General features: G+C 37.8%; 49 protein-coding genes (2 of these 49 cut by a window edge). 42 read left to right on the forward strand and 7 right to left on the reverse strand.

Features of this window, described 5'->3' with window-relative positions:
- The 28 genes from Q9R36_RS13875 to Q9R36_RS14010 form a co-directional block, all read left to right on the forward strand.
- On the forward strand, window positions 1–577 hold the 3' portion of the coding sequence (locus tag Q9R36_RS13875; protein WP_148975738.1) for a WecB/TagA/CpsF family glycosyltransferase. Its footprint begins 137 nt before the window's first position; 577 of the gene's 714 nt are visible here — the last part of the coding sequence; its start codon lies off the left edge, out of view; the stop codon is at window positions 575–577.
- 180 nt (window positions 578–757) lie between these two features.
- A complete protein-coding gene (locus Q9R36_RS13880) occupies window positions 758–2,218 on the forward strand; it encodes an O-antigen ligase family protein (protein WP_311225343.1) in 1,461 nt (486 codons plus the stop codon).
- Complete coding sequence (locus Q9R36_RS13885) at window positions 2,215–3,312, forward strand: glycosyltransferase family 4 protein (RefSeq protein WP_311225344.1); 1,098 nt, start codon at window positions 2,215–2,217, stop codon at window positions 3,310–3,312. The genes Q9R36_RS13880 and Q9R36_RS13885 overlap by 4 nt, the downstream gene beginning before the upstream one ends.
- A gap of 560 nt (window positions 3,313–3,872) precedes the next feature.
- Window positions 3,873–6,332 (forward strand): S-layer homology domain-containing protein, encoded by a 2,460-nt coding sequence (locus Q9R36_RS13890; protein ID WP_311225345.1) that lies wholly within the window; start codon window positions 3,873–3,875, stop codon window positions 6,330–6,332.
- A 762-nt stretch (window positions 6,333–7,094) separates the two neighbouring features.
- Window positions 7,095–9,758: a 5'-nucleotidase C-terminal domain-containing protein gene (locus Q9R36_RS13895; protein ID WP_311225346.1), complete on the forward strand. Its 2,664-nt coding sequence runs from the start codon at window positions 7,095–7,097 to the stop codon at window positions 9,756–9,758.
- A gap of 89 nt (window positions 9,759–9,847) precedes the next feature.
- Window positions 9,848–14,389: an endonuclease gene (locus Q9R36_RS13900; RefSeq protein ID WP_311225347.1), complete on the forward strand. Its 4,542-nt coding sequence runs from the start codon at window positions 9,848–9,850 to the stop codon at window positions 14,387–14,389.
- 580 nt (window positions 14,390–14,969) lie between these two features.
- Complete coding sequence (locus Q9R36_RS13905; protein ID WP_306010178.1) at window positions 14,970–15,710, forward strand: YveK family protein; 741 nt, start codon at window positions 14,970–14,972, stop codon at window positions 15,708–15,710.
- Entirely contained in the window at window positions 15,700–16,404 is a 705-nt protein-coding gene (locus tag Q9R36_RS13910; protein ID WP_311225348.1) for a CpsD/CapB family tyrosine-protein kinase, read from the forward strand. Before Q9R36_RS13905 ends, Q9R36_RS13910 begins: the two co-directional genes overlap by 11 nt.
- Before the next feature lie 98 nt (window positions 16,405–16,502).
- Window positions 16,503–17,267 (forward strand): tyrosine-protein phosphatase, encoded by a 765-nt coding sequence (locus tag Q9R36_RS13915; RefSeq protein WP_311225349.1) that lies wholly within the window; start codon window positions 16,503–16,505, stop codon window positions 17,265–17,267.
- 273 nt (window positions 17,268–17,540) lie between these two features.
- On the forward strand, window positions 17,541–19,361 hold the full coding sequence (locus tag Q9R36_RS13920; protein WP_311225350.1) for a polysaccharide biosynthesis protein: 1,821 nt from the start codon (window positions 17,541–17,543) through the stop codon (window positions 19,359–19,361).
- Window positions 19,362–19,373: 12 nt separating this feature from the next.
- Window positions 19,374–20,267 carry a UTP--glucose-1-phosphate uridylyltransferase GalU gene (galU, locus tag Q9R36_RS13925; RefSeq protein ID WP_311225351.1) on the forward strand — a complete coding sequence of 298 codons (894 nt, stop codon included), beginning with the start codon at window positions 19,374–19,376 and terminating at the stop codon, window positions 20,265–20,267.
- A gap of 1,077 nt (window positions 20,268–21,344) precedes the next feature.
- On the forward strand, window positions 21,345–22,004 hold the full coding sequence (locus Q9R36_RS13930; protein ID WP_311225352.1) for a sugar transferase: 660 nt from the start codon (window positions 21,345–21,347) through the stop codon (window positions 22,002–22,004).
- Window positions 22,004–22,828, forward strand: coding sequence for an aldolase/citrate lyase family protein (locus Q9R36_RS13935; protein WP_311225353.1), 825 nt, complete (start codon window positions 22,004–22,006; stop codon window positions 22,826–22,828). Before Q9R36_RS13930 ends, Q9R36_RS13935 begins: the two co-directional genes overlap by 1 nt.
- Window positions 22,829–22,851: 23 nt before the next feature.
- The gene (locus tag Q9R36_RS13940) at window positions 22,852–23,766 is read left to right on the forward strand and encodes an NAD(P)-dependent oxidoreductase (protein WP_311225354.1); all 915 of its coding nucleotides are present in this window, start codon (window positions 22,852–22,854) and stop codon (window positions 23,764–23,766) included.
- A gap of 14 nt (window positions 23,767–23,780) precedes the next feature.
- Window positions 23,781–24,896: a glycosyltransferase family 4 protein gene (locus Q9R36_RS13945; RefSeq protein ID WP_311225355.1), complete on the forward strand. Its 1,116-nt coding sequence runs from the start codon at window positions 23,781–23,783 to the stop codon at window positions 24,894–24,896.
- Between the two features lie 4 nt (window positions 24,897–24,900).
- The gene (locus Q9R36_RS13950; RefSeq protein ID WP_311225356.1) at window positions 24,901–25,467 is read left to right on the forward strand and encodes an acyltransferase; all 567 of its coding nucleotides are present in this window, start codon (window positions 24,901–24,903) and stop codon (window positions 25,465–25,467) included.
- A gap of 149 nt (window positions 25,468–25,616) precedes the next feature.
- The gene (locus tag Q9R36_RS13955) at window positions 25,617–26,633 is read left to right on the forward strand and encodes a glycosyltransferase (RefSeq protein ID WP_311225357.1); all 1,017 of its coding nucleotides are present in this window, start codon (window positions 25,617–25,619) and stop codon (window positions 26,631–26,633) included.
- Between the two features lie 126 nt (window positions 26,634–26,759).
- Window positions 26,760–27,704 carry a glycosyltransferase family 2 protein gene (locus Q9R36_RS13960; protein WP_311225358.1) on the forward strand — a complete coding sequence of 315 codons (945 nt, stop codon included), beginning with the start codon at window positions 26,760–26,762 and terminating at the stop codon, window positions 27,702–27,704.
- A complete protein-coding gene (locus Q9R36_RS13965) occupies window positions 27,701–28,990 on the forward strand; it encodes an O-antigen ligase family protein (RefSeq protein WP_311225359.1) in 1,290 nt (429 codons plus the stop codon). The genes Q9R36_RS13960 and Q9R36_RS13965 overlap by 4 nt, the downstream gene beginning before the upstream one ends.
- Before the next feature lie 108 nt (window positions 28,991–29,098).
- Window positions 29,099–30,487, forward strand: a complete 1,389-nt coding sequence (locus tag Q9R36_RS13970) for an MATE family efflux transporter (protein WP_311225360.1) — start codon at window positions 29,099–29,101, stop codon at window positions 30,485–30,487.
- Window positions 30,488–30,620: 133 nt separating this feature from the next.
- Window positions 30,621–31,523: a glucose-1-phosphate thymidylyltransferase RfbA gene (rfbA, locus tag Q9R36_RS13975; RefSeq protein WP_311225361.1), complete on the forward strand. Its 903-nt coding sequence runs from the start codon at window positions 30,621–30,623 to the stop codon at window positions 31,521–31,523.
- Window positions 31,520–32,080 carry a dTDP-4-dehydrorhamnose 3,5-epimerase gene (gene rfbC / locus Q9R36_RS13980; protein WP_311225362.1) on the forward strand — a complete coding sequence of 187 codons (561 nt, stop codon included), beginning with the start codon at window positions 31,520–31,522 and terminating at the stop codon, window positions 32,078–32,080. Before rfbA ends, rfbC begins: the two co-directional genes overlap by 4 nt.
- Window positions 32,081–32,086: 6 nt before the next feature.
- Window positions 32,087–32,941, forward strand: a complete 855-nt coding sequence (gene rfbD / locus Q9R36_RS13985; RefSeq protein ID WP_311225363.1) for a dTDP-4-dehydrorhamnose reductase — start codon at window positions 32,087–32,089, stop codon at window positions 32,939–32,941.
- Window positions 32,942–33,961, forward strand: coding sequence for a dTDP-glucose 4,6-dehydratase (gene rfbB / locus Q9R36_RS13990; protein ID WP_311225364.1), 1,020 nt, complete (start codon window positions 32,942–32,944; stop codon window positions 33,959–33,961). It abuts the gene before it with no gap.
- 28 nt (window positions 33,962–33,989) lie between these two features.
- On the forward strand, window positions 33,990–35,360 hold the full coding sequence (locus Q9R36_RS13995; RefSeq protein ID WP_311225365.1) for a UDP-glucose dehydrogenase family protein: 1,371 nt from the start codon (window positions 33,990–33,992) through the stop codon (window positions 35,358–35,360).
- Complete coding sequence (locus Q9R36_RS14000) at window positions 35,341–36,366, forward strand: GDP-mannose 4,6-dehydratase (protein ID WP_311225366.1); 1,026 nt, start codon at window positions 35,341–35,343, stop codon at window positions 36,364–36,366. Before Q9R36_RS13995 ends, Q9R36_RS14000 begins: the two co-directional genes overlap by 20 nt.
- A gap of 353 nt (window positions 36,367–36,719) precedes the next feature.
- Window positions 36,720–37,706 carry a hypothetical protein gene (locus tag Q9R36_RS14005; protein WP_311225367.1) on the forward strand — a complete coding sequence of 329 codons (987 nt, stop codon included), beginning with the start codon at window positions 36,720–36,722 and terminating at the stop codon, window positions 37,704–37,706.
- A gap of 512 nt (window positions 37,707–38,218) precedes the next feature.
- A complete protein-coding gene (locus tag Q9R36_RS14010) occupies window positions 38,219–38,806 on the forward strand; it encodes a hypothetical protein (RefSeq protein WP_311225368.1) in 588 nt (195 codons plus the stop codon).
- A gap of 539 nt (window positions 38,807–39,345) precedes the next feature.
- Here Q9R36_RS14010 and Q9R36_RS14015 read toward each other — a convergent pair.
- The 3 genes from Q9R36_RS14015 to Q9R36_RS14025 form a co-directional block, all read right to left on the reverse strand.
- Window positions 39,346–39,687 (reverse strand): DUF3221 domain-containing protein, encoded by a 342-nt coding sequence (locus Q9R36_RS14015; RefSeq protein WP_311225369.1) that lies wholly within the window; start codon window positions 39,685–39,687, stop codon window positions 39,346–39,348.
- A gap of 12 nt (window positions 39,688–39,699) precedes the next feature.
- Window positions 39,700–40,215 carry an immunoglobulin-like domain-containing protein gene (locus Q9R36_RS14020; protein ID WP_311225370.1) on the reverse strand — a complete coding sequence of 172 codons (516 nt, stop codon included), beginning with the start codon at window positions 40,213–40,215 and terminating at the stop codon, window positions 39,700–39,702.
- 722 nt (window positions 40,216–40,937) lie between these two features.
- Window positions 40,938–41,525, reverse strand: coding sequence for a hypothetical protein (locus tag Q9R36_RS14025; RefSeq protein ID WP_311225371.1), 588 nt, complete (start codon window positions 41,523–41,525; stop codon window positions 40,938–40,940).
- A 418-nt stretch (window positions 41,526–41,943) separates the two neighbouring features.
- Here Q9R36_RS14025 and Q9R36_RS14030 point away from each other — a divergent pair, with 418 nt between their 5' ends.
- The 4 genes from Q9R36_RS14030 (at window position 41,944) to Q9R36_RS14045 (ending at window position 44,019) form a co-directional block, all read left to right on the forward strand.
- Window positions 41,944–42,357 (forward strand): hypothetical protein, encoded by a 414-nt coding sequence (locus tag Q9R36_RS14030; RefSeq protein WP_311225372.1) that lies wholly within the window; start codon window positions 41,944–41,946, stop codon window positions 42,355–42,357.
- Between the two features lie 362 nt (window positions 42,358–42,719).
- Window positions 42,720–42,911, forward strand: coding sequence for a hypothetical protein (locus tag Q9R36_RS14035; RefSeq protein ID WP_311225373.1), 192 nt, complete (start codon window positions 42,720–42,722; stop codon window positions 42,909–42,911).
- Between the two features lie 524 nt (window positions 42,912–43,435).
- Window positions 43,436–43,657, forward strand: coding sequence for a hypothetical protein (locus Q9R36_RS14040; protein WP_311225374.1), 222 nt, complete (start codon window positions 43,436–43,438; stop codon window positions 43,655–43,657).
- Window positions 43,657–44,019, forward strand: coding sequence for a type II toxin-antitoxin system PemK/MazF family toxin (locus Q9R36_RS14045; RefSeq protein ID WP_311225375.1), 363 nt, complete (start codon window positions 43,657–43,659; stop codon window positions 44,017–44,019). The genes Q9R36_RS14040 and Q9R36_RS14045 overlap by 1 nt, the downstream gene beginning before the upstream one ends.
- Window positions 44,020–44,489: 470 nt before the next feature.
- On the opposite strand, the gene Q9R36_RS14050 is transcribed toward Q9R36_RS14045, so the two are convergent.
- Window positions 44,490–45,131, reverse strand: a complete 642-nt coding sequence (locus Q9R36_RS14050; RefSeq protein ID WP_311225376.1) for a hypothetical protein — start codon at window positions 45,129–45,131, stop codon at window positions 44,490–44,492.
- A 521-nt stretch (window positions 45,132–45,652) separates the two neighbouring features.
- Between Q9R36_RS14050 and Q9R36_RS14055 the strand changes: the two genes are divergently transcribed.
- From Q9R36_RS14055 to Q9R36_RS14085, 7 genes are all read left to right on the forward strand, one after another.
- Entirely contained in the window at window positions 45,653–45,946 is a 294-nt protein-coding gene (locus Q9R36_RS14055; RefSeq protein ID WP_311225377.1) for a hypothetical protein, read from the forward strand.
- 155 nt (window positions 45,947–46,101) lie between these two features.
- A complete protein-coding gene (locus tag Q9R36_RS14060) occupies window positions 46,102–47,013 on the forward strand; it encodes a hypothetical protein (protein WP_311225378.1) in 912 nt (303 codons plus the stop codon).
- 221 nt (window positions 47,014–47,234) lie between these two features.
- Complete coding sequence (locus Q9R36_RS14065) at window positions 47,235–47,411, forward strand: hypothetical protein (protein WP_311225379.1); 177 nt, start codon at window positions 47,235–47,237, stop codon at window positions 47,409–47,411.
- Window positions 47,412–47,427: 16 nt separating this feature from the next.
- Window positions 47,428–48,717, forward strand: a complete 1,290-nt coding sequence (locus tag Q9R36_RS14070) for an abortive infection system toxin AbiGii family protein (protein ID WP_311225380.1) — start codon at window positions 47,428–47,430, stop codon at window positions 48,715–48,717.
- A 228-nt stretch (window positions 48,718–48,945) separates the two neighbouring features.
- Entirely contained in the window at window positions 48,946–49,644 is a 699-nt protein-coding gene (locus tag Q9R36_RS14075) for an ATP-binding protein (protein ID WP_311225381.1), read from the forward strand.
- Entirely contained in the window at window positions 49,634–50,185 is a 552-nt protein-coding gene (locus tag Q9R36_RS14080) for a transposase (protein WP_311225382.1), read from the forward strand. Before Q9R36_RS14075 ends, Q9R36_RS14080 begins: the two co-directional genes overlap by 11 nt.
- A gap of 307 nt (window positions 50,186–50,492) precedes the next feature.
- Window positions 50,493–51,197 (forward strand): hypothetical protein, encoded by a 705-nt coding sequence (locus tag Q9R36_RS14085; RefSeq protein ID WP_311225383.1) that lies wholly within the window; start codon window positions 50,493–50,495, stop codon window positions 51,195–51,197.
- A gap of 277 nt (window positions 51,198–51,474) precedes the next feature.
- On the opposite strand, the gene Q9R36_RS14090 is transcribed toward Q9R36_RS14085, so the two are convergent.
- Window positions 51,475–51,783, reverse strand: coding sequence for a hypothetical protein (locus tag Q9R36_RS14090; RefSeq protein WP_311225384.1), 309 nt, complete (start codon window positions 51,781–51,783; stop codon window positions 51,475–51,477).
- A 483-nt stretch (window positions 51,784–52,266) separates the two neighbouring features.
- Between Q9R36_RS14090 and Q9R36_RS14095 the strand changes: the two genes are divergently transcribed.
- On the forward strand, window positions 52,267–53,496 hold the full coding sequence (locus Q9R36_RS14095; protein ID WP_311225385.1) for a multidrug effflux MFS transporter: 1,230 nt from the start codon (window positions 52,267–52,269) through the stop codon (window positions 53,494–53,496).
- Between the two features lie 236 nt (window positions 53,497–53,732).
- Here Q9R36_RS14095 and Q9R36_RS14100 read toward each other — a convergent pair whose 3' ends face one another.
- Window positions 53,733–54,020 carry a hypothetical protein gene (locus tag Q9R36_RS14100; RefSeq protein WP_311225386.1) on the reverse strand — a complete coding sequence of 96 codons (288 nt, stop codon included), beginning with the start codon at window positions 54,018–54,020 and terminating at the stop codon, window positions 53,733–53,735.
- Between the two features lie 1,151 nt (window positions 54,021–55,171).
- On the opposite strand from Q9R36_RS14100, the gene Q9R36_RS14105 reads away from it, so the two are divergent.
- On the forward strand, window positions 55,172–55,759 hold the full coding sequence (locus tag Q9R36_RS14105) for an ArsR/SmtB family transcription factor (protein WP_311225387.1): 588 nt from the start codon (window positions 55,172–55,174) through the stop codon (window positions 55,757–55,759).
- Between the two features lie 62 nt (window positions 55,760–55,821).
- Window positions 55,822–57,108 (forward strand): MFS transporter, encoded by a 1,287-nt coding sequence (locus Q9R36_RS14110; protein WP_311225405.1) that lies wholly within the window; start codon window positions 55,822–55,824, stop codon window positions 57,106–57,108.
- 44 nt (window positions 57,109–57,152) lie between these two features.
- On the opposite strand, the gene Q9R36_RS14115 is transcribed toward Q9R36_RS14110, so the two are convergent.
- Window positions 57,153–57,671: the 3' portion of an LpxL/LpxP family acyltransferase gene (locus Q9R36_RS14115; RefSeq protein ID WP_311225388.1), read on the reverse strand. Its footprint extends 411 nt past the window's final position; 519 of the gene's 930 nt are visible here — the last part of the coding sequence; its start codon lies off the right edge, out of view — the gene reads right to left on this strand; its stop codon occupies window positions 57,153–57,155.

Below are 57,671 nucleotides of genomic sequence, written 5' to 3' on the forward strand. Positions count from 1 at the left end.
GGAAGAAAATGAAGAGCTGCGCGGCCTGATCAACGGGTCAACCTATCAGATCCCTGACGGCGTCGGTATCTTGCTCGCCTCTAAGCTAAAGGGCGGGAGCATCACCTCCAGGGTGACCGGCGTGGATATGATGGAAAGATTGATCCGCTTCGCCGCTGAAGAACATCATAAAGTATTTCTGTATGGCGCCAAGGAAGAGGTTGTCACAGAGGCTAAACGGAAGCTTGAGGAAAAATATCCGGGGCTCATCATCTCCGGCTATGAAAACGGCTATGTCCAGGACCAGCAGGCGCTTGTTGAGAAAATCAATGAATCAGGCGCCGAGCTGCTGTTTGTCGCCATGGGCAGCCCGAAGCAGGAGCTGTGGATCCGTGAGCATATGCCGCATCTTAACGTTAAAGTATTCCAGGGTGTCGGCGGAAGCTTCGACGTCTTTGCCGGCAAGGTGCAGCGGGCACCGTCCTTTTACCGGAAGCTCGGCCTTGAATGGCTTTACCGCCTGATGAAGGAGCCGCACCGCTTCAAGCGGCAGCTCGCCCTGCCGAGGTTCCTTCTGAAGATCATGTCCCGCCGGTAGGGATTGGTTAAGATTCACAGGATTTTCAACTTTTTAATATAGACTGCTCCAGTTCCCCATGTTATAAATGGAGAGAACTTTATTGGACTGCCTTCTTAGAACACAAAAGGCTTGAAAGACTACTTTTCAAGCCTTTTATCCTGCATAAGCAAAGTAAAAGGCAAGAAAGGACCTAGATTGATGAATATTTCATGGAGAGATTTTCCTTTTGCACTCATAAGCGTGCCTCTGATCATCCTTGCACTTATAATTCCCCATTCACTTGTCGGGCTTGGGGTATCGGCGCTATTGGCCCTGTATGCGTTTTTCTCGCCGAAGAATGGCCTGCTGAACCTGCTGATTTATTTTCCGACCCGTTCGTTTTTGATTGAAATAAATCCATCGCTGAAGATGGCAGGAGATCTGATCATCCTGGCGGCATTCGCAAGTGTGGTGCTGAAATATCTTCTTCAGAAAGAATGGAAGAAGATATTTGAATTCCATATTTTCGAATGGGCGTTTTTCGCCTTTTGTGCAGTGGGAGCCATCTCGGCGTTCCTGACCGGTGTATCGCCGACTGCTATCGTATTTCAGCTCAGGGCCTTCCTGATCACGTATATCGTGTTTTACGTAGTGAGGCGCCTGAATATTACAAAAGAAGATATACTAAAGTTTCTTTGGACAACCTTCTTCATGGCCATCCTGCTCTGTCTGCACGGCCTCGTCGAGAAGCTTTCCCTGAGGACGCTCCTCATGCCGGAAAAATGGGTCGGGCGCTCATTGTCCTACAATAACCGCGTGAGGATTTACGGACTGATTGACAATCCGAACGTACTGGCTGTATACCTGTCCATTGCGTTCATGCTTGGCGTGTACCTGAAGCAGCTCGTCAATAATGGCAAGACAAGGCTGTTCATTAATATTGGCCTTGTGCTCATGCTTGGCGTCATCACGCTGACCTATTCACGCGGGACATATATCGGCTTTGTGATTGCTTTTGTTGTCTATATCCTGCTCACAAAAGAGTGGAAGCGGGCCCGCAATATCGTAATCGGCATCCTGATTGCAGTTGTCCTGGTCAATATTCCCGTGACAAAAGGAGCGAACTACTTTAAGCTCCAGGGCCTGGATCAGGATGTACCGCGCACCGAAACGCCTGCAGACCAGACTGAACAGCCTTCAGATGAGGAGCGGCGCTTCAAGGAAACATTCGAGATGTCGACCGTTGAGCTCAGTAAGACAACCGGCCGTCTGTTCATTGTGAACAAGGGCTTTGAAATCTTCAAAGACCACCCGGTTATCGGCACAGGCTTTGCCACTTACGGCGATTCGGCGGCAAAGAGCTATTCTTCACCGATCTATGATGACTATGGCATCGAGAATGACATCTATTCGGACAACCAGTATATTCAGATCATTGCACAGACAGGCGCAGTCGGCGTCATCCTGTTTGCTGTCTTTCTCTTAGGCATGCTGTTCTTCCTGTGGAAAAACAGACAGGAATCCAAAGCGGCAATCGCCCTTATGAGCGTCCTGCTGGCAGTATTTGCCTGTGCGCTGCTCTACAATATTTGGGAAGATAAAACATATACAACGTATTTCTTCATGATGCTGGCAGCTGTTGCCGGAACATTTACAGTCAAAAGGAATGAGCAGTCATGAAAATTTTGCATCTAATCAGCGGAGGGGAGACAGGTGGTTCAAAAAACCACCTTCTTTCTTTATTAAGCCATCTAAAGTCTGAGGACATCCTGCTTGGCGTTTTCCAGGAAGGCAAACTCGCACAGGAAGCGAGGGAGCTTGGGATCCCGCTGGTCTTCTTCAACCAGAAATCACGCTATGACCTGTCCATCTTATCAAGGATTAAAAAGGTCATCAAAGATGAAGGAATCACCATTGTCCATACTCATGGGCCGAGGGCAAACCTTTTCGCCTATATGGTGAGAAAAATGATTCCGTTCAAATGGGTCACCACAATCCACAGCAATCCTGAGCAGGACTTTATCAAAGGCGGGATTAAAGGTCGTGTCTTTACTGCAATCAATATGAATGTCATCCGTAAAATAGATCATTTCTTTGCCGTATCTGAACGCTTCAAAAGCATGATCACCGGCTTTGGCATCCCGGCAGGGAAAATTACGACTATCTATAACGGCATTTCCTTTGATAAAGAATTGAAAAACAATCTGACAAGGGGAGATTTAGGGCTCTCAGAAGAGGAGTTTGCCGTCATCATGGTGGCGCGCCTGCATCCAATCAAAGGCCACACCGTTGTCTTTGATGCTTTCCAGAGCCTTTTGAAAAAAAGACCGGATACAACGCTGCTCTTGATCGGCGATGGACCGATACGGGCGGAGCTTGAAAAGGAAGCTGCCAGGAAAGGGATCGCGGAAAAAGTCCGCTTCCTCGGCTTCCATGATGATGTTCACTCATATCTGTCCTTATCTGACGTCAAGCTGCTCGCATCCTACAGTGAAAGCTTTCCGCTCGTCATTCTGGAAGCGGCCCGCGCCCATGTTCCGGTCATTTCTACAGATGTGGGCGGTGTGAAGGATTTGATTTCGGATCCTTCGCTGGGCTGGATTGTGCCTGTCAAAGATGCATCTGCCATAGAGTCAGCCATTCTTGCAGCAGCTGAAGCGAAGGATCAGGGAAAACTCTCAAATATGGGAGATAAACTCTACGAAAAAGCTTCGGCCCTTTATTCTGTCAAACAGCTCGCCGACCAGACTCTGGAAACATACAAAAAAATATAGCATACACCAAAGCCGGCGTGCATACACTGGCAAGGTGAGTTCAGCAAAGCATGCAGCTCTTCTGCATGCTTTTTTTCTTGGAAAATAATATAAAAAAACCTGAAACTAAATCAAAACTCACATCGTCTATAATAAGAGGTGGAAGTGCTGGAAACAATTACTATGCCAAACTAGTATTATTTTGCCATGGTAATTCTTCCATCTAAAGTAAATTACCTGTATAATAATTTTTGTTGCTGGTATTACACTCCTAATGCATGGCATAAGTGGGTTTTCTGGCAAAAAACAGTTTGCAGGGATAATATTGTAAAAAACAGTTGAAATATCATCCATTTTTGGTAGAATAGAATACGTGTATAGTAGTTCTATTCTGTCATTTAGGAGAGAAGCACTGTTTTTCTTCCAGGAATGCTCCATTTTCACCTACATAGCAACGCGAAACATGGGGGAATTTGACGGAAATAGGAAGCTGCTAAACTGCAACAAATTGTGTTCATCGAAGATTCAATCTTCGAAAATATTAAAAACCTTTATTTACAAAACAGGGAGGAAACAAACACATGGCTTATCAACCTAAGTCTTACCGCAAGTTCATCGCAACAGCTGCTACTGCAACAATCGTTGCTTCTGCTGTAGCGCCTGCTGCAAGCGCAGCATCTGTATCTGATTTCAAAGATGTAGCTCCAAAATACCTAGATGCTGTTAGCTACCTTGTAGCAAATGGAATCACTCAAGGTACTACTGATACTACATTCGGTACTCACGACAACGTAAAACGCGGTGATGCTGCAATCTGGCTGGCAAAAGCTCTTAAGCTTGACCTGACTAACGTACCAGCTTCAGGCTTCACTGATACTGGCCGCTACGATGCTGCTGTATCTGCACTTAAATCAGAAGGCGTTCTTTCTGGTAAGACTGCAACTACTTTCGCTCCTAACGCACTGCTTACTCGTGGTGAAATGGCGAAGATCCTTGCTAACGCTTACGAATTAACTTCTGACACAGATGTTCCATTCACAGACCTTGGCCCTAACTTCGGCCCTTACATCAAGGCTCTTTACGAGTACGAAGTAACTCAAGGTAAAACGGCTACAACTTTCGGAACAAGCATGAACATCACTCGTGGTGACCTTGCGATCTTCCTAAAGAGAGCTGCTGAAGTTGTTAAGACTCCAGAAGTTAAAACTATTTCTGCTGTAAATGCAAAAGAAATTGTTGTTGACTTTAACAAGAACATGGATTCTTTAACAGCTGAAGACGAATCTAACTATGAAATCAAAGTAAACAACGGATCTGCTTTATCTACTTCAAGCTATACTGTTGAATTGCACGAAGATGACGAATCCAAAGCTGTTATTACTCTAGCTGATGGTTCTGCACTTGCAAATGGTGCTTATCTTTCTGTTAAAGTGAAAAAGAATGTTGTAGATGACAAATTAGCTCCTATTGCTGACACTACAAAAACATTTACCTTTGTAGATAACGCTGCGCCTACTGTAACAAAAGTAGAAGTAGATGGAGATGACCTTAAAGTTACTTTTGACGACTACATCAACTCTGTTGGCTTAGTAAATGTTAATGGTGTAAACAAATCTTATACAGTTTCTTCTGCAAAATCTAAAACTGTAACAGTTACTGATGGTGCTAAGAATTTAGGCAATGGAACACATGTTGTTTCTCTTGCTAATGTTGTTGATATTACTAACAACAAATCTGTATATGTAACTGGTTCTTTCTCTATCAATGTTAGTACTGTTGCGCCGGTCGTAACTAAAACAGAAAAAGTTTCTTCTAACTCTTTCAAAATCGTTTTTGATAAAGCTGTAACTGAGCCAACTGTAACAGTTAAGAAGAATGGATTAGATCTTACAACTTCTGTTGCTGGAAGCGGTAAAGAGTACGTTGTAACTGTTTCTGATAACGGTGGGGTGAAAGTTTATAACACTGATGAATCATCAGTAAATGTTATTGCTTCTATCTCTGCTTTCAAATCAACTTCTGATAACCTAGTAGGTAACGCTGCAACTGCTTCTGTTACTTTAACTAAAGACACTACTGGTCCTTCAGTACAAACTCGCTTTAACAAGATTGTAGACGCTGACTCAGGTGTTGGTGTTGATGAAGTATTCAGCATTAAGTTTGACGAGGTTATTAAAACTGCTGATAAAAACAAGATCGTTTTAACTGATAAGAATGGAGTAAGGAAAGATGTTGATTCAGCAACTATTGTTACTGATGCAGACGGAAACACTGTTCTTCAAGTTAAAGCAAGCGCTATTCAAACTGATGGAGTAATTGCAAGCGGAAGCTATACTTTAGTATTGGCTGAAGGTACTGTAACAGATTCTTCAAGCAATAAAAACAGTGCTACAACACTTACAATGACTAAAGGTTCTTCTAATGTTGGAGATCTTAGCGTATCAGCTTCAGTTTCAGGTAACGTCATCACAATTCCTTATGGAACTGACATGACAAGCAGCGCTGTAAATCTTGCTAACTATAAGTTAAACAATCAATCACTTCCTAATGGAACTGTAATTTACTTCAGTGGAAGTAAAGAAACAGTTAAAATCGAGCTTCCAGCTGGATCTGTTACAAACTCTGGTAATGCTCTATTATCAATCACTGATGTAGTCGCAGAAAATGGTGCAAAACTAAGTGCTGCAAGTGCTAACCAAGTAATTGGCGGTCTAACTGATAACGTTAAACCAACACTTGTATCTGCTAAGAAAGTAAGTTCTACTTCAGTTGAACTCACTTTCAGTGAAGGTTTATCTGCACTATCAGCAGGAACTGCTTCTAACATCTTGGATGACTTCAAATTTGAAGTAAATGGACTAGAATTAACTCCAGCTTCTTATGCAGCAGTTTCATCTGGTAACAATAAAGTTGTATTTACGGTTGCTCCTTACAATACAACTCAAACTCTAACTGTTAAAACAGCAAAAACTGGTTTGAATATTACTGACGTAGCTGGTAATGCTCTTACTGCGGATGTTGCTGTAACTGCAGGAAACTAATATAGAAGAGCAGCTTGCAATTTGCAGGCTGCTCTTTTCTATATAATTTATTATAAGAACTCCTGGTAATAAGCAAGAGTAGATTAAAAAGCATTCGATGCGATATAGCAACGAGTGTTTTTTTCGTTATAGCGGCAATTTATGAAGCTCTTCTACCGTTTTCAGCATCAAAATACTGCTTGGAAACATCCAGGATTGAGGACCAGCTGGTGTTATTTAGAGAGATGCTGACAAATAATTAATTAAAGAAACGTGAGGCACTCGAAAGTTCGTAAGGATATTTGACTCGATAATATTAAGAAAGATTAAATATTCTTCAAGAAGTTGGGCATGTAACTTATAGGGAATAAAATAATAAAATTAAATGTGTTAGATGTAATTTCAATATAATTTTTATGAATAATCCTACACTATTGTATAAAGAAAAATGAGACTAAGTCGCTGTTTTTAAAAAGATTTTCTCAAGTAATGGGTAAAATCTGTTAAAAAGAAAGATATATAGAAAAAGTAATTATCTCATCAAAATACGAATATTCAGCTGTATTTACAAAATTAACATTCGACATAAAGCGCATACAAATGTAAAAATCCCGTAAAATATGTATAAATATGTGCAAACTGCGTAGGTCTTTTGTTATAATGTAAGAGCTCTGGTCTTACTATTCTTAATTCAAGGTATTTTGTGAATTGATAGAGTAATAGGACTATTTTTGGATATTTTTCTGAGTATTTGCCAATTTTAAAAACTGAGGAGGCACTAGGATGACCAAAAACCGTAAATTTTTAGCAACAGCAGCAACTGCAGCTGTCGTAGTTTCGGCAGTGGCACCAACAGCAAGCGCCGCAAATTTTCAAGATGTAACAGATCGCTATAAGGATGCTGTCGATTTTGTTATCTCTAAAGGCGGTAAAGGTTTAAATGCGTATTCGTTTGGGACTAGTTCCGAAATTAAGCGTGTAGATGCAGCTGTATTATTAGCGAAGGTTCTGGGCTTAAATACTCAAACTGCTCCCGCCTCTGGATTCAAAGATGTTCCTGCCCGTGCAGAAGGTGCAGTAAATGCTCTTAAAGCAGCAGGGATTACATCAGGAAAAACAAAAACTACATTTGATTCAAACAGCTCTATTACCCGCGGAGAGTTGGCCATTTGGCTGCATAAAGGATTTGGACTTAAAGGCAACTCCAGCATGGAATTCAAAGATGTAACACCAATGTACAAAAATGCTGTACAAGCCTTGGCTGCTAATGGTGTAACAAAAGGAACCACTGAAGATGAGTTTGGAGTCAATCTAAACGCAAAACGCGGGGATTATGCTATATTCCTACATAAATCCGCGATGGTAATGGAAAATATGGTTGAAGCCGTCAGTGTGGAGTCGGTCAACAATACTACGATTCGCGTAAAAGTAAAAGGTCAATTAGAAAATGTCCTGACAACAGATTTTTCATTTGATGGCGGACTGAAAGTAGAAGCAGTCAAGATTCTTCCTTCTGCACCGGCTGACGAAGATTATACGACGGTTGAATTGACAACTTCTGTTCAAGAGTCAGGCAAGACCTATAAATTGTTATCATTTAATGGCAAGTCTGTTATCGGAGACATTACGTTTAAAGCACCTCAGGCTCCAAATCCGGGTACGCCATCAAATCCGGGTACACCTACAGATCCACCTGTTGAAAATTTCAATCTGTCACTTATGCATACAAATGATACACACGCAAACATTGACAATGCCGCAAAGCGTGCTACAGCTATCAAGGAGTACGAAGCTGGCCATCCGGACGCTTTACTGCTTGATGCAGGAGATGTATTCTCAGGTACTTTGTATTTCAATAAGTTCCAAGGTGAGGCAGATTTGAAGCTTATGAATTATATGGGCTACGATGCCATGACATTCGGTAATCACGAATTCGATCTTGGATCTACTCCAGAGGGTCATCAGGCACTTGCAGAATTTGTCCAAGGTGCAGACTTCCCATTTGTAAGCTCCAATGTAGACTTCTCAAAGGACAGCCATTTCGATGATATCTTTAATACAGAAGAAGTGGAATCAAATCCTGAAGACGGACAAATCTACAATGCCATTGTGAAAGAAGTAGATGGGGAGAAAATCGGTATTCTTGGCTTGACTACAGAAGAGACAGCCGGAATTTCCAGCCCGGGCAGCGTTGAATTCCAGGATTATATCGAGGAAGCTCAAAAAGCAGTCGATGCGTTTGAAGAGCAGGGCATCAACAAAATTATCGCTCTAACACATATCGGGTATGATGATAACCCGGCTTTCGACAATGATCAAGAACTGGCTAAAGCTGTTGACGGCATTGATGTCATTGTGGGCGGACACTCTCATACTTTTCTGGGGACAGATTCCCGTGATGCTTCCACTTATAAGCCGGTTGTAGACACTCATGGAGACGAGCCGACAGTAATCGTGACAGCCTATCAATACAGCACCTTCCTGGGAACATTGGATGTCGAATTTGATAAAGACGGCAAGGTTGTCGGCCATGCGGGTGAATTGGTAGATGTTTCTAAAAAGACAGAAGATGCAGGTGCGGCAGCTATTCTGAAGCCTTATGCAGATGAAGTAAAGACGCTTAAAGAAGAATCGACAGGAGCAACTGCTTCAGTTGAACTGGTTCAAAACATAGGTGGCCAAGCGGTAGTCCGCAACCAGGAAACCAATCTTGGAAACCTGATTGCCGACGGAATGCTGAGCAAAGCCAAGCAATATAATGAAGATGCAGTCATCGCGTTCCAAAATGGCGGGGGTATTCGTGCTTCGATTAATAGCGGGGAAATCACAGTCGGGGAACTGATCACGACATTGCCATTCGGAAATACTCTGGCAACAATGAAATTAACAGGTGCCGAAGTGAAAGCCGCTCTGGAGCAGAGTGTGAGCATTGCACCTGCACTAAACGGCGGGTTCCTTCAAGTGTCAGGCTTAAAGTTCACTTATGATACTTCTAAAGGTGTAAACGATAGAGTAACTAGCGTTACAGTTCAGGACAAAGATGGAAACTGGGAAGCGTTAAACCTGGAAAAAGAATATGTTGTAGCTACTAATGCATTCACTGCAAAAGGCGGAGACAACTATAAAGTGTTCGAAAAAGCCTATAAAGAAGGCCGTGTAACTGATCTGGGGCTAACAGATTGGGAAGTGCTTCAGGAATATGTGAAGGAGCTTGGAACGGTTAATCCTTCTGTTGAAGGCCGCATTGTACAAGTGGTGGAGGCTTCAGGATTCAGCGGTACAGAAGCAGAACCAAAAGTATATAGCGGAAATGTGACAGTGGATGTGACCGGAGTAGACAAACTTGAGCATGCGCATGTAAAAGGAAACCTGTACATCAAAGGCGACGCTTCTACCATTGAATTCAACAATGTAGAAGTTGATGGCGAAACAGAATTTCTAGACTGATTATAAAGCAGATCCTTCTGGTCTCCCAGGAGGACCTGCAATGAAATGACTATAGCTTTACAAAAACTATGATTAAAAAGGGGCCGACTATGAAAAAAGGAAAGTGGAAAAAACCGCTAAATGCCTTTTTGTCAGCTGGTTTAGTGACAAGCCTATTTGTTCCTGCTGCTGTACCGTCAACGGTAAAAGCGGAGACAGTAGCTGCTGCTTCAGATCTGATTATTTCAGAGTATATTGAAGGAGCTAGTTATAATAAAGCAATTGAATTATATAATGGCACCGGCTCTTCGGTTGACTTAAGCCAGTATTCTCTTGAGCTGTATACTAATGGATCCAGCATTAACCCATTTAAGCTTGCTTTATCAGGTGAGCTGGCAGATAAGCAGACATATGTAATCTCACACGGTCAAGCTTCTGCGGAAATACTGAGTAAGAGCGATACTACTAACAGCAGTGTGATTAACTTTAATGGTGACGATGCTCTTGTATTAAAGAAATCTGGAAATATAGTAGACTCATTTGGCCAACTCGGAGTGGATCCAGGAACATACTGGGGTACAACTGTTAAAACAGCTGATATGACGCTGGTCAGAAAAAGCTCTGTCACTTCCGGAGACACTATAGCGGATGATGCATTTGTTCCCGAGGACGAGTGGACTGCCCTGCCGAAGGATGATGCATCAAACCTTGGCATCCACCAAATGGATGGATCAGCAGGTGAGAACCCGGGAGACCCTGATCCTGAAGAGCCAGGCGATGTTGAGATCATTTCAATCGCTGATGCAAGAGCTGCAGCAGTTGGGGAAACGGTCACTATTAAAGGTGTTGTAGCTGCAAACCTTAAGAATACCGTGTCTGTCCAGGATGCGACCGGCGGTATTGCGGTTCGCCCGGCTTCTCTTGATGCACAGGTTGGTGATGAGGTAACACTGACAGGTAAACTTGCAGTTTATAGAAACTTGCTTCAGCTTGATGGAGCAGTGATTGTAGAAAAGAACGAAGCAGAAGCTCCGGCTCCTAGAACAGTAACAGGTAATGAAGTCGGCGAATCACTTGAATCACAGCTGGTGACAGTCAAGAACTTGGATCTTACTGGCGTCGATTCCTCAGGAGCTAATTTCACAGCCACAGATGGAACTGGCAGTTTCATAGTCAGGGATGAGTATATAACGCTGGGCTTAGAAGTGGGAACGGTCTATGAATCTATTACTGGCATTGTCCAGCAGTTCGATAATGACTACCAGATCATCCCGCGCGGCGCGCAGGATATCGTGGTCGACAGTGCTGCTCTTCGCCCGGCTCAAGCTGTACCGGGAAGCGGCACATTTGTCGGCAGCACTGAAGTGACGCTATCCACTTCAACTGCCAATGCAGAAATCTTCTATACAACAGACGGTTCAGAACCGACTGATGCAAGCGAGAAATATACTGCACCTATCCAAATCACAGAAGATACAGTACTGAAAACAGTTGTAAAGGCTGAAGATGGTACATTGAGCGAAGTTACAACATATGAATACACGATTACAGACTCACTGCAGATCCATGATTTGCAAGGAAAGAACCACACGTCTCCGTTTGCAGGGGAAACAGTGGAAGGAATCGAGGGTATTGTAACCTATGCATTCCAATCCACCGGTTCCTATTATTATCATATCCAGACACCTGATGAGCTGGCTGATAATGATCCTGATACTTCAGAAGCGCTTGTGTTATACAGTGGGAACAGCCCTTGGCCTATCACAGTGGGAGATCTCGTTTCAGTAACAGGACAAGTAAGCGAGTACGCCATTGAAGGGTACAGTGACCGCCAGACAACAGACCTGAAGACAACACAGATTACAGTCAGGAATGATAGAGGCGGGAATGTAACTGTACTTGAAAGCGGGGTCAGCCTTCCAGAGCCGATTGTCATTGATGAAAGCAATCTGCCAAGCGGGCATATCGACAGCGATAACCTGGAAGTATTCAATCCGGAAAAGGATGCTATTGATTTCTGGGAGAGTCTTGAATCCATGAGAGTCCAGGTCGGCGATGTAAAGGCTGTAGCTCCGCAGGAAAATGGAGATCTTGTAACAGTCCTTGAAAGTGCAGAAACCGATACACTTCATGGCGGCCTATTATATGAAGAAAATGATCAAAATCCAAACAGAATCCAGTTCCGTCTGGAGCCAAATGGCGAAGCCCGTGATTTTGAAGTGGCAACAGGCGACAAATTCGAAGGTCCTTTAACAGGGGTAGTCGGATATTCTTATCAAAACTACAAAATCTATGCAGCTTTGGCTGATCTTGAAGAAGCCCATATTGAAGGTGAAGCTGAACCTGAACAGACGACTATTGTGAAAGCTGAAGATAAGCTGACCGTTGCGTCCTATAATTTGGAGAACTTCTCGAATAATAAATCTTCGTCCCCGGACAGCAAAGCACAAAAGCTTGCCCGTGCCCTGGCCACTGACATGCAGAGCCCAGACATTATCGGTGTAACAGAAGTTCAGGATAATAATGGCGGATCTGCGGGAGATTCAGATGCTTCTGAAAGCTATGAAAGACTTATAGCAGCAATCAAAGCAGCCGGCGGTGCAGAATACAACTACGTTAATATCGACCCAGTCAATAATGCAGACGGCGGTGCACCTAATGCCAATATCAGGGTAGGTTTCTTATACAATCCTGAGCGGGTTTCTTTAACTGAAGGTATTCCTGCAGGAGATGCAACCACTGCTGTTGGCTATGAAAATGGCAAGTTAACGCATAACCCAGGGCGTATTGACCCGACAAATAGCGCATTCGATGACAGCAGAAAGCCCCTGGCAGCCCAGTTCGATTTCAAGGGTGAAAGTGTCGTTGTTATTGCCAACCACTGGAATTCCAAGTCAGGGGATACACCTTTATTTGGATCACAGCAGCCTCCTGTCTATGGAAGTGAAGTACAGCGCCATAAGATTGCAAAAATCGTCCATGATTTTGCAGCGGGTATCAAAGCAGAAAACCCTGATGCCAACATCGTTTCTTTAGGTGATTTTAATGACTATCAATTCTCTCAGTCTTTAAAAATCCACGAAGGCGATATTATGACAAATATGATCAATAAAGTGGAAGCTTCTGACCGATACACTTATGTATATCAGGGCAACTCCCAAGTGCTTGATCATATCCTTGTATCTAATAATCTTGTTGACAATACGAAGGTTGATATTCTTCATATCAATGCTGACTTTACTGACATGGCCGGCCGTGCAAGCGACCATGATCCGGTATTGGCGCAAATTGATTTCTCAGGTGAAACGGAAGCGCCAATCACACCAGAAAAAGACTATCAGTTTAATAACTTTAAGACTAAGAAGCTGACCATTTCAAAACCTAGTGTTTCCATCACTGTAAAAGGAAGCTCTGTCATTCAAGACGGCATCTACTTTACTGGTGAATACGCTGAGTTCCATGGTGAAAGCCTTGCAGATACAAAAGTAGTGATCAAGCCAGCGAAAGCGGATGCGATCATTGACTTTAAAGGTACTGTGATTAAAGAAGTAGTCATCGACAATAGCAATGTAAAAGAAATCCGCGGTGCTGAAAACGTTCAGAAATGGACAGTTACAGACGGCGTCGATACATCGAATATCAAGTTCACTAATGTGAAAGGGGAAGCTATTGCTTCTCCTTTTCTCCCTGTAGAGAACGGTGCCCCGGCTGCCCGTGCAATCAGCAATCAAACTGTTCAAAAGAATGATTCTTTAACAATTGAACTAAGCAACTACTTTACTGACCCGGACGGGGATGAGCTCACCTATACATCCACAAGGGGAAATGTATTCGGCAGCACGCTTACCTTCCTTGAGTCTGAGGAAGGCACGTATCAGGTAACAGTCAAAGGCACTGATGGCGATAAAGAAGCTCAGCTTACTTTTCAATTAACTGTTACAGGAGAACAGACTGAACAGCCAGTTGATTCCTATTATACGGCTGCTGCAGGCAAGACAGGCAGTGAGCTGAAGGCTGCTCTGCACGATATTATCAAGACTCATAAAGTTCTTTCTTACAGCCAGGTATGGGATGCGTTGAAAGAAACAGATGAGGATCCAAACAACCCGAACAACGTCATTCTTCTTTATTCCGGCCTTTCCCGATCTAAAGACAGAAACGGCGGGAATGTCGGCGATTGGAACCGGGAGCATGTCTGGGCCAAGTCCCATGGCGATTTCGGTACAACCAATGGACCGGGAACAGATATCCACCATCTCCGCCCAACAGATGTCCAGGTCAACAGCACGCGCGGTAATTTGGACTTTGCCAATGGCGGCAGTGCTGTAACGAACTGCAGCGATTGCAAAAGGAGCGCCAATTCCTTTGAGCCGCCTGACCGCGTAAAAGGCGATGTAGCGCGAATGCTCTTTTATATGGCAGTCCGCTACGAAAATGGAGACAGGGTGGATCTTGAGCTGAATGACCTGCTTAACAACGGCTCGAATCCTTACCATGGCAAGCTGTCTGTCCTGCTCGAGTGGAATGAACAGGATCCTGTTGATGCGTTTGAAATGAACCGCAATAACGTCATCTACAGTATCCAGGAAAACCGCAATCCGTTCATCGACCATCCTGAGTGGGCCAATCAGATTTTCAGAACAGCCAATTAATGAGATCAGCTTCCTTCTAAGAGGGAAGCTGATTTTTTATTTTGGAAAAATCAACAGAATAAAGAACTAAAAATTTACTATATGCCTACAGTTATATAAAAAGACGTTTCGTGGTCTATTTATTCAAAAAATACCCAGAATACAAAAATGCTGGGAATACAGCATGATTAGACAATCTGTATAGATAAGGTGATAATATGGATGTAAGGTTATCAATTGAAAAAAGAGTGAGATAGTCAGCTGCGATTTCCTTGGCACCTTCTGGCCATGAGAATTTTCCTGCTGCTATCACATTCCCCATATTCAATTCCCAAATTTCCGTTGGCACTCCTTGGAGTGCTTTTTTTAAGGAATTGAACGGCAGGACAGCATATTGTAATTTCTTCCAAAATCCAATTTAATCTATAAATATGCAGTTTTTTATAGTTTAATGGACTAATGAGGAAAATAATTGCCAGATTGCTGTCAAAGTTGAGCGGATCTTGTAAAAATCATGCCATTATAACCATTTTTTGATATATGATATGCTATAATACTATGTGTTTTACAATAACCTTACATTTTTTTCAGGAGGAACCCAATGGAGGAAACAATAAGTTTGAAAGAGCTTTTCCAGACATTAAGGAAGCGTCTGGGTCTCATTTTGTCTATCGCCTTCGTTGCTGTAGCAACGAGCGGTCTCATCAGTTACTTTTACCTCACTCCCATTTATCAGTCTACAACACAGCTGCTGGTCAACCAGGCCAAGAGCGACCAGCCGGTATATAATACCGGTGAAATCCAGACCAATCTGCAATTAATTAACACTTATAATGTCATCATAAAGAGCCCGGCAATCCTTGACCTGGTAAAAGAGGAGCTGGACCTTGATATAACGACAAGCCAGCTGGATTCGAAGATTACGGTCGGCAGCCAGACGGACTCCCAGGTACTGGCCATTACAGTCCAGGATCCTGATGCCAATATGGCAGCTGATATCGCCAACACGACGGCCAATGTCTTCAAGCGTGAAATCGTTGAAATCATGAATATTGATAACGTAAAAATTCTGGCGAAAGCAGAGCTCACTGACAATCCGGCACCTATCAAACCGAACAAATTGCTGAATATGGCCATTGCCCTCGTAGTCGGCTTGATGGCAGGTGTTGGACTTGCCTTCCTATTAGAATACATGGACAACACGGTAAAAACAGAGCAGGATATTGAGAAACTGCTGGATTTGCCTGTGCTTGGCACGATTGCCATTATTAATGAAGAAACAGGAGCCATGGAAGAGAAAGCAGCACGAAAGCAGCGTGGAGGTGAACGGGATGCTGTTTAAGAAGAAGCCGAAAGCATCTGTGAATGACAGCAGGAGAAAGCTGGTGGCAGCTTATAACACAAAATCTCCGATTGCCGAGCAGTACAGGACCGTAAGAACCAATATTCAATTCTCATCCGTTGATCAGGATGTCCGTTCCATCCTGGTGACTTCATCCGGTCCGGGGGAAGGGAAGTCCACAACAGTGGCCAATCTTGCTGTAGTATTTGCGCAGCAGAACAAGCGGGTGCTGCTCGTTGATGCCGACCTGCGGAAGCCTACTGCACACTACACCTTCAACCTGACCAACAATAACGGTCTGACAAATGTGCTGACGAAAAGCTCCAGTCTGTTAAAAGCGGTTAAGGAAACAGCAGTTGAGAATCTTTCCGTACTGACAAGCGGACCGATCCCTCCAAACCCTGCTGAACTCCTTGGTTCACAGGCGATGGAAGAATTCCTGGTAAATGTCCAGAAGGAATTTGATGTCGTCCTATTCGATACTCCGCCGATTCTTGCTGTAGCTGATGCCCAGATCCTGGCTAACAAGGTAGAGGGCACCATGCTCGTGATCAGCAGCGGCTACACAGAAATGGAACAGGCGGAAAAAGCGACAGAGCTTCTCCGTACATCCAAGGGCAAGCTGCTTGGAGCAGTGCTGAATCAGAAAAAGCTTCAGGATTCGCATTACTATTACTACTATGGCGGAAAATAAGAAGATTCGACAAAATCTCTTATTTACCCTATAGGAGCAGAATGGTATATTAAAAAAGTCCTAGATTATTAACATTTATTTGGAAGGGGTTGGGCGCAATGATTGATATCCATTGTCATATATTGCCCGGAGTTGATGACGGAGCCAAGGATATGAGTGATACGATAGAAATGGCCAGGCAGGCTGTTTCAGAAGGGATTCATACAATCATTGCCACGCCCCATCATAGAAATGAAAGCTACGATAATACGAAAGTAGAGATACAGAATAAAGTTTCTCTAGTGAATGATGTACTGAAGCAGGAAAAAATCGGCCTTGAAATTTTGGCCGGACAGGAAACCCGGATTAATGGGGATCTGCTGGCTGACCTGGATAAAGGGGAAATCCTTCCCCTTGCCAATTCGCCTTATGTTTTCATTGAATTGCCAAGCGGACATGTGCCGCGATACACGGAGCAGCTTTTGTATGATCTGCAGATGAAAGAGCTGACACCGGTCATTGTGCATCCTGAGCGAAATGCTGAAATTATGGAACGTCCTGACGTGTTATACCAGCTGGTCAAAAAAGGGTCATTAACACAAGTGACAGCTGCAAGCTTATGCGGGTACTTCGGGAAGAAGATCAAAGGCTTCTCCCATCAGCTGATTGAAGCCAATCTGACGCACTTTATCGCTTCAGATGCCCATAACACCACAAAACGAGGCTTCAAAATGGCGGAGGCTTTTGCTGAGATTGACAGTAGATACGGTGTTGATACGGTCTTCTTATTTACAGAGAATACTGAACTCCTTGTTCAAGGGCAGAACGTAATCAAAGAAATACCCAGCCGGGTTAAAAAGAAGAAGTTTATGGGGCTGTTCTGATTCAGTCGTTCGAAATATCAGTCATTTAGATTTTTCATAAAGAACCGGTGATGTCTCCTCGCCGTTATCCAAGGGGGCACTCGGCCATTCTGTGGGATCAGGGATCTTTTCCTTAGACGCTTGTCGTCATTGGAGTGGTGTGAGGGCGGGTTGGATGCCCTTTTACATAAAAATGATAAATATCTAATGGAAACACATGAACATTCGTGTGCTTTCATTAGATATTTATTTGCATGTGTACTTTATTATACTAAAGCTATAGGAGGATTATGGATGACATTTCAAAAACGCTTAACTTTTCTGGTTGCGTTGGATTCACTTATTGTGCTGTCCGCTATTTATCTCAGTTATATTACCCTTCATCCCACATTTCAGATTTTCAAATACGAAACATTGATGCTGACATCCATTACCTTGCTCTTAAGCCATCATATCTTCGCCAGCATCTACAGGCTCTATAACAAAGCCTGGGAATATGCGAGCGTAGGCGAGCTTGTCAGCATTGTGAAGGCAGTCAGCCTTTCCATTATGATGACAGCCGTTGTTCAGCAGCTTGTCATTCAGGACATTTACTTCCGGGCCCTTATGCTCGCCTGGATGCTTCACGTCCTCCTGATTGGGGGCTCGCGCTTTGCATGGCGTGTCTACCGCGATCGCTATATCAAGCCGCAGGTCGAACAGTCAAGGGCATTGATCATTGGTGCAGGAGCAGCAGGGACCATGCTTGCCCGTCAGCTGCTGAAAAATACAGACGCTGGCATCAAGCCGGTCGCCTTTATCGATGATGACCCGAAGAAATACAGGCTGCAAATTCACGGGCTATCGGTAGTAGGCGGTTCTAAGCGCATTAGTAAGACGGTTGAAACTTTGCAAATAGATAAAATCATCATTGCCATTCCTTCTTTGAATAAGGAAGAGATGAAGAAAATCTTCGAACAGTGTGCAGGAACAGATGCCAAAACGGTGATCATGCCGCTGATTGAGGATGTGATGCTTGGAAACGTTTCGGTCAACCAGTTCCGCGATGTCCAGGTTGAGGATCTTCTCGGCAGGGAGCCTGTCCAGCTTGATACAGAAAGCATCTCACAAAAGCTGACAGGCAAAACGATCATGGTAACAGGGGCAGGCGGAAGCATCGGCTCTGAGATCTGCCGCCAGGTGATTAAATTCAATCCGAAGAAAATTGTTCTGGTCGGGCATGGGGAGAACAGCATCTATCTGATCGACTTAGAGCTCCGTAATCTCAAAATCGAGAATCTGGAAATCAGGCCGGTTATTGCTGATATCCAGGACCGGGCGAGGATCTTTGAAGTGATAGAAGAGCATCAGCCAGATGTGGTCTACCATGCAGCAGCCCATAAGCATGTGCCGCTCATGGAATACAATCCGAAAGAAGCTGTGAAAAACAATGTCATCGGCACGAAGAATGTGGCCGAGGCAGCAGATACATTCGGGGTTGGCACATTTGTGCTTGTGTCCTCCGATAAGGCGGTTAACCCAACTAACGTAATGGGCTCTACCAAACGGATTGCTGAAATGGTTATCCAGGAGCTGGACAAGGGGAGCGATACGAAATACGTCGCTGTCCGCTTCGGCAATGTCCTCGGCAGCCGCGGCAGTGTTATACCATTATTCAAAAAGCAGATCCAGGCAGGCGGACCGGTAACGGTCACCCACCCGGATATGACACGCTATTTCATGACCATCCCGGAAGCATCCAGACTGGTCATGCAGGCAGGGGCCCTGGCACGCGGCGGAGAAATCTTCGTCCTCGATATGGGAGAACCGGTCAAGATCGTCGACCTGGCAAAAAACCTCATCCAGCTGTCAGGCTATACAATAGAAGAAATCGGCATCAACTTCTCGGGAATCCGTCCTGGTGAAAAGATGTTTGAAGAGCTTCTCAATGAAAAAGAAGTGCACACAAAAGCAGTATTTCCGAAGATACATATTGGGAAGGCTGTGCTCGAGCAGGAGCATGAAGTGCATTATTTAATTGATAGATTTGAAACGATGACAGTGCAGGAGATTAGTGAGTTTGTGATTAATGTGGCTAATCGGAGAGAGAATAAGATACTATCTTTAGCGAAATAGGGGGGCTTATTAATGAAGAAAGTGCGGAAGGCGATTATTCCTGCTGCTGGGCTTGGGACGAGGTTTTTGCCGGCTACGAAGGCGATGCCGAAGGAGATGCTGCCGATTGTGGATAAGCCGACGATACAGTATATCATTGAAGAAGCAGTCGCATCAGGTATTGAGGATATCATCATTGTTACAGGCCGCGGAAAAAGAGCGATTGAGGATCATTTTGATAAATCGTATGAGCTTGAAGAGACCCTTGTGAAAAAAGAGAAGTTTGAGCTGCTCGAAGAGATACAGGATATTTCAAAGCTGGCGAATATCCATTATATCCGTCAAAAAGAACCCCTTGGATTGGGACATGCCATCGGATGTGCAAACCGTTTTATCGGAGATGAGCCGTTTGCGGTATTGCTTGGGGATGATATTGTATATTCTCCAGAGAAGCCTGGGCTTAAGCAGCTGATTGATGTGTATGAGCGGTATAATTCTTCAGTTATTGGGGTTCAGCCTGTGGCGGAGGAGGATGTATCGAAGTACGGTGTGATTTCAATTGGCCGTGGGGAAATGGAGCCAGGGGTTTTTGGAATCGATGATTTGGTTGAGAAGCCGAAGAGGGAAGAGGCGCCTTCTAATTATGCGATTATGGGGCGGTATATTTTGAGGCCGGAGATTTTCGAAGTACTAGAGAACCTCCCTTCGGGAGCTGGGGGAGAAATTCAACTGACTGATGCGATTAAGAGATTGAATGAGCAGCAGATGGTTGTTGGATGTGAGTTTAAAGGTGAGCGGCATGATGTTGGTGATAAGTTTGGGTTTGTGAGGGCGACTGTGGAGTTTGCTTTGATGCATGGAGATTTGAAGGGGAGTGTGTACGAGTACCTTAAGAGTGTGGTTGAGAGGGGGAGGGTTGGGGTTTAGGTAACACTAGACTTCAAGAATAATAAAGAGCTTGAATGAGGTTGTTCATTTTGAACAACCTTGTTGGTTTTTTGTGACAAATTAATTATTTTGTTTGCGTACACTTTAATTTGATTGTATTGGCTGTTCTTCGAACAACTTGTTATTAAAACTTTAAGCATCTTAGTCTTTGACATAATTATTAAAAATGTTGGAGGGGATTATGATGAATCACTTAAAGAAAGTGTTTTCCTTCGTATTCAATAAACGCGGCTTAACATAAATTGAGTTGTTGGCCGTTATTGTAATAATTGGGTTGTTGAGTTATATTGCTGTCATTTCTGTGTTGGGTTTGATTAAAGATACTGAGGAAGACGTTTGTGAGGCCAATCGCAGGCAGCTGGAGAAGGATTATCATCGAAAGTTGCTTCTGAATGGGGTGGATCATTCGGAGAGTCGTTTTAATTCTTTTGTTTTGGAGTTTGGTTAGGTTTGTCCTGTAGAAGGGAATGTTGTGTATGTTGATGGGCACGTTGATTGTAGCGTGCATTTGGTTGATGAGGAGACTGGAGAGGAAGATGGGGATGGAGTTCCGTTTTTGTAGGTTTGTTTTTAGGTAGGGGGTTGTGAGAGGCTTATTTAGATTGAATGGTTGTGGGGAACTGACTATCGTTGTTAGATTGAACGCTGGAAACCTTGCGGGATAAGGGTTTGAGGCGATTTTAGTGAGAATTATAGATTGATTGAATGGTATATATAATAGGAAGAAACTCGGTTATGGGTGGTTGTGAAGTGAATATCTATTTCGTATTTGCAAGGTAGATTGAATAGATATTACGAGGTGAGTATTGGAATTTGATAATAAAACACAATATGTAGTATTGATATTTAATTAAATTCGATAAAACATACTATATATAGATTTTTTTCATCTATTTCTCATATTGAATATAATATGCGAGGTGGCTATCAGAGGTAGATAACAATTTTAGTGGTTTAGTAGTTGGTTGGAATAATAGATTTAAAGATTCCGAGTAAGTCCTAAACAACTAAAGAATTATTAAATCCATAATATAGCAAAGGAGTTTGGAAATTATTATGTGTTATAAAAAGATTAAAAGGTTATTAGATATTATTTTGTCCCTGATTGGCTTAGCGGTGCTTTCTCCAGTTTTATTAATAGTGGCATTGGCTATTAAATTAGAGTCCAAAGGTCCTGTTATTTTTCAACAAGAACGTATTGGGCTAAATGGAAAAGTATTTAAGATATACAAATTCCGTTCAATGTGTGTGGGTGCTGAAAAAAGTGGTGTGTACGAGACTAAAGGTGATGCTAGGGTCACAAAGGTTGGAAAGTTTATTCGAAAGACTAGTATTGATGAATTTCCTCAGTTTTTAAATATTATTAAAGGGGACATGTCAATTATTGGCCCTCGACCAACTTTAACATACCATCCTTGGTCATTAGAAGAGTACACAAAAGAGCAAAAAAAGAGATTCAATGTTAGACCAGGAGTTACAGGGTGGGCACAGGTAAATGGCAGGAAAGAGGTGCCTTGGGATAAAAGAATTGAATTTGATGTTGAGTATGTGGAGAACCTTTCATTAGTTTTTGATTTGAGAATATTTATTAAAACAATCTTTAAAGTTATAGCAATGAAGGATAATGTAAATGTTGGAGAAACTGCTAAGAAATCTATAGATAAAAGCCATGAAACTCAGATGGCAGCTACTATAGAAGAAAGTAGGAAAAAATAATGGCTTTAAAATTAATGTACATTACTAACCAGGAAGAAATTGCTAAGATAGCTGAAAGGTGTGGAGTAGATTGGATCTTTATTGACCTTGAAATTAATGGAAAAGAAGAGCGGCAAGGTCATTTAGATACTGTTATATCTAGACACAGTATAGAAGATGTAAAAAAAGTTAAAAGGGTACTGAATACTTCTAAATTAATTGTTAGAATCAATCCGATACATGAAGGATCGAAAAATGAGATAGATAGAGTAATTAAAGATGGAGCAGATATCGTAATGCTCCCATTTTTTAAAACAAAGGAAGAAGTCGAATATTTTGTTAAACATGTAAATGGAAGGGCAGAGGTTTGTCTTTTGTGTGAAACCTCCGAGGCAGTGGATAATATAGAATCTATTTTAACAGTTAAAGGTATTGATTATATCCATATTGGATTAAATGATCTACACCTTAGTTATAATATGAAATTTATGTTCGAACTTTTAGCAAATGGAACAGTTGAAATGCTATGTGAAAAAATTAAGGCAAAGGGTATCCACTATGGGTTTGGTGGTATAGCGCAACTTGGACAAGGAACTCTTCCTGCGGAGAACATTATAGCAGAGCATTATCGTTTAGGTTCAAGCATGGCGATTTTATCCAGAAGCTTTTGTGATACGAAAAAAAATATTAATCTTCTACAGATAAATAAAATTTTTGAATATGGGATAAATCAGGTAAGAGACTTTGAAGAACAAATTAGTTACAAAGATAAAAGTTTCTTCGTTGAAAATAAGCAGATTGTTAAGGATAAAGTGATGGAGATTGTTTATACCATTACGAAATAGCTATATAAAGAGGAATGTATAAAATGAAACTATTACTTACTGGGGCATTTAAATATAGTAATGAACAACTAAACAGATTAAGGTTATTTGGATACGATATTTTATTTATTCAGGATGAGAGGATTTCTCTACAAGTAGATGTTTCAGATATTGAAGCTGTAGTTTGTAACAGTCTATTTGAAAATAATGATATTAAAAAATTTAAGAATCTGAAATTCATACAACTTACCAGTGCAGGTCTGGATAGAGTACCGCTCGAGTATATTAGGAATCGTGGTATAAAGCTTTTTAATGCCAATGGGGTTTATAGTGTTCCGATGGCTGAATGGGTAATGCTGAAAATTTTAGAAATCTATAAAAATAGTAGACAGTTTTATGACGCGCAGCGTGAAAATAAGTGGGAAAAACAACGAGAGTTGCTGGAACTTACAGATAAGACTGCTACTATTATAGGTTTTGGGAGTGTTGGGACAGAAATAGCAAAAAGACTTAAAGTATTCGGTGTAAATGTTATTGGTGTTGGAAGAAGAAATAAAGCCCCTCAAGATGTTGATGAATATTATTTGGCCGAAAATATAGATGATGTTCTGGAAAAGAGTGACATTGTTATATTGACGCTCCCTCTAACAGATGAAACAAGGCACTTTATCAATAAACAAAGTATTGAAAAAATGAAAGATAATTGTGTCCTCATCAATGTTTCTAGGGGTGGGGTTATTGATGAGTCGGCCCTAAATGAATCTCTTCAAGGTAATAAATTTCTTGGCGTTGCTCTTGATGTATTTGAGGAGGAGCCCTTACCAGAGAATAGTTTCCTCTGGAATTGTAATAAAGTAATTATTACACCTCATAATTCATTTGTATCTGATAAAGTTAATGAAAGACTGTTTGAGTTGACTGTTGAAAATTTAAACGATTATTTACAGAATAATATTTAAAAGAGGTGTAATTAATGAAAGTTGTAGTTATTTCCCCAAAAAATAAGACCTTATTTAATTTTAGAGGGGATCTTATTAAGGATATTATTTCAAATGGTCATGAAGTTATTGCTATTGGTCCAAATAGGGAATATATAGATGATGTTTTAGCACTTGGTGTAAAATTTATTGAGATCCCCTTTTCTAAGGACAATACTAGTATCTTAGGCGATATTAATTATTATAAAAGGCTTAAGAGTGTAATTAGTGCCCAAAAACCCGATTTGGTATTTAGTTATACTATAAAACCGGTAGTATATGGTAGTTTGGCTGCACGTGGAGCTGGAGTTAACAAGGTATTTCCAATGGTAACTGGCTTGGGTCGTGTTTATGCTTCGAATAGTTTAAAAGTAAAAGCCCTAAGGATGATTACCGGTGTTCTTTATAAAAGAGCATTTAAAGGTTGTAATAAAGTAATATTTCAAAACAGTGATGATTTAAAAAGGTTTGTAGAATTAGGTTACTTATCTGAAGATAAAGCTGTTCGCGTAGACGGGTCTGGAGTGAATATGTCTAGATTTAATGCCAATACTTTACCTGAAGAACCTATATTTTTAATGATAGCGAGAGTTATTAAGGAGAAAGGTGTATTTGATTTTGCAGAAGCAGCCCGCAAAGTAAAAAAACAGTACCCAGAATCTCGATTTATACTACTTGGAGGCTATGATAGTTCAATTGGAGCTATTAAACCAGAAGAATTAGCACCTTATATAAGTGATGGATCCATTGAGTTTCCAGGGGAAACAAAAGATGTTGTTCCTTATTTAGCTAAAGCAAAAGTATTTGTTTTGCCAACGTATTATCGTGAAGGACTTCCTAGAACTATCTTAGAGGCAATGGCGATGGGAAGACCAGTCCTTACAACTGATTGGCCTGGCTGCAGAGATGCTGTGACTAACGGAGTTAACGGATACCTGGTAAAGCCTCAAAACAGTAAAGATTTAGCTGAAAAGATGTTATACATGATTGAAAATCCTGAACATTTAAAACAAATGTCTGAAAACAGCTTACAACTATGTAAGGAAAAATATGATGTTCATATTGTAAACAGACACATGCTTGAAATAATGGGGCTAGATAAGGAGTTATAAAGCGATGAATTTAAAAAGGTTAACCAGAGCCATAGTTTGCCTACCATTTACTTTTTTGAAGTTTTGTTTGATGAAAATTTTCAACGGGAACAGATTTAAGTTTCACTATTTAGAACTTTTCTCTCCTTTATCAGAAGTGTCTATATCAAAAGGTGGAGTTATTAAATTAGGTAAATTAGTAAGAGCACAAAGTGGAACCAGAATTAGAGCAAGAGAGAATGCAACACTTATCATTGGCAAAAATACGGCTTTTAATACAGGTTGTGTAGTTACATGTAGATATAATATAAAGATAGGTGAAGGAGTTGAGTTTGGTCCTAACGTACTAATTTATGATCATGACCATGATTTTAGGATAGAAGGTGGCATTAAAGCCAAAAGTTACAAATATGGTAACGTAGAAATTGGAAATAATGTTTGGATAGGTGCTAATACAGTCATTCTTCGAGGGACAAAGATTGGAGATAATAGTGTGGTAGGAGCAGGGTCTATTATACGGGGGGAATACCCAGCCAATAGTATTATTGTTCAAAAAAGACAAACTGAAGTTAAACCTTATAAAACAGAGTAATAATAATTTAGTAATTTCTCAGAAGCGTTAGTACAGATATAATTTTAATAGTAATATCTTGAACAAATAAACTATATTCCTTCGTATTAATGATGTTTTAAATACATTATGGGAATAAATACTGGATACTTATAAATTGAGGTGGAAGAATGAAGAGTGTTTGTATTATTTTATTAAATTATAATGGAACAACCGATACAATTGCTTGTATAGAGAGTATAGAGAGACTAGATGTAAGAAACCTTAACACTAAAGTTGTAATTATCGATAATAACAGTGAACATGATCAGTGTAAGAAATTAGAATCTTATTTAAATGATAATCAGAGCTATAATGTAAATAACAATTTATCGGAAAGTAAATATATACTTTTAAAAAATAAGATGAATTTAGGGTTTGCTGGTGCTAATAATAAAGCTATAAGATTTGCGGAAGAACATTATGATTTTGATTACTATTTATTACTAAATAATGATACAGAATTAAGAGAAGATAGTTTACAAAAGTTGATAATTGCATTTAATGATACAGAAGTTGGTGCTGCTTCAGGTTTAATCTTAGACTATGCTTCTAAATCAAAGATTTGGTATGCAGGTGGTTATGTATCTCGGATTAGGGCTAAAGGTAAGCATGAATTCTATGGACAGGATGTATCTACTTTAGATTTAAGAGCTAAGACAACAAAATTCCTCTCAGGTTGTTTTGTAATGTTTGATAGAAAGGCGTTATTAGATATTCAATTACTAAATGAGCGGTATTTTTTTGGTACTGAAGAGTATGACTATAGTCTAAAACTTAGAGACTTAGGATATAAGTTAATGTTCATACCAGAATCGGTGATTTACCATAAAGTAAAGATTGATGAGGGGAATGGATCCAGTCATAATATCAAAGAATTAATATTTATTTACAATAGTATGAGGAATAAATATCTACTGAATTATTTTAATTATAATGTAATTACTAAAAATTTGTGGGTACTATTTTCAAAGTTCTATATAAAATATATTTTATATAGAAGGTTAAGTAAAAATGGTAGAAATGATCTGATAGATAAAGAGTCAGTTAGGGTCCTTTACGATTATTACATTAAAAATATATCTAAAAAGTTTATTGATTATAGAGAATTTAATGAAGTAAGAGAAAAGTTAAAGAAAATTGATTAAATGGTAAGTTTATCCATAAAGCATGAAATTTTATAAATTTAAACCCTTAGAAGGTGTTATGTAGATTTTATACAAATCTAATAATGTAATCTGGAAAATAAATAATAGGTAAGGGATTTGTTTGATATGGATATAAAATATTCAATAATTATTCCTCTTTATAATAAAGAAGATTTTATAAAAAACACGATACTAAGTATTAAAAATCAAAACTATAAAAATTATGAAATTATTGTTATTGATGATATGAGTAAGGATAAAAGCTTCTCTAATGTAACAGAATTAAAAAAAGAACTTAATTATGGTGAATTATTTATATATAGGAATGAAAAAAACAGTGGGGTTGTTCTTACACGTAATAAAGGGATTGAGCTAGCCAATGGCGATTATTTAATATTTTTGGACGCCGATGATGAATTAGCTGATGTAAATTTCTTAAACAATATAAATAATTATATAAAGCAATATAATGCGGAGTATATTTTGACAACTCGTAATTATTATGGAAAATTTCTTAAGCCAAACTTTAAATTTATCCGTAAATATTTAAGTTTATTAAATAAGGACTTTTACAAAGTTACTAATAATAGAAAAGTTGTCCTTAAAGGGAATTTTCCTTTTGGTGGTAGTGCATCCGCGGTTATTGCTAGAGAACTTCTAAACAACCATAGGTTTGACAATGAAGAATCTGCATATGAAGATTGGTTGTTTTTTATAAAGTTATTTTTAAAAACGGAAGTTTATTATTATAGACCGGCAGCAGTGAAAGTAAATTACGATAATAATTCACTTTCAAACTCAAAAGAAATTAATAAAAATGTTATCCCGAAGCTGCCTAAATTATTATCATATTTAAACGAAAGTGAGGAAAACTCTCAATTAAGAAAAAGGTTTTTCTGGATTTGGATGACAGGAGTAATAAGAAGAAATAGGGCTAAGTCAAATATAAGAAAAATAGTTCAATTGTATAAAGCTTATATGTATAAAAATTTAGTCTTAAATAAATATTCTATCTATTGCATTAGCATGATTTTAATATTCTTAATAAAGAGAGAGACATCAAAGTCATGAAATGGGAAACATCAATTACAAGAAATAAATTGATCCAATCTTTCTTAATAGTCATTTTTACACTCTTAGTTTTTAAAATTACTCCAATCAGTGTTTTAGGTACCCAGTGGGGATACACGCTAATTGAAATACTAATAACCTTTTTTTTGATACTCTTTTGGATATTCCATAGTAACCTTAGAATAAAGATAGACTTTATATCAGTATTATTATTAATATTGTTATTTATGTCAGGTATATTTGGAATAAGAAGTTTATTTGGTTATCAAGCTGATTTTAAGATGATGTTTAATTTAGTATTATATTTACTTATATACTTAACGACATTTAATGTAATTAGAAGGTTGGAAATAGACAAAAAGAAAATACTAAAAAGTATGTATTTAATACTATATTTTAATATCATTTTATCGATTGTGGCATATTTTAATCCAAGTATATTCGAAATATTTAACATTGTTTTTGAAACGACAAAAAGCGCAACTGCTGGAGCATATTATCAAAGATTTTCCGGAACTTTTGCAAACCCAAACTTCTTCGGTATATTTTACGCTATCATTGGCATATGTCTCTTGTATTTATTTATAACTCGAGATAAAAAGAAAATACATTTTCTTATAGGGTTTATTTTGAGCTTCTATTTAGTTAACATTAGTGGTTCACGAAGTGGATTGCTAACTTTTTTATTCTTATTACTAGTAATGGTTATTCTTATACTAACTAATAATTTCGGGAAAATTAAAAAAACAAAGTTTGTTTTAAATATAATTTTATATTCTGGTTTAATTGTTATTACCCTATCTTCTGTATTAATAATTAGCGACACAAATAATCTGAATTGGGCTATGATCGCTGAGTCAATGAATTCAAGGCTATTAGATTCTGATAGTACTAAGTCAAATTTAATGGGAAGAATAGAAATGGCTAGTTATGCCATATCTAGATTTACTGAAAGTCCTTTAATAGGAGTAGGTCCAATGACATCTTCGACCGATAATCAGTATGCTAGGATGTTAATGGAATCAGGTGTAATTTTCTTTGGAGTATTCTTACTTTTAATTTTATATATACTAATTACTAGATTCAGACTATGTAAAAATACAAGAGATGGATTTGAAAGAGAAATTTATGTATTTACTATACTAGCAACTTTTGCATTGGTTATAAATATGTTTGGTGCAGCAATTTTTCAGGTAACACAATTAACATCCCTTTTTTTCTTTCTCTTGGCACTAAATAAAGGGTTATCTAAGGATAACCACAAAGTAAATAAAAAAATTATGTAGTTCAAAATCTAAATTAAAATTTAATTAGTGTTAATAAAAAATATGGAGTAATACAAAGGAATATACAGTAACAAATTCTCTATATTAACAAAAGAGGGTTAATATAATATGCATTTAAGAAAAGATATAAAAAAGGTATTCAGTTCAAATATAATTACGTTATCAATAGCTGTGATTTCAGGCTTCATAATCCCAGCTTTTTTAAGCTTAGAAGATTATGCTAATTTGAAAACATTTAGTTTATATTTAAGTTTTGTGGGATTATTACATTTTGGCTTTGTTGATGGAATTTTTGTAAAGTATGGTGGGAGTATTGAAAAAGAAATAGATAGAGCTCTTATAAAAGGGGAACACCGGTTTTTCATAATTTTTCAAATGATTATATCTGCCATAGTTGTGATCATTTCAATAGCAATACAAGACCCAATTCTATTAGCAATTTCATTTGCTATTATACCTTTTAATTTTCTTTCATTTTACAATTTATTTTATCAGGCATTAGGCGAATTCACAAAGTATTCTAAAACAATTGTAATCTCACCAATAATACTATTTATTTTAAATATAGTACTAATTTTTATAATTGAAACTAGTAATTATTGGTATTTTATTGTTGCGAATATTTTCTCATATTTTATAGTGTTTATTTATTTTGAATTCAAATTTTATGTCGAGTATAAAGATGTTAAGTCAACTGTGAAAATGGTTGATATAAAAAGCCATTTCAAAATTGGATCAATCATATTAGTAGGTAACTCAATTGCTTTACTTCTCTATTCTGCTGATAGATGGATGGTGAAATTTGCTCTAGACCTAGAGAGTTTTGCATACTATTCATTTGCAATATCCATGATGACTCTAATTAATGTCTTTATAAAATCAATTACTTCAATCTTTTACCCTTATTTATCCAGAAATGAAGATAACTTACTTCCCAATAAATTAAAAAATTACTTTTTAATAATAGGTTCTTTTTTTAGTATAACTTATTTTGGTTTTGCAGTAATTGTGACGTATTTCATGCCTAAATATTATCCTGCACTAAGTATAATTGCAATATTGTTTATGGGTTTTCCAGCTATTATTACAATCAAAGCATTATATGTAAACCTATATAAAATTCAAAAAAAGCAAATGTTGTATCTTAAAACAACATTAGGCATCTTAGTCATTTCCTTGTTTCTAAATGTACTTGCTATTGTTCTATTCAAAAGTAACTTTGCTATAGCAATAGCTACTACTTTATCATTCTTTATTTGGTATTTTTATTCTTCAAGGCACTTTGAATCTATTACTATTCAAAAAAGGGAAGTATATTTTATTTCAGTCTTTATAACTCTATTTATTATAAATACACAGCTTATAGAATTATGGTTAGGTATGTTCAGTTTTATATCTAGTTTAATGGCGTCTGTCTATTTCTTTTATAAAAATGATTTTAGAGAATTAATTTTTATTTTAATTAAACGAAAAATAAAGGTAGAAAAAGAGTTGTAACGAACGGTTTCTTTATATTTTGTTTATGTTAAAGACTAGTAATACACTCAAGAAAGTTTTTCTTATAGAAAAAGATAAACTTATATTTAAGAAGATAATTTACTTTTAGACTGCAAGAAGGGAGTTATATGAAATGAAAGGTATAATTTTAGCAGGAGGTAGCGGTACAAGGCTGTATCCTTTAACAAAAACTATTTCCAAACAACTATTACCTATTTATGATAAGCCTATGATTTATTATCCATTATCAGTACTAATGTTGGCAGGTATCAAAGATATATTGATAATTTCCACCCCAGTTGATACTCCAAGATTTGAACAACTACTAGGAAATGGTAGTGAACTTGGAATTAACCTTAGCTATGCTATACAAGAAACGCCTGATGGTTTAGCACAGGCTTTTTTAATTGGTGAGGAGTTTATTGGAGACGATAGCGTGGCTTTAGTTTTAGGAGATAATATTTTTTACGGTCACGGCTTTACAAAATTATTAGAGAATGCTTCATCAAGGGAGACAGGTGCAACTGTTTTTGGCTACAATGTTAAAGATCCGCAACGATTCGGTGTAGTAGAGTTTAATCAAGAAGGAAAGGCAGTTTCAATAGAAGAGAAGCCAAAAATTCCAAAGTCGACGTATGCAGTAACTGGGCTGTATTTCTATGATAATAGAGTTGTAGAAATTGCTAAACAGGTTAAGCCATCAGAACGTGGTGAGCTAGAGATAACAGATATTAACCAAGCCTATTTAAAACTAGGAGACTTGAATGTAGAGTTATTAGGTAGAGGGTTTGCATGGTTAGATACGGGTACACATGAATCTTTGCTCGAGGCATCAACCTACATTGAAACTGTTGAAAAGCGACAAAGTTTAAAGGTTGCTTGTTTAGAAGAAATAGCATATAGGAAGGGTTATATAACTAAAAGTCAATTATTAGAACTAGCAGAGCCTCTAAAAAAGAATGAGTACGGAAAATACCTTATCAGATTAGCAAACCAACAGATAGAAGCAGTACGTCAAGAGGAGGTTCTTGCATGAATTTTATAGAAACTAGTTTGAATGGAGTTATTATAGTAGAGCCAAAAGTATTTGGTGATCACCGTGGATGGTTTATGGAAGCATATAATGAATCAGCTTTTTTAGAGTCAGGTATAGATGTAAATTTTGTTCAGGATAATCAATCATTCTCAGCCACTAAAGGTACATTAAGAGGATTGCATTATCAATTAAATCCTAAAGCACAAACTAAGTTAGTACGCTGTACAAGGGGAGCAATATTTGATGTTGCTGTAGATATTCGAGAAGGCAGTCCTTCTTATGGAAAGTGGGTTGGTATTGAGCTAAATTCCGAAAATAAAAAACAATTATTAGTACCAAAAGGTTTTGCGCATGCGTTTATAACTTTAACAGATAATGTTGAGGTACAGTATAAGGTAGATGAACTTTACTCACCAGAAAATGATCGTGGTATTATTTGGAATGATCCTGAAATTGGTATTGATTGGCCAATGGATATAAATCCTATTCTTTCAGAAAAAGACCAAAAAGCACCTCTGTTAAAAAATTCTGAAAACAATTTTATTTATGGAGAGTAGTTTATTATGAAGGTTCTAGTAACTGGTTACACTGGTCAACTTGGTTATGACGTTGTACGAGAAGGTAAAAAACGTGGAATAAGCATGTTAGGAATTGGTAGAGAAGACTTAGACATAATTAATGAAGCTGAAGTATATCAATATGTACAAAAAATAAATCCTGATGTAATCATTCATTGTGCTGCATATACAGCAGTTGATAAAGCTGAAGATGATAAAGAAACATGCTGGAATGTAAATGTATTAGGTACAAAATATATTGCAACAGCATCTAAGAATGTTAATGCAAAATTTATGTATATAAGTACTGATTATGTTTTCGATGGTAAAGGTGAAGAACCCTTTAAAGAAACTGATAAGCCAACTCCAGTGGGCTATTATGGTTTAACGAAATATGAAGGAGAAAAGGTTGTAAGAGATTTACTAGAAGAGCATTTTATCGTTCGTATTTCATGGGTTTTCGGAATCAATGGGCATAATTTTATAAAAACCATGCTTCGATTATCTGAAACTCGTAATGAATTAAATGTTGTCGGAGATCAATATGGTTCACCAACATATACATTTGATTTAGCACGTTTGTTAATTGACATGATTCAAACGGAAAAGTATGGTGTCTATCATGCATCAAACGAGGGTTTTTGTACATGGGCAGAGTTTTCTTCTGAAATCTTTCAACAAGCCAATAAAGCTGTTACTGTAAACTCAATTTCAACTAAAGAATATCCAACACGTGCTGTTCGGCCCAAAAACTCACGTATGTCAAAGCAAAAGCTAATTGACAATGGATTTAAGTCGTTACCAAAGTGGCAGGATGCTTTAAAACATTATTTAAATGAATTAGCACAAGAGGTGAAATAAGTGGAACAAAAAAAAATTCTTGTTACAGGTGGTGCCGGATTTATCGGTGGTAACTTTGTTCAATATATGGTGGAAAAGTATCCTCAATATGATATTTATAATTTAGATTTATTAACCTATGCAGGAGATTTAACAAAGCACAAACATATTGAAACAAAAGATAATTATCACTTTGTTAAAGCAGATATTGCTGATCGTGAAACGATACTGGCTCTTTTTGAAAAAGAAAAATTTGACTACGTTATTCATTTTGCTGCAGAAAGCCATGTTGATCGCTCCATCACAGATCCAGGTATTTTTGTGCAAACGAATGTTGTCGGGACCCAAGTATTGTTAGACGCATCGAGAGCAGCTGATATTACAAAATTTGTTCATGTATCAACAGATGAAGTATATGGTGAGTTAGATTTTGATCCTACAACATTTTTCACAGAAGAAACACCGCTACAGCCTAACAGCCCATATAGTGCAAGTAAAGCTTCATCAGATTTATTAGTACGTGCATATCATGAAACTTACGGTTTACCAGTTAATATTACGCGTTGTTCAAATAACTATGGGCCATACCATTTTCCTGAGAAACTCATTCCATTAACAATCTCACGTGTTTTAAATGAACAAAAGGTACCCGTTTATGGAGATGGAAAAAACATTCGTGATTGGTTACATGTTATTGACCATTGTGCAGCGATAGATTTAGTACTACATGAAGGAGTTAATGGTGAAGTTTATAACGTAGGTGGGCATAATGAGCGGACAAATTTAGAAGTAGTTAAAACGATCATAAAAACTTTAGGTAAATCCGAAGGTTTAATTGAATTTGTTAAAGATAGACTTGGTCACGATAAACGTTATGCAATAGATCCTACAAAACTAGAAGAGTTAGGATGGAAGCCAACTTATACTTTTGAAACGGGGATAGCTCAAACTATTCAATGGTATCTTGATAACAAAGAATGGTGGGAGCAAATTTTAAGTGGTGAATATCGGAACTATTTTGAAAAACAGTACAGTATGTAATCTCTACAATAGGAAAGGAGGCACTACTATGTTTAAAATAGCAGTAGCAGGAACAGGTTATGTCGGCCTAGTTGCTGGTGTGTGTTTTGCTGAAGTGGGTCATCAAGTAACTTGTGTAGATATAGATGAACAAAAAGTAGAATTCATGAAATCTGGAGTTTCTCCAATTTATGAAACAGGTTTACAAGAGTTGATGAAAAAAAATTATTCTGCTGGAAGAATTGAATATACCACTGATTTCAAATCAGCATACAAAGATGCTGATGCAATTTTTATTGGTGTTGGGACCCCTGAGCAACCTGATGGTTCTGCAAATTTATCATACATTGCTACAGTTGCTAGACAAATTGCTGAATCGGTAGAAAAAGATTGTCTAGTAGTAGTTAAATCGACAGTTCCAGTTGGAACGAATGATAAAGTGGAACAGTTTATACAGGACTTTTTAGTCAAAGATGTGAAAGTGGAGGTAGCATCAAACCCTGAATTCCTAGCGCAAGGATCTGCAGTTCGTGATACTCTTCATGCTGAGCGAATCATTATAGGAACAGAAAGTAAGTGGGCTGAGGAATTATTAACGAAAATCTATAAACCGTTTCATTTACCGATTGTTTCAGTAAATAGAAGATCGGCAGAAATGATAAAATATGCATCCAATGACTTCCTTGCATTAAAGATCTCTTATATGAATGACATAGCTAATCTTTGTGAATTGGTTGGAGCGGATATTCAGGATGTAGCTAAAGGAATGAGCTTTGATGAGCGTATTGGAAGTAAGTTCTTAAATGCAGGGATTGGCTTTGGTGGATCATGCTTCCCTAAGGATACAAAAGCGCTTGAGTATATTGCTAAACAGAACGGTTATGAACTTAAAACTGTTAAAGCGGCTATTGATGTTAACATTGAACAAAAAACAATGCTTTATAAGAAAGCTAGTAAAAGGCTTATTACATTTAATGGTCTTAAGGTAGCGGTATTAGGACTGACTTTTAAGCCTGGAACGGACGATTTAAGAGAGGCAGCTTCTCTAGAGAATATACCTTTGTTATTGGAACAAGGTGCAGATATCTATGCTTTTGATCCTGTAGGTGCAGACAATTTTGCTAAGGTTCATCCAGAAGGTAAAAATGGCAAAGGCAGCATCACCTATGTTCGTAATATTGAGCATGCTTTGGAAGATGCAAATGTTTGCTTTATTTTTACTGAATGGGGAGAAGTTAAAGCACTCTCAGCAGAGGCATATAAGAAGTTAATGCGAACTCCTTTAGTGTATGACGGTAGAAATATTTATGATGTAAAAGCTATGCAAGAAGCAGGTGTTGAGTACCATTCAATCGGTAGAAAGCCTTCGACCAGAGAAGGCCTGAAGGAGTCGAATAACGTTGAACTACAAAGCTATTGATAGTAGTAAAACATACCTGATCACCGGGGCAGCTGGGTTTATTGGCTTTTATTTATCTGAGAAGTTGTTAAAGCAGGGCTGCAAGGTTGTTGGTATAGATAATATCAATGATTATTACGATGTGAAGCTAAAGCACACCCGTTTGAGTCAGCTGGATCCTTATGAGAATTTTACTTTTATCAAAGGTGACATCTCTGATAAGGATATGGTTATGAAAACCTTTGAAGAGTACAGGCCAGATGTGGCAGTTAACCTTGCTGCCCAAGCTGGTGTACGCTATTCTATTGAGAACCCGGATGTTTACATTCAAAGTAATATCATTGGCTTCTATAACATCCTAGAGGCCTGCAGATACTATCCAGTAGATCATCTTGTCTACGCGTCATCGAGCTCTGTTTATGGAGCCAATAAAAAGGTTCCTTTTGAAGAAACAGATTCCGTGGATAATCCTGTATCACTTTATGCTTCTACTAAGAAATCGAATGAATTAATGGCCCACACGTATAGCCATCTTTATAAAATTCCAGCTACAGGGCTACGCTTCTTTACGGTCTATGGACCAATGGGTCGCCCGGACATGGCTTATTTCGGATTTACAGATAAATATTTCGCTGGAGAGCCAATCAAAATTTTTAATAACGGAGATTTTGAAAACGATCTTTATCGGGACTTCACCTATATTGATGACATTGTAGAAGGCATTGAACGTCTAATCAGCAGTCCGCCTGCTGGTAATGTGCAGCATAAAGTCTTTAATATTGGCAACAACAGTCCGGAGAAGTTGATGGTATTTATTGAAACATTGGAGAAGGCATTAAGCAACTCTTTAGGAAGAGAGGTTCAGTTTAAGAAGGTGTTTGAACCGATTAAGCCGGGGGATGTGCCTGCTACTTATGCTTCTACTGATCAGTTGCAAGAGGCGGTTGGTTTTAAGCCTGAGACGACTATTGCGGATGGGTTGCAGAGGTTTGCGGATTGGTATGTGGCGTATTATAAGAAAAGTTAAATTTAATAACTAAAAGGACCCTATCGATGTAGGGTCCTTTAATTTTGTACATTGGCCCTAGACAACAAAAGTAATCAGACACTCTTTTAGTAGGATGAATAGTTATAGATTAAGAAATTTATGGCTTTTTACATTACAAAAAGTGAAGCGTGGGATGAAAAATCGAAAATTCAATTAAAAGTTTTACCCTCTATATTAAGAAACTGCTAGAAAAGATAGTCAGTTTCATTATTAGGTCTAATCTAAGATACTTAGTATTTTCATCTTTCACTGTATTGGGTATTCCTACACTATTATATAGTATCGGATACATAATTTTATACGGCCTATACTTTGGAGGAGTAGAATATTCTTTGTTGGATATCTCCGTTACTTACGTTCCAATAAACAAAATAACTTGCGTTTTCACAGGCCTGTTTTTTATAGCATTAATGTCACTATTCTATATATTAATAATTTATATTCGCAATGAACAGAATTTTAAAAAAAGAATAGGGATAATTTTTGTTAGTATTCTTTTTCTACTCACAGTACATATAGCTCTATCAATTATTTTAGTGTCTCCTGCTATGAATACTATTCACATTAATATTCTTAAATTATCAATTTTATGGCTGTTACCCCTAGTTATGGCCCTAGTTTTTGCCTTTACAAATTTTATTGCTATGAACTTTATAAAGGTAGCCTTCTCTGTAGTTTTATCTGCATTAACCATATTATTTATTAATAATCACATTATGACAATGCCTTTAGAGGTACTTATTAGCTTAATAATTTTCACTACGGCTATCTTACTAATGATATTTAAATTTGTTAATAACCAACCATTATTTATTTGGGGATTTGGTTTTATAGTCAGTTATGTATTTGTTGAGGGGTTCTTTGCATTTTATTTGATATCCTATTCCAATTGGATCATATTGTTATTATCTATACTTATATTCTCTACTTTAATAGGTTATTTATTATATAAATTATTTAATACGGATGGGAAAGAGGATTCAAAAATCAAAGAAGCAATTAATCCACCTCAAAGATCGAAAAAAAATCCTTTTGACCTCATAAAAGTTATAGTATTGATATCATCACTTCTAATTCTTGTTATTTTACCGCTAATAGGACTTACGCTATTTACCCTGGGTGATTATGTAGGAGATACTTTAGATCAGGCGGGTTTAATTTCTTACGAAGAGATCAACTTCGTTGATTATGAAACTGTTACAGGCAAAGTAGTATCAACAGACTCAAATAATATATATGTTTCTCAGAAAAATAGGACGTTGAGAGTCATTAAACTCCCCCATACTCTTGTAGAGTGGGATAGTCGGAGCGGTTTCTAGACTAGGGTGTCACTCCCCTACATTTTCTTTTTTTAAAGGTGTGTTCACAGAGGGTTGGTAAGATTAGGGATACTGTAAATTTATGGGTTTTATTGTTTCATATGTTTCACAGATAGTTCTAGAGATTGCAAAAACATGAGAGGGTAGGAAACAGAAGCAGTTAGGTTAATGAAAACTAGCTGCTTTTGTCTGTGGTTATTTGAAGGGTTTTCATAAAAGAGGCTTGTTCAATACTTGTTGCGCCTTCCTGGTTGAGCGGTGAGAGAGACTAAAGAGTGAGTGCTGGTACACTAAATGTATTACAATATGATTTGGCAGAACCGAAAGTGATCATCCATTTTTCTTGGGTGGAGGAAAGGAAGAATGGTGTCCTTGTTAGTAAAAACAATACAATAAAAACCGCGTCAATCATTACCACTAGTGAAGGCTAATTAAATTTATCTAACTATAGTTTTATTTTAAACTTAGTGATATTATATATTGGTAAATTATATCAAATGTCTGGAGGACTTATGGCTGGAGCGGTGGTATTATGTATTCTCAGTGTATTAGCTTTGGTTGCATCTGTTTGGTTTAGTTATCTAGCGTATAAGCAAATTGAAAGCAAGGATGTTCAGAATGGAATTCTCTGGGGCATCATTAGCTATATGGCTTTCAGCTTTTTCTTATACTTTTCAAATAATATATTTGAAATATTAAGTGAGGTACTCAAGAATTTAAATATAAATATTTCTTGGTTATCAAGTATAGTAAATTATGGACATCTAATCGTAGCAGGTATTGCACTTGCTAAGTTACTAACTCAGTTAATACCTTTAGCAATATTGGTCATAAAGCAACGGTTTAAAAAAGAAACCACTAAACCTAAACAAACAAAGATCAACATATGGAAATCATTTATAATAAGTTCGATTATTAAATTTATTGGTTCACTTATATTTATAATCATTTATGTTGTGTTCATGGAATTAGTCAATTGGGTTCGACCCAGAAGTACAGAGGTACAACTTATAAATACCTTTGCCATTTTACTGTTTGTATCCAACATTGTTATTAAATATGCCCCAAACAAATCAGACAATGATAAAAATGAAAAATAAGAATCTGTGGCATGATCTAGATTTGGTGCCTGTCACTCCCCGCATTTTCTTGTTTCACAAATGTGTTTCACAGAGGGTTGTGTTGATGTGTGGTTTTTTTAAGGTAATGGTGAGGTCTGACTAGGTCTGTCAGGTTTTAAAGAGGGTTAGTCATGGGATGGCCGGGCTGTGCCATTACATTTACCTATAGCTGAATGCGCTGCAGCATTACTCATTGTAGTAATGCTGCAGCGTTATTTATTTTATGCTTGGTTACCGGTAAAAAAGGCGGTGCAAGGTGTCAGGAAGTTAACGGCAACTTTGTCCACGAGACGGGAATGTGATGATTCGGTTGTATTTCATCTCTTATATTTTATTTTAAGTTTAGGGTGCCTGTCACTCCCCGCAAGTAGTTACTCCATTGAATAATAGGTGTTTTACAAATTCCTCCTTGTTCTAAACTGTCCTTTTGTGGAATAAGAAAAGCTGCCTTGTTCAGCAGCTGTCTTGTTCGAGCTGATATAATAATTTAAAACCGTGTCGGGTGGGCATCCCGGATTTCATTTTAATATAAAAAGAAACGTCGCTTCATCTTCACTTGGAGCAGTTTCATAGGCCCTGCCATCAGAAAACACTCTCACTTTTTGGCCGACCTTGAGATTCTTTTTTATAAAAAATGGAATGCGTTTAGTGTCGTAGAAAGTCCCTCTGAATTTATAGATTTCACTTAATTCCTCTTCCGTTTTCCCCTGAATGCTCTCCCCGGAATCCCCGACAAGCCATATGTCATTCTCGAATACACCAATGATATAGCCTGTATGAGTGCTTTTGGCTTCGGTGAAGATGAAGATGCCAATACCTATGGTTGCCATCAGGCTGATGATCGTTATCCATTTTTTCATCTGATTGACCTCTTAATTTTTTCCGCCAATGGTTGTGACGTTAGCAAGTATCACATCTTCCTGGTTCTTTTCTTTAGACTTCAACACTTTTACCAGTCGATACTTTCCTTCACTTTGGTAAATATTCTTATCACCAGGGACTTTGATTTTTTGATGATAGCTGCCTCCAGGTCCTAAATAGGCTGTTTTTCCATCAATAGAAGACTCTTTAGGAAGCGGTACCTCAACCCATACTCCATCTGCGAATCTTTCAATAGTATACTCCGGGCTCACCAAATATGTTTGATTTCCATCATTGGTGATTCCAAGCATAGAATACTCGGGAGATGGATAAATCGCTTCAATTGTAACCCTCATGGTGACGTTTGTATTCTTATCGAATTCCGTTAATCCGCCGTACTTTGATTTTTTATTTTGTTCTGTGGTAACTTTCTCTATTTTAATATCATGCTGAGAAATTGATTCTTCCTGTGCAGTACAGCCGGTTAATAAAAGCAATCCTGACAGCAAAATAGCAGCTCTTTTCATATTTTATGCCTCCTTTATGGATTAGACGGACTTCTATTAAAAAAGATGCAGAAACCTAAGGTTTTGGTGCCTGTCACTTCCCGCATTTTCTTGTTTCACAAATGTATTTCAAAGAGGGATGGTTGATGTGTGGTTTTTAAATAAAGTTAATGGTGAGTTGACCAAAATAGGGGGCCTGACCCCACATTCGATGAAGGGCTAAAGTATTTGTATGAGATCTAACCATGGCCACATAAACTGACTAGGTCTGCCATGTTTGTAACCGGTGTTTGTATAGGGATGGCCAAGCTATGCGATTACAGTTATCAATAGTAAAATGCACTTCAGCATTACTCATTTTAGTAATTCTGAAGCGCTATTTATTTGCATATTTTTCGGTATAATGACGGTTCAAGGTGTCCGCATTGGGGCTGGTTTTAGGTTCCTGTCACTGTCACTCCCCGCATTAGATGGAATCTAAGTCCCTCTTCAGGAAAGCCTCTCTTTATTTAAGAATCGTACTGAATATATATAGAAAAAATTAAGCAAATTAACGTAGCTATCATTCCTTTGAAATTATGAACGATGGATAAGTTAGTAGGAAATCAGTATAAAGTACCAGTGAAGTGAAGTGCGTTTGACTAGTATTAAAGCAGAATAATTTGTAGTTTATTCAAATACTTGAATTTTATTATTTCTCATGATAAACATAAGGGTTCAATAAAGGTTAATTAGTTTAAGTGTTAATCTACTGATAGTGTTATGATAGCTGGAACACCACCATTGCGCCATTCACGCTCCATCATTTTTACAACATAAAACTTCCCATCTACTTGAAACACTACTGTAATAAGGTTGGCTTGACGCTGTGCTGGGATTAATTGTTCATCTTTTACATTTTTTTGATATTTATACTTTATTGGATTTTCTAGAACAGAGTAATCTGCAAGATTTAAATAATCGGCTAACTCAACTTTTGCACGCTGTGTATAGTTTTCCTCTTTTTGAAGTTTCTGTTCATGTTTTTCAGTTGCATACATAAAAATAATAACTGCAAAAGCAATCCAGCCGATCAATAAAACAAATTGAAATCCACCAAAATTGAACTCACGCTCTTTCTTTCTTGGATTAGTAGGTGCATCATTAGTAATAATAACTGCATTGGGAAATTCCACATTAAATATTTTAATAGCTTCTACATAATTTTCAGCTTTGATATAAGTCTTAGAACGATTTTTATCGTTAACTGAAGGATGAAAGAGTATGCCGTACTCCTTAAGTTTTTTTTCTTTAATAGGTTTTGGTAATTCAGTTTTATCATAAAAGCCCATGATTTCACTGCTTCTTATTCAGAGAGTAATTGGAGTTTTATTCCAATTGTATCATTGGTTCCTCAATAAAAAAACTCCCCTAAAAGGAGAGCTTTATCATTTTTTACTTATGCCCAGCGAACTTTTCATTGAAAATTGGGATACAGATCCCACAGTGAGTGAAGCGCTAAGGTGAATGATGTGCCACTTTATCGGGAAAATTGATGGTACTGAGTATTTAGTGCCTGTCACTTTCCTATTTTTGTTGATACTTTTGCTTTCGACCATAATAAAGATTTTTACTTATCCGTGGCGGTGCTATCGAACCCTATTTTATGGGGAGAATCAAGGACAAAAGTATCATTTAAAAACAATTGAAATAAAAACATAGGAAATATATACTGTATATAAAATATATACATGAGGAGACATCAAGAAATTGATTGCATCTATAAAATCTTGGTTTAGTACCATATTAGGAATGTTGTTGTTATTTGTGCTAATCGGAATAATTATTAAAGGGTGTCAGTTTGTTGATCAATTAATAGGTAAAGATGAGGAAACAGAAGAAATAAAACAGATGATAATTGTGAATGGTCAAAACGGAGTTATCGTACAGGATACATTCTTTTCATTTAATAAGGAAAGTTATAACGAGCTTAGTAGCTATATTGTTTCAAGTAATACAGAAGCAATCTCACGAATGATGGCTAATGGAAGAGTTATCGCTATAAACAAAGGTGAAGTTGTAACAATGATTGATTCTGGATATACTACTAGTTTAGTAGAAATTCGGTCGACAGGAGAACGTGGTTATATAGCAGCAGAAATGGTTAGATCTAGTTTAGATTAAGTTTAGTATCTTGATTACAGCCAGTTTAAGGTGCCTGTCACTTCCCACAAAAAATAATAAAAAATCATTTGAGTCTGCTTATTACCGTAAAAGCTGCTGGGCTTATTTTTGAGCATTCTTAAATACATCTACACTTCTTAGTAATCAAAACTACATTTTGGTGATGACGAAAAGGTACCGGATAATTAAATTAAATGAAAATATAATATGGTGAAGAAGTAATGTAGGAACCCACTGATTTGGTTGATGAAGCCGCTTGGTGGGCTTTTTTTGTTGTTAGTAATGTCTAATTTTGAAACAAGCCTTTCTACTGATATGGTGAAATTATCAAATAGGTCAGATTTTATGAAGGAGAATGGATAATGGAAGTAACTATCAAACTTACACCAGATGATATACAAAATATAAAAGCTGATATTGATGAGGCAACTCAACTAATTAAACATTATGCTATCCAATATAAAGGGCAAGAGGACTATGACCATCTAGGTGACAGTTGTATTATGTCAGTAACCAATACAGTCAATACAGTCATTAGGAAATCGGGGGCCTGACCCCACATCCAGTGAAGTATTAAAGTGTTATTTATTAATGTTCCACTTTATTTGGGAATTGATGGTATTAGTTGTTTTAAAATTGACGGAGTCACTATCCAAAATGGTTGAAATCGGGGGCCAGACCCCACATTCAGTGAAGGGTTAAAGTGTTAGTTGTAAATGATACTCTACTTTATGCATAATATCAGCCGATGAAATGTACCATCAATGACATTCCATTTACCACTTAGTGACAAGTAATGTACCAGGCGTGAGGGTTTAATCAAATGTTTGATTAATTACATATAACTTTGCTTTGCAGGAAAAGACAGCATGAGGAGTTGTAAATCATTTTTACATATCTTTAGGTAAATCATTAATATTATTTGAGTATGATGTATATTTATTCCAATTATTTGACTGCTTAATGCTTAGTTAGATAAAATATGCGTAAGTAGCACGCTTCATTTCATCTTTTCACATATACTGTTTATAACAACTAAGTAGAGGTGCTGCAAATGAGTAGAAGGAGGGTAAAGAAAGTGGTTAAGTTAGCAAGGGCACGTGTGGCAGGAAAAGTTGCAAGAGGCCATAGCCTTAGAAGAAGAGGTATGAGTATAGAAGCAAAAAATGAGTTCTTAGCCAATCAAATCGCTAATACTGCCTTTAGTAAACAGACAGAGGCACTTAAGGTAAGTAAAGATGGAATTGTCACCAATGCAGATTATAGAAATCCAAAGCATAGAAAATGGATGGAAGACTAATGAAGCCAGGGGATATTTATGATGTTGTCTTTCCATACAAACCTCCACTTCCGCCGGACGGCACATCTTATAAAGTGCGTCCGGCTTTAATTATCTCAATTTCTCCAAATGGGACCGCTTTAGCCCTTACGATAAAGATTACGGGTTATGGTCCGACTCCCAAGTTTCCTAACCGCATTAGAATTATAAGCTGGCAGCATGCAAAATTGGACAAATCCTCCTATGCTAAAATAGATTCAGAGGAATATTTTGATCTTGAGGACGCGGAAACATACCGCGGAACGTTGAGCCCTAAAGATCTGAATAATGTCCTAACAGCTTATATTCAATTAAAATCAAGCACCAAATCCACGAAACAATAGATTCATATAGGGGGTCTGAACCCACTTTCAAGTCCTTATTCATATTCAATAAAGAATCAAAGTGTAAGAGATTTAATTTAGGAGCCCTCGTAGGGAGAGCGGGGCCTGACCCCACATTCGGTGAAGGGCTAAAGTGTCGGTATAAGGTTTGATTAAGATCTACAAAATCCCATTTCGCCATGTAATACTACCATTGCTCTTACCAGGTAACGTTAAATTGCATTCCTTAAAGAGGGCGGGGGGGGGGAATGAAGCAGTTAGGTGCTTCTTTTATCTTTGAGTTGGGTGAACGCTTTATTTTACAAGATAGCTCCTTTAATATCCGTTTTAGTGAATACGAGCGAAAAGGCTCTTTCGTAGGCTTTCAAGTATACTCGAAGGGCCCTCCTTAAAGTGCAGCAGAATTTTGCTATGTTTGTAGTTAGTGCTTTCCGGTAATTTTAACAGAAAAAAGAAGGCATTTAGCCTTCTTAATTTATATTGCTTGATGATTCTAACCGTATTAATTTTGCATGGTCAGGTGGATTACATAATAATTCATCTAGAGCATCATAAATTGCCTGTTTTGCAGAAATATAATCATTTTTAATCCAGTCGCCTCTAATACGAATTACAATCATATCTTTTTTTTCGAAACATTTATTTTTCCTGGCGTCATTGTGTTTACAATGCAAATACCAACCCATCTGAAGTCCATAGTTTGCCCATCTTTTTATTTCGTCTTCACATAGTTGTTCAGAATTCTCCTTATATAAAGGGATTCTAGGCATGTCTGGATGGTTAAGCCCACCATCTACTTCAACCACTATACTTCTACCGAGTATTTGAAAAAATTCAAATACCATGATATCCGCAAAAAACCCGTTTATATATTCTTCAAGTTTCATATCAACAGGCTTATTTTTATTCTTGCCTGTTTTTTCTCTCCATGAATTGATATAAGCAGCAATGGTCGCAAATACATTCTGTGCCTCTACTGTTGGAAAAGGCTTATACTTATCATGGAACTTCGCCAAACATGACCCTTTTAGTACCATTCTGGCAGCTAAGTTATCAATGTCCATTAAGGAATTGATGTTTATTTCTTTCACATTTTCAATATTAAATACCATTTAATTTATCCTCCATTTAACAACCACGGAGGTGAATTAAGACTTCTTGTTCACTATAGTAGTCCTCGGTTTTCTCTTCTCGCTCTTATGTATATTCATTTTACATATTATTAGAACTAAATATTTTAAGATCAGGGGGCAAACCCCATATTCTACGTTCCTTTTTGAAGGAGGGATTTAATGCCCAGGCAGCTTTAATTTGGTATCCAGGTGCCATGTTGTAATCGTCAACCCAAAAGTTGACCATGTCGCTCATGTAAAAGTTGACCACCCTCTTGTTAATTCGGGTTTAGGTGCCTGTCACTCCCCGCATTAGAAATGAAAAAGGATGAAGGGGTTAAGGATGATATTAGGCAAGCGTTCAGAGACCATGCCCCTGATGACAACGAACGAAATAGGATAGAACAAGTTAAGGAAGAGATGCAGCAATTGTATTATCAGCTATACGATACGGTAGAGGAGGGTGAAAAGCATGGTGGAGATCCAAACCAGATAAAGGCTATAACGGACAAATTGTTGAGTTGCAAAATCAGATTTATGAATTTGAGGACAGAGAACAAAAGGGTCATGAAGCGGAAAAAGATCTAGCATGGTTTCTGGAGGAATTAGAAGGCATTCAGGATTTTAAGCCAGATAAGGAGCGGATTGAATTTCGGCCAGATATTTTTAGCCGAATTGTTGAAAAGGGAGAAATTCATCCTGACGGAAGGATTGTCTACGATTTGAAGTTTGGTATGCAGCTGACCGCTACGGGGAATGAAAAGATGGCATGGCGGTTGAGGAAGAAAGGAAAGCCTTGTAAGAAGAAAAAGTGAATAAAGTAAAACGGACCCACTGAGTAAGCATATGGATTTACCATACGGTTACTTGGTGGGTTTTTTGTGTCAGGAGTTAACCGTATTCCTTGAATTTGTGATATGGTAAAATTATCTAAACAACCTGTCCTTTTGGGAGGCAATTAATATGTACAATGTACAATGTATCCAATGATAAGGCGATAAAGATTGGTGCAACTACTTTTGCAGAACTGAATTACAAAGAAAGTGATATTGAAGAATTGCTTAGAAAAAATATCGATATGATATGTGATGAAGAAGAATCGATGCTCATTGTTGGCAAGCAAGTTAGAAACGCCCAGCATGGAATCAGTGATCTTACTGCTGTTGATAATAAGGGGAATATTGTTTTAGTTGAGATTAAAAGAGATCGTAAGGATATCGAAGGGAGAAGAGAGGCTTTTGAATTTCAAGCCATACGATATGCAGCCAGTTATGCAACGATTGAGGATCCAGAGGATTTGGTTAATAAAATATACGCTCCATACATCGAAAAATATCGTAATGAATTTGAAGAGAGCTCCTTAACTAGCGCCGAGCTTGGGACTAGAAAACTGACTGAGTTTTTGCGGGAAAATGGTGCGGAAAGCAACTTTAATAAGAATCAAAAAATCATACTGGTAGCTTCCGACTATGATGAACAAACTTTATCGGCTTTTGCTTGGCTCAATAGTAATAATGTTGATATCAGTTGTATTAAAATGACACCGTACAAAATTAACGATCAAGTGTATATAAACATTGAAAAGGTTTTACCATTAAGTACATATAAAGATTACTATGTGAATTTCTTAGACAGCCCAATAAAAAGTAGTTCGCAGAAAAAAGGCCTCACACGGAGAGCACTGCCTAAAATTAATGAATTGCTCGAATGGGGCGTGGTTGAGGCCGGTGACACGATCGTTGCAAAAGGACGGGATGATGAGGGCACCCTTTTGGCTAATGGGAACGTTGTGGTTAATGGCGAAGAAATCTCCATGCAGAAATGGTTAAAGGAACTATTTGGCTGGTCTAGTATTCAGACTTATGTGTTTGCTGTTCATTAGGATACTGGGAAGACACTTTCACAGATACGTGAGGAATATATGGAGAGGGAGTAAACATTTGATGTTCATCTTAAATAGTGAAATAGAATCTTTACAACTTTATCAATTAGTGGTTTATTAGGTCGAAATTTAAATAAATTTATTGTTTTAAAGTTTTGGGAATTAGATTAGAAAGCCTTATCTTTGGTTGTAATGCTTTCTATTTTTCAGGAGGAGTTTTCATGGAGATTAGTAATTTAACAGATGTATCCACTTTCGAAGGAGCGGTATTCGCTGGAGTTTTAGCCGGTTTAATCTCAGGATTTATTTTGGGGTTTTTCACAGGAAAAAAGACCAGCAAAAAATCTAATATAAAAAACAAAGGTAATCAAAATACATTTAACGTTAATAAAGATTGAAGGTCGGTGATATAAGATGTTGAGGAGGATTAAAAAGTCTATAGCTAAAATTAAAAATAAAGGAAACAATAATACTTTTTACGTTAACTCAGTAGTCAATACTCAAGACTCGTTTAACGAATTGCAAAAATTGATTCGAGAAGGTAAAACTAGTGAAGCAGCTGATTTATTCTCTGGATTAGTGAAGGGAGCATCAGCTCAACATCCAGCCTTTCCTCACTGGAGATATGGTATAGAAATCCATCCTGAGAACGGATCTGTAACACTTAGTCATATACCTAGCTCAAAAGATGCTTTAAAGTCCCATCCTCTAAAGGGCAGTGTAGACGTTAATGTACCAGAAGAAATTAAAGCGAATTTTAAAAACTGGGGAGAATTAATTAGGTATTCATATAACACCCAGACTACTTTAGAATTTGATGCAACCTCATTTGAAACTTGGATTGGTAAGGAGTTAATTGATAAAAAAAAGGGAGAAATTAAATTAAAGTTGATTCCTCAAAGTTTTCCACCTCCATCTCCGATGCGTTTATACACATCAAATGGAACTGTATCATTTGACTATCTTGAAATCGGGGTAAGTAAAATAGAGGATAATATCATTTATATGGATAATGCTCAACAAGAAAACAACATAGTAATGGTTCAATTAAAAATCAATTTACAAAAAAGAGGAATTGATTTAAATATTACTCTTAATAAGGAGCAGCATAATAAAGTCAAACCAGAACTTACATTTATGAAATTTCTTTATGAAGCAAAAAATAACCCTTTCTCCTTAAAGGTTCTAAAAACAGATAGTAATCTATTTATTGCTAAGAATTGGAATGTAGATATAGGGGATGAGGAAGAATTTAAAAAAACTATAGAATTCTTGGAGAGATTAAATAAAGTAGAAGAATACTTTGATGTTGAATTTACATTGCCAGAAAATATTACAATAAAAGATGAAGAAGCTCTATATATACTGGAGTGCGTCATTAACGATACAGATGTTAAAGGTACTTTTAAAAGTACATCAATTATGCTTGATAAAGTAAATGAAGTAAACGAATTTATCGAAGTGATGGAAAATAACCCCAATGGGAGTGAAATGACTGTTGAAATGCTGGAGCCATTTATCACTCTGTTTGGTACTACGATAAAATTTGAGAAATCAGTTGCTACCTATGACGCTGTTAGCATTAAGGATTTTGAAAGGTTAAAAAGTAAGGCTGAATATATGATGGATGGTGAAACTGTCAAGATAGATTTTGAATCGGGTGAAAAAAACACCATAACTGAGAGGTTTATATTCAAAAAATAAAAATCAATATTTGTTTTCAGTAAATTTTAAATAGCGTTGGTATATTTTTAGAAGAACTTATTCTTTCATATTTATTGCGTCTTAGCTCATTACCATAAAAAATTGGTGGTGGGCTTTTTTGTTTGCCTTCATTTATAAATATATCTAACACGCATATTATCTATTCTTACAAAAATATCATTATATAAAGATAAAAAATAGGAAATAGATACAATATATAGTGTTTTTATGTTGGTTATAATTATATATAGTTTTTTATCTTTCTCGAATCATGGGGTCTTATTTTTAGATGAGATGGCAGAATTTACGAAGAAAACACTGGATATGCTGCGGCAGCCGCTCGAAACAGGGAAGGTCACGATCAGCCGTGCCCAGATGACGGTCACCTATCCCGCCAGGTTTCTTCTGCTTGCCGCCACTAACCCTTGTCCATGCGGCTATCTTGGATCCCATACCAGGTATTGCACATGTACACCCAGGCAGGTTCAGGCCTACCAAAGCCGTATCTCGGGCCCTATTGAAGATCGGATTGATATTCTTTTATCCCTCCTGCACATCCCCTTCCATCAGGGAAGACCGGAAAGCAATGAATCCTCTGAGCAGATTCGCAATCGTGTGTCCATGGCAAGAGAGCGGCAATATGAACGGTATGGGAAAATGGCAACCAATTCTGCTGTGCCAGTAGAAATGTTCATGAGTATGATCTCCCTGTCAGAAGGACAGAAGCGCTTTTTACATAATCTTGCCCAAAAGCAGCATTGGAGCAACAGGGTCCATATGAAAATGATCCGCCTTGCAAGGACCATCTCTGACTTAAGGGGAGAAAACACCATTTCAGACGAATCTTTATGGGAAGCCGTTACCTTAAGGAAAACCCATCAGCAAAACCAGACTGCGAAGAAAGGAAGCTGGAAGCATGGGTCGTAAACCGAGAGTATGGAACAGCAGCCGATTCTATCATATCGTATGCCGCCGCAATCATCGCGAAGCTTTGTACGTCTGCCCTGGGGACTACAAAACCTTTCTCTATATCTTAAGCAAAACCCATCAAAACTTCCCCTTTGAACTGCCCGCCTATTGCCTCATGACCAACCATTTCCACCTGATGCTCCGTTCAAAGGAACACTCTATCTCGAAAATCATGTCCCTGGTCAATAAACGCTATGCCGACTACTACAACACCCGCTATCGCCTTAAAGGCCACCTATTCGAGAAACGCTTCTACAGCCATGAAATCACCAATGATGAAGGCATTCTGCAAGTCAGCCGCTATACTCACCGAAATCACCTGGAAGCCAGAATGGTCCAGAATCTCGAAAACTATCCGTGGAGCAGTTTTCCTTTCTATATGAATGTCGGATCTCCATTGCCTGATTATATAAACAAAGGTATCATTCTTCGGTATTTTGGAGGGAGAGGAGTGGGAGTATGGGGAGTATTGTTTGGGGGAGGGTTAGGTTGTAAGTAAAGAGAATTAATCAAACAATTGATTAACAACGCCCTCCATGAAATCATGAAAAATACAATACACATTCTTCCTGTAAAAGCGGGGGCCTGACCCCACATTCGAATGAAGTTTAGGAATTATACAAAGGCTGGTTTGTTAAGAATACCATCTTTTGTTAAGTATATATCTTAGACCTTTTAAGGGTGGCTTTTTTTATGCTTAAAAAGGGAGATATAAAAAGAATCTACTTTAGTTTTTAAAAAAAATGTATAATTGTACCTATGTTAGATATTGCAGTTATAGATAGTGGGTTGGAGGAAGATACAGAGTGAAAAAGATAGACGTTGTACATTTGGTTTATTTGAGTATTATTTGGTTGTTGATAACAGCCTTTATTGCAGGTGTAAGTTTTTTAGAAGATACCAATGTGGTTAATGCATTTTCCATTGCTTCTGCTTGTATTTCCATAATAATTGGTGTAATAGCAATATTTATTACTATTTATCAAGGCCTATCGCAGGGCTTAAGTGTTCAAAAAATAAATGAATCTGCTGAACGTGTAGAAATTGCAACAAAGAGATTAGAAAGTTTTGAGTTTGAAAAGATTGATCAAAAGATGGATAAGATACTTGATTCAATGAGTAATGATTTTAAGCCTAGTTCAGAACCGCCAATTGACAATGATATTGAGATTTCTGTTGATGCTGTAAAAAAAATCTTTATAAAGGCAAAAGTTGATATAACTTTTGCCTACTACATAATTAATTCTTACAGAAAAGATATAGATTTAGATATGGTGGGTTTTTCCAAGATCTTTGTTAACAATATAAACTTATATAGAGGCTCATGTATTGAGTATCTATCATTACTAAAAAGAGCTGGTTTATTATTGTTTGAAGGGTCGCCAACGGAGAATTATATAAAAATAATTAAAGTAGATGAAAAATATATACAAGCTTTTGAAACTGGAAGAAGTAATGAGAGACCAGTTAGGCACCAGGAAAAAATAGATGATTTACTAAGAGCTGACTAAGCATCCTTTAAGGGTGCTTTTTATTTTGCTAAGTAGATGATTAACCCCATGACTGAATACAAAACACAGTAGAAGCGCACGTTTTACGGCAGAGGACCGTAGAAAACCGGGGGCCGGACCCCACTCTCCGTGAAGGGTTAAGGTTTTGTAATCACGGCTGCAATAATATATTCCGCTGGCGATGTGTTTGTTGCAAAATAAAGTGCAGAACTTTGCAAAGTAAAAATGCAGAGCGATGTAAAGTTTAGGGTGCCCAGTCACTCTCGGGATTTTTTTTTCACGGAATGCCGACTTTCTTCGTATATCTACCTTGAGGAGGGTTTCTAGGAATCTCTAATGCATGTTGTCTTATATATGAATCAACCGCTCCCATGCTTTTGCACTCCCACTTATGTACTCTCCTATTGTATCTCTTGCTTTCTTTTTCAAGATATACAAAACCCAGCTCAGTAATTGAACCATATAATTTACTCTTACCATAAATAATAAATTCTCTGTCTGCTTTAAAAGAGTAATTTAGATTATATCGTTCCAGTAACCGCTCTAGTTCCGTTTTACTGTCTACAAAAGCTGTATGAATATCCATTATTAATACTCCCTTCTCTTTTTCGTTCATCATATAATGGTTTTTAATTTCTTTCCAATTTAAAGTAAAGAATAAAGGATACGAGAAAAAATCCAGTTGGATTAGGTGACTGTCTTTTGTTTACAGCAGGTTTTAAGGAGCTCCATCATTTTGAGTGGCAAGCAGGAATGGAGGAACTTGGCATCCCGGTTACACTTTGAATAAACGGGCAAATAATCAAACGTTTGATTAATAGTATCATTGCGTACATTCGTTAAGCCTCTAATGCTCATTTCCTTGATGGAGGGGATTCTTTTTTTGGAGAGCCACGGGTACAGGTCCCTTGGCTCTTTATTTGCTGGTCCAGAGCTATTAAATAAAAAAGGTTACCAAAAAAAGTAAAATTATAACATTGCATATTTAGTGAAAAACCCTGCATAAAGTTATACAATTACAAAGGTATTATCAACGATTAATCTACTTCATTAGAAAGGCGATAGAAAATTGAACTTATCAAAGACTAAAAGAGTACAGCTAGCTTTTCTGTTGGGGTCACTGGCCATTTTAGGTCCATTTACGATTGACACGTATTTGCCTTCATTTCCTACTATTGTAAATGATTTTCATACGAATGCTTCGCTGGTTCAAATCAGTTTGACCACTTGTTTATTAGGACTGGGATTAGGTCAATTAGTTATAGGACCTATGAGTGATGTGCATGGCCGCCGTAAACCATTGCTCATCTTCCTTACTTTGTATTTTTTATCCTCTGTCACCTGTGCCATCGCACCCAATATTTATACATTGATCGTTTCCCGTTTTATTCAAGGCTTTGCAGCTGCAGGGGGACTGGTCATCTCAAGAGCCATTGTACGGGATTTGTTTAGCGGGCGGGAACTTACAAAGTTTTTTGCTTCTTTAATGCTGGTTGGAAATCTTGGTCCCATTATCGCGCCAATTATAGGCGGGGCCATTCTAACGTTTACGAGTTGGAAAGGAGTTTTTATTGTCCTGGCTGGTATCGGCATGATTTTCACATTCATTGTTACTTTGAAACTTGAAGAAACGCTGCCAGCTGAAAAACGGGTACCGGGAAATTTCAAGCAAGTCATCGGGAACTTTGGCATGTTATTAAAGGACCGTGAATTTGCGGGATATGCCTTTACACAAGGATTTACAACAGCCGGGATCTTTGCATATGTGTCAGGTATTTCTTTTGTCTACCAAAACATTTATGGAGTATCCCCTCAAGTATTCAGCTTCTTATTTGGCGTAAACGGAGTGGGCTTAATCATTGGGACTCAACTGGTTGGCCGATTAGCAGATTATATACCGGAAAAAACATTCCTGAAAATTGGACTGGGGCTTTCCAATTCAGCTGCTATTCTTTTGCTGATTGCCCTTTTACTAAAGGCACCGCTGCTGCTTGTAGCGCTTCCTATTTTCTTTTTAGTCATGTCCATCAGCATTATTGGAACAGCATCATTTTCTCTCGCGATGGAAACAAAAGGGCATGTGGCCGGAAGTGCATCTGCTTTATTAGGGGTGCTGCCGTTCCTGCTTGGTTCCATAACAGCTCCACTTGTTGGAGTAGCGGGTGAGTACTCTGCTCTTCCGATGGGGATTATTATTTTGGCTGCGAGCTTGTTGGCTTTTTTATCTTACTTTTTGTTAGTTCGGAAAGGCTCAATGCATCAAAAAGGGCCAGACGTATCTGTGCATAATAACTTGTAATATATAATCTTAAAAACACCTTTCTGCTCGGTAACGGATCGAGGGGGAAGGTGTTTTATTTTGGTGTTTTGAGCCAAGGGGACAGGTCCCTTGGCCCGGAATATCGGGGCCTGTCCCCACCTTCGGTGTAGTGTTAAAGTACCCGTATGAAGGCTAATTGAATTACAAAGCTGGGGGAATAAGTTGCTATATTTTTTTGCCCTGCTTCACATTCTCATTACTGGTCTTAGATGCCGTCAACTGCTAAGTCGAAGAAGCAGCTCACAGGTCCGTTCAATCGCAGTCAAATCCATTGTTGGCAGACACACCCACCTTACCGTGAATTGAACAGCAAAAGCAGCGCTTTTTGCTCTCGGGACTTCATCTGAGATGCTCTTGTTATTGTTTTTATTCTTTCTTTTCTCTCTTTTATTTCTTTTCTCTATTATGTATGCAGGTTTGATTCGCGAGTCCTTCATGACCGATTCACGACCAGGCAGCAATAAGAATCTAACCATCACAGACTCATTCATACTAAGCATCATAAATAAAAAATCCATGCGGAAACAGCTCTGCCGTAATCAGACAGAGCTTCTCCAGCTGTTTTTCCAGCCATATTATCAAAAGAAGCGAATGGCTATAACAATTCCACTTGTATACGTTAAAAACCAGAGGTCCTCCCACAGTAAATGAATAGAACGGACATACTGCCCCATATTTAGGACAAACTTCCCAAACGGCACCTATTCTTACTATTACAGCACTCTTTAGAAGCAAATATAACCATAAGTCCTCCACACGTTAAAAAACATCACTCCAACGAACCTGTCTTTCAAACTGAGTCCACCCTTCATTATCTTCATTCCCAATCACTCCTATTTGTTTGTTCACCTTTTATATATGGAATTGAATAGGAATTGGACATGGTGTGTGGGAGATTTTTTATGAGTCGAAGTGAGCCAAAGGGACAGGTCCCTTTGTCCAATAAAAGTGAGCCAGGAGACCTGTCCCCATGGCTGTTTTTAGAAAATATCGGGGGACAGACCCGGCATTGACAGAAATAGCAGTGCGCTTGGGGGGGATGGGCGGTTAATTAAACGTTTGATTAATTCTTCTTCGTTTGAATAAGGAAGGGCCAAGGTCCTCTTTGTTAGCGGGGATGCAAGGAAGTGGAGATGGCTTCTTAGAGTAATTTTTTTTGACGAAGGTACTTGCAATAAGAAGGGGAGATGTAAGCTGCAGGATGAGTGGACCACTACATTATTCTTCATCTATACATAGATAACAGAATCACATCACTTCTCATAAATTAAAAATTAATATCCAAAATGGAAGGGAAATTTTCCATTCGATGAGAATCACTGTACATATAGCAATCAAAGGGAACTTGGCATGGGTGTCAGGTTCTTTTTTGTACTGTTTAGTCTGTGGGCTTAATAAAGATAGGAATGTTAATAATTCACAGCCCATTATTACTCTTCTTTAATCAAACCTGGTCAAACGGATTGAATGTATTGGCCTTCCAAGTAATGCTGGGGATGAGCTATTGTGTATGACTCCGTGTACAGGGTCAAAGATTAACAAAGTATGTATATGCTGTGTTCAGGAAGTTAAAGAAGAAATATCTAATCTAGACAATTTTTCCCAAAGTGGTATAATACAGTTAAATAAATTTTACCGTTGGGAGAGCTACACAATGGAACAAATTATGCTAATAAAAAATAGAGATCAACTTAAAATTATAAGTGATCCCCTAAGAGTGAAAATCCTTATGTTATTGATTGAAAAAGAGTATACTGGTCAGAACATTTCTGAACTGCTGGATATTTCTCGTGCAAAAATTCATTACCATTTGAAAGCTTTAGAGAAAGTCGGTTTCATCAAATTAGAAAGAACTGAAGAGAAAAACGGGATTATGCAGAAGTTTTACAGAGCTGTTGCCAAATCTTATCTGCCTGGAGAAGATTTATTTCCTTATGCCCAGGAGATCAGCTCGGCAAACAGAGTAGCGCTTTTAAATACTATGGATCGAGTAAAGGAGAGACTAATGAAAGCTCCAGATCATGCATTTTACGAATTCAATACATTAATGCCTATCATGATACAAAGCGAGATGAAACTCACAAAAGATAAGTTCGACTTAATATCAAAAAAAATGAATGACTTATACTCTGAATTAAATGAGTTAGAAAAAATGAGTCAAGACGATCCAAATGCAAATTGGTATTACTTCGGAAATTTTGGTTTCGAGGTTGCAGAACCATTTTTCGGGGAGAAAGAATAATTTTTTGTGTAACGGTTAATTTTTTTTACTCGGTAAATTTACTTAACTAATGGGAGGTCATGATGAAACTTTTAAGGAATTATAATTTCACTATTTTATTCTTAGGGAGAATGGTAACCAATATTGGAGATAGTTTATACACCATTGCAGCAATGTGGTTAGTTTATGAACTAGGGGGCTCTACTTTTTATACAGGGTTAGCTGGATTTTTAACTATGTTACCCCGGTTATTTCAATTTCTAACAGGTCCGATTGTTGATAGATATCCATTAAAAAAAATTCTAGTCATTACACAGGTGATACAATTAATTTTAATTTTAACTATTTTAGTGATATACACTGCAGGATTTCTAAGTGTTTTTATCCTTCTGATCATCATGCCAATCATTACATCTGTTAATCAGTTTGTTTATCCGGCTCAAACTGCCTCGTTACCTAGAATTGTAGAAAAGAAACAATTAGTTCAAGCAAATTCAATGTTTTCGTTTGCCTATCAAGGAATTGATATTGTATCTACGAGCCTCGGTGGAATACTAATAGCATTGTTTGGTGTTATGACTCTTTATATTATTGATTCAGTAACATTCACGATAGCACTTTTATTGTTTTTGTCTCTGAAAATTCCACATGAAGATAAATTCGAGAAGGATGCTGAGTCGAATACAGAAAAGCATACAAGGGTTAGTAGTATAAAATTTCATTTGAAGCAATATACGAGCAGTTTGAAAGAAGGATATAATTTTGTGAAAGGCTCCATTATTTCTAAGTTCTTTTACGGCTCTATTGCTGCTAATTTTTCTTTTGGAATAGCACTAGCCGTATTACCTGCTTATTCAAGTGACAGGGGAGGCCCAGAGCTTTATGGTTACTTCCTGGCAGCATTTTCAGCTGGTTTTTTAATAGGTGCTTTCTTATCTAACTTTTTAAAAATACTTCCGTTTGGTAAAACCGTTGTTTTCTCTTTCCTTTTAAGTGCTCTTTTATGGATCAGTTCTGTAATCGTCCCATCAAGTATGTTATCAATCATTATTTTTGCTCTAGCCCTGATTCCATTGGGAGCAGCTGAGGTTACTATGGCTGCTGTTGGCCAGCAGATCATTCCCCAGCAGTTTTTAGCCAGAACGTTTTCTCTAATTTCAAGTATATCAGCTTCAGCAATGCCGTTAGGTTCACTGTTAGGCGGATATCTAGGGACAATTATGAATCCTTATATCACATTTATTATAGGAAGTTTAGGTATGTTAACAGTTTCTATTGTCTGGCTTGTTATTCCCCAGTTACGTCGTATACCTAAAGTTGATGAAATTAAAGCAGAAGATTATATAAGTATAAACAAAGAACTGGCTTAGATAATAAAACAGACAGAGGTAACATTCCTCTGTCTGTTTTGTATTTATATGGGTGAGGGTAATCCGTTATGATGTTCAACAATGTAATCCCAATAGAATTGTTCCGGGTAGGTTTTAACCCAGTTCTCACCTTGGTTGAAAAGAAGCTGCAAAAACTGGTGTTGAGATTGGTTGTCAGTGGTTAACGTCTTACCTACCATAAATCTAAGACGCTTACTTTTCTCATCCCAGGCGGAAGCAATAGGTAAAACATTAGCATTGAATTTTTTTGCTAGCACATAAACCCCGATTGGAACATCTAATGTCCCCCCTAAGAAGTTGACTCTTTCAAAATCCTGGTTAATACCATAGGAAAATTCAGGGAACATAATACCGGTAGAACCTCTTAATATTAATTTTGCAAACTTTAGAGGACTTGTTTGGGAGGGAATAGGTACCATTGTAATATTATTAGATTCATCTAGAAATAAATATTCCTCTCTCCATTCATCAATTAACTTAAATTCCGGTTTATTAACCATACACACTGTTCGGCCAATATACTTTGAGGCAATTGCAGCAGT

Source organism: Bacillus sp. AG4(2022) (genome assembly GCF_031844465.1).
Classification (GTDB): domain Bacteria; phylum Bacillota; class Bacilli; order Bacillales; family Cytobacillaceae; genus Bacillus_AB; species Bacillus_AB infantis.

Excerpts from the sequence above, each read along its gene's own strand:
- Q9R36_RS14105 (WP_311225387.1), top strand. The coding sequence starts at position 55,172 with ATGGAACAAATTATGCTAATAAAAAATAGAGATCAACTTAAAATTATA.
- Q9R36_RS14050 (WP_311225376.1), bottom strand. The coding sequence starts at position 45,131 with ATGGTATTTAATATTGAAAATGTGAAAGAAATAAACATCAATTCCTTA.
- Q9R36_RS14090 (WP_311225384.1), bottom strand. The coding sequence starts at position 51,783 with ATGGATATTCATACAGCTTTTGTAGACAGTAAAACGGAACTAGAGCGG.
- Q9R36_RS14035 (WP_311225373.1), top strand. The coding sequence starts at position 42,720 with ATGGAAGTAACTATCAAACTTACACCAGATGATATACAAAATATAAAA.
- Q9R36_RS13915 (WP_311225349.1), top strand. The coding sequence starts at position 16,503 with ATGATTGATATCCATTGTCATATATTGCCCGGAGTTGATGACGGAGCC.
- Q9R36_RS13880 (WP_311225343.1), top strand. The coding sequence starts at position 758 with ATGAATATTTCATGGAGAGATTTTCCTTTTGCACTCATAAGCGTGCCT.
- Q9R36_RS13995 (WP_311225365.1), top strand. The coding sequence starts at position 33,990 with ATGTTTAAAATAGCAGTAGCAGGAACAGGTTATGTCGGCCTAGTTGCT.
- Q9R36_RS13890 (WP_311225345.1), top strand. The coding sequence starts at position 3,873 with ATGGCTTATCAACCTAAGTCTTACCGCAAGTTCATCGCAACAGCTGCT.
- Q9R36_RS14080 (WP_311225382.1), top strand. The coding sequence starts at position 49,634 with ATGGGTCGTAAACCGAGAGTATGGAACAGCAGCCGATTCTATCATATC.
- Q9R36_RS14025 (WP_311225371.1), bottom strand. The coding sequence starts at position 41,525 with ATGGGCTTTTATGATAAAACTGAATTACCAAAACCTATTAAAGAAAAA.
- Q9R36_RS14100 (WP_311225386.1), bottom strand. The coding sequence starts at position 54,020 with ATGATGCTTAGTATGAATGAGTCTGTGATGGTTAGATTCTTATTGCTG.
- Q9R36_RS14020 (WP_311225370.1), bottom strand. The coding sequence starts at position 40,215 with ATGAAAAGAGCTGCTATTTTGCTGTCAGGATTGCTTTTATTAACCGGC.
- Q9R36_RS13970 (WP_311225360.1), top strand. The coding sequence starts at position 29,099 with ATGCATTTAAGAAAAGATATAAAAAAGGTATTCAGTTCAAATATAATT.
- Q9R36_RS13920 (WP_311225350.1), top strand. The coding sequence starts at position 17,541 with ATGACATTTCAAAAACGCTTAACTTTTCTGGTTGCGTTGGATTCACTT.
- Q9R36_RS13935 (WP_311225353.1), top strand. The coding sequence starts at position 22,004 with ATGGCTTTAAAATTAATGTACATTACTAACCAGGAAGAAATTGCTAAG.
- rfbC (WP_311225362.1), top strand. The coding sequence starts at position 31,520 with ATGAATTTTATAGAAACTAGTTTGAATGGAGTTATTATAGTAGAGCCA.
- Q9R36_RS13965 (WP_311225359.1), top strand. The coding sequence starts at position 27,701 with ATGAAATGGGAAACATCAATTACAAGAAATAAATTGATCCAATCTTTC.
- Q9R36_RS14010 (WP_311225368.1), top strand. The coding sequence starts at position 38,219 with ATGGCTGGAGCGGTGGTATTATGTATTCTCAGTGTATTAGCTTTGGTT.
- Q9R36_RS13945 (WP_311225355.1), top strand. The coding sequence starts at position 23,781 with ATGAAAGTTGTAGTTATTTCCCCAAAAAATAAGACCTTATTTAATTTT.
- Q9R36_RS13950 (WP_311225356.1), top strand. The coding sequence starts at position 24,901 with ATGAATTTAAAAAGGTTAACCAGAGCCATAGTTTGCCTACCATTTACT.
- galU (WP_311225351.1), top strand. The coding sequence starts at position 19,374 with ATGAAGAAAGTGCGGAAGGCGATTATTCCTGCTGCTGGGCTTGGGACG.
- Q9R36_RS13940 (WP_311225354.1), top strand. The coding sequence starts at position 22,852 with ATGAAACTATTACTTACTGGGGCATTTAAATATAGTAATGAACAACTA.
- Q9R36_RS13905 (WP_306010178.1), top strand. The coding sequence starts at position 14,970 with ATGGAGGAAACAATAAGTTTGAAAGAGCTTTTCCAGACATTAAGGAAG.
- Q9R36_RS13960 (WP_311225358.1), top strand. The coding sequence starts at position 26,760 with ATGGATATAAAATATTCAATAATTATTCCTCTTTATAATAAAGAAGAT.
- Q9R36_RS14065 (WP_311225379.1), top strand. The coding sequence starts at position 47,235 with ATGGAGATTAGTAATTTAACAGATGTATCCACTTTCGAAGGAGCGGTA.
- Q9R36_RS13930 (WP_311225352.1), top strand. The coding sequence starts at position 21,345 with ATGTGTTATAAAAAGATTAAAAGGTTATTAGATATTATTTTGTCCCTG.
- Q9R36_RS13885 (WP_311225344.1), top strand. The coding sequence starts at position 2,215 with ATGAAAATTTTGCATCTAATCAGCGGAGGGGAGACAGGTGGTTCAAAA.
- Q9R36_RS13900 (WP_311225347.1), top strand. The coding sequence starts at position 9,848 with ATGAAAAAAGGAAAGTGGAAAAAACCGCTAAATGCCTTTTTGTCAGCT.
- rfbD (WP_311225363.1), top strand. The coding sequence starts at position 32,087 with ATGAAGGTTCTAGTAACTGGTTACACTGGTCAACTTGGTTATGACGTT.
- Q9R36_RS14045 (WP_311225375.1), top strand. The coding sequence starts at position 43,657 with ATGAAGCCAGGGGATATTTATGATGTTGTCTTTCCATACAAACCTCCA.
- Q9R36_RS14015 (WP_311225369.1), bottom strand. The coding sequence starts at position 39,687 with ATGAAAAAATGGATAACGATCATCAGCCTGATGGCAACCATAGGTATT.
- Q9R36_RS13895 (WP_311225346.1), top strand. The coding sequence starts at position 7,095 with ATGACCAAAAACCGTAAATTTTTAGCAACAGCAGCAACTGCAGCTGTC.
- Q9R36_RS14060 (WP_311225378.1), top strand. The coding sequence starts at position 46,102 with ATGTACAATGTATCCAATGATAAGGCGATAAAGATTGGTGCAACTACT.
- Q9R36_RS14070 (WP_311225380.1), top strand. The coding sequence starts at position 47,428 with ATGTTGAGGAGGATTAAAAAGTCTATAGCTAAAATTAAAAATAAAGGA.
- Q9R36_RS13955 (WP_311225357.1), top strand. The coding sequence starts at position 25,617 with ATGAAGAGTGTTTGTATTATTTTATTAAATTATAATGGAACAACCGAT.
- Q9R36_RS14075 (WP_311225381.1), top strand. The coding sequence starts at position 48,946 with ATGTTGGTTATAATTATATATAGTTTTTTATCTTTCTCGAATCATGGG.
- rfbA (WP_311225361.1), top strand. The coding sequence starts at position 30,621 with ATGAAAGGTATAATTTTAGCAGGAGGTAGCGGTACAAGGCTGTATCCT.
- Q9R36_RS13910 (WP_311225348.1), top strand. The coding sequence starts at position 15,700 with ATGCTGTTTAAGAAGAAGCCGAAAGCATCTGTGAATGACAGCAGGAGA.
- Q9R36_RS14110 (WP_311225405.1), top strand. The coding sequence starts at position 55,822 with ATGAAACTTTTAAGGAATTATAATTTCACTATTTTATTCTTAGGGAGA.